Here is a 57,671-nt window from a genome sequence, read left to right as displayed (position 1 = left end):
ATTCCTCATCTGGTTTTAGAAGTGACACAACTACACCAGCTAGAAAAGCACCTAAAATATATTCAGCGCCTACGCCTTCAGCAAGTGCTACTAATAGAATGATGAGCGCAAAGATAGCTCTTATACCTATTTGAGTAGTCCCACCTATTAAACGTTGTAAAAATTTCATACGTTTAAATAATACGCCAAGGACATAGAATATCCCTGTAAAGACTAATAGAATGGCAGATAACCATACGGAATTACCACTATGACCATTAATTCCACCATAAATAGTTAATAGTACCATTGTTACCAAATCTGCTAGTACAGCAACAAGTAGGATAAACTGTCCGATTGTTGTACGCATGATATTCATTTCTTTAAGCGTTGGCACTACTACCCCTAGCGATATCGTAGAAATAATAATTACCATAAGCAAGACGTTATCCACTAATCCTAACCATTTAAACATGAAGGCAAATATTATTGAGATAACCATAATTAAAGCAAAGACAATTAACGCTAAATTAAGATGGCTTGGTAAATCTTTCTCATGTTTATTCTGACCTTGACGTCGACGTGTATCTTTTTTAAATGTACTAAAATCGATTTCAAGACCACTTAAAAACATTAAAAAGATAAATCCAAGTGTAGAAAGTATGCTTAACATGCTATCTTTTTCTACAAGATTTAAAAAGGATTGTCCTATAAGAATCCCCATTAAAATTTCGGCCACTACAACTGGTAAAAATGTAATGTTTAATCGATTAATAATGATTGGTGTTAAAAAAGCTGCGACAACTACGATTACTAGAGAAAAGAATTCCATTTTGTCCCCCTATGTTAAATACGTCATAAATGTTGTTGCTAATCCGAAATAAATTAACATACTTACGATATCATTAATTGTCGTGATAAATGGACCACTGGCAACGGCTGGGTCGATATTTAATTTATTCATAAATAGTGGAATCATTGAACCGACTAATGTACCTACAGTCATTGCAATCGTTAAACTACCACCTACAATAAGTGCGAGGAACGGTTGTCGATAAATAACTACAATAATAATAAACAGTACTGTAGCACATACTAATCCTGATAATAAACCACTGCCCGCTTCTCTTAGTGCGACTTTAAATTTACTTTGTTCATCAATTTCACCAGTAGAAATATTACGTACTGAAACGGCTAGTGATTGTGTTCCTGAATTACCAGACATCCCACTAATAATAGGAATAAATGCAGCTAATAACGCCACTTTTGATAATGTCGCTTCAAAGCTACCTAATATCGTTGCTGTTATCATTCCTAAAAATGTTAAAATAATCAACCACGGTAAACGTTTTGTAGCTGTTTTTACTACAGAATCATTAGTTGAGTCAATGTCTGAGACCCCGGCTAAACGAGAGTAGTCCTCACTTGCCTCTTCATCCATAACGTCTAAGATATCATCGATTGTTATGATACCTAATAGGTGTTGTTGATAGTCTACAACCGGCATAGCAATAAAGTCATAATCTCTCATTTTTTGTGCTACGTCTTCTTGGTCATCTGCCACATTAACGCTAATGACACGTTCGCTCATCACGTCTTCTATATAGGCATCATTTTCAGCAACAATTAAATCTCTTAGTGATAGAACACCTACAAGTTGTCCATCTGAATTTGTAGCAAAGATAACATAGATGGTTTCAGCATCTGGCGCTTGTTCTTTAACTAACATCAATGCTTCTTTAACCGGCGTCGCTACATCTAGCGAGATATATTCGGTAGTCATAATACCACCGGCAGTATCTTCTTCGTAATGTAGCAAATCTTTAATTTCGTTGGCATCTTCTCGATTCATTAATGTCAGTAAACTTGCTACTTTTGATTTTGATAATTCATTTAAAATATCTACTGCATTATCGGAAGACATGCCTTCTAAGACTTTACTTGCATAATGGGCATTCATTGTATCAAATAACGATTCGTATTCATCGTCATCAATTTCTAATTGTTCAAAGAATTCTCCTACTTCTTCGGGTGATAAAAATTCAAATATCTTTTGTCTATTCTCATCTGTAGTATCTTCGAAATACTCGCTTTGTTCATACTCGTGCATTTCTAGAAATTCTTCTCTAAATTGATTAATATCACCTTTAGCTAAGAAGTCATCTAATAAGCTTTGATTGTATACTTCATGAGTATTTGTATCATTGTTCTCTGTTTCTAATGATGGCATATCACGCACCTCCAAATCTAAGTTTTATAATTGGTTGTATATGGCTTCGAGTTGTTTATAATCCATCGCTATCTCAATTTCTCTATTATATATGGGATGTTTAAATCTCACTTTATAACATTGTAAAGATTGCGTATGTATTTTAGGATGATAGCCATGATATAAGTCATCTCCCACTAAAGCGTGGCCAATATGGCTAAAATGTACCCGTATTTGATGCGTTCTCCCAGTATATAATTTCACTTCACATAAACTAGCATTCTGATTAGCTTTTAATGTTTTATAGCCTGTTTTCGCATATTTTCCCGAGCTAGCGACTTTGCGAGTAATAATACTATGATCCTCCCTAGCAATTGATGCTTCAATCGTACCTTCTTCTTGAGTCCGACCAAAGCATACACACATATAGCGTTTGTCTATCTCTAATGTAGACATTAAATGGTGAATATGACCATGCTTGGAGAAAATAACTATCCCTCTCGTATTGCGATCTAACCGTGTCACAATATGTGGAACTACTGTCTCATTTGAAATAAGACTTTCATTCAAATAATATAGCACGCGTTCAATTAAACTATCATGAGGATGCTCTCTTGAAGGTGTGCTATTTAATTGAATTGGCTTTGAAACCACAATTAAATAGGCATCTTCATACAGAATATCAATCTTCTTCTCTGAAGGAATGAGATAAGCGCTAGGCTCCTCTTGTGGTAAAGCGATAGTTAATTGATCGCCAGGATGCATCAACTTTCGTACTGTAACAGGCTTTTCATTAATAATTAAAGCGCCATTACGTTTAATGGCGCTAACTGTTTTCTTAGAGTAATTATGACGTTGTAAAAACGACTTAAGTGTTTCCTCTTGATGAATGGGATATACAAATTTCATCGTTCGTCATCACTTTCGATAAATGAGTCGTGCACCCTTTTCCAAAATGGGAAAGGTCTAAATCTCGCAAAACGCACTTTCTCATTTGCCACTCTAAATTGTATAGCATTAACATTTTTATGTTTAAGACTGACGTGATCAATCGTTGTGCGAATCGTATCATGATTAACTGGCGTAATTAAACATGTATGATGTTTAGGTAACACAAGGGGCGACCCTACCGTTCTAAACACTCTATTATTAATAGATGCTATTTCAGCTATTTGCATCGCTTCAAGCGAAGGATGAATCAATGCGCCACCCAATGCTTTATTGTACGCCGTTGATCCTGATGGCGTAGAGATGCATAATCCATCTCCTCTAAAACGTTCAAAGTGTTTACCTCTGATACCGACATCCACAACTAATGTTGAACCGTTCTCGGTTTTCATTGTTGCTTCATTTAAAGCTAAATATCTCGTTTCATAGCCATTGTTATTATATCTGACTATGATTTCTAATAATGGATATTCAATCACCTGGAATTCAGAGTTATTGATTTCAATGATTAACTTTTCAACCTCATGAGGTAGCCAGTCTGCATAAAATCCTAAATGACCTGTATGTATCCCCACAAAAGCCACTTGCGATAACATATGACTATATTGATGGAAAGCTTGTAATAACGTTCCATCCCCACCTACAGATATTACAATTTCAGGATTTTCAGCATCCTCAACCATATGGAAGTCTTTCATGTGATTAATCATCTTATGTTTTAACGCATTCGACTTTGAATCACCTTTAGACAAGATAGTATAACGCATCGTCTACACCTCATTAGTCATGTTTTTTCGCTCGTTTTTGGGAATAATATTTTTGTGCTTCTTGAATTTCTTCTTTAATCTCAGACATTTCTTCATCTAATAAATACGCCGCTTCTGCAGCTCGTTCTAGACGATGCTGAATTTCAGCAGGATAATCCCCATCATATTTATATCTTAACGTATGTTCAATAGTTGCCCAGAAATTCATCGCTAATGTACGAATTTGAATTTCTGCTAAAATTGACTTTTGACCATTTAACGTTTCAATTGGATATTCAATAATCACATGATATGAACGATATCCACTTTGTTTCGTATTGCTAATATAGTCTCGTTCTTCCACTACTTTAAAGTCTTGACGTTGACGCAACATCGTTACAACTACATCAATATCATCTACGAACTGACACATCATTCTTAAACCAGCGATGTCATACATCTCTTCTCGCAGTCGATCAAAGGGTATCCCCCTTTTATTTGCTTTATCAATAATACTTGTAATTGGTTTTACACGGCCAGTAACAAATTCAATGGGCGATGCATGTTCACCAACTTCATATTGCTTACGCAAACCTTTTAGCTTTACCTTTAATTCATCAACGGCTTGTTTATAAGGTGTTAAAAATTGATCCCACTGATTCATAGTGTTTCACTCCGCTTCACTTTAGTTCGAAAATTTCTTCAACAGTTGAAACAAACTCCTTACCATAGTTATTATTTCCTTCAACGTTATCCAAGATATAATCTAACTCTTCTTGGAAATGTTCTAATTCTAACTCATCATTAACGATAATCTTTTTACCTCTATTCTCATGTAACATCGACCATGTTTCTTGAACAAAAATCAAATAAGAATAGGATTGTCCATCATCTAGTAAGTAGGCAAATCCATAATTATCGCTGTCAACAAGCATTTGCCCTACTTCTTCTAATCCATCTGTTGGATCCTCTGAGTAGCAATAAATGCCATCGTCTTTAATTTTAATTTCATTTACATAAATACGCATGCTTGTTCCTCCTTATTATTCCCTACTAGTTTAACATAATTTATCCTTGTAACACACGTCTGAATTGCACTTCAACTCGTATTGTTTCACCTTAAAAATATTAACTTTTGCTCTCTATATAATCAACTTTTAACTTAATTTATATCGTCTTACTCAGAATTTTAATTACTGACTAGTTTATTACTTTTATTTTTTGAAAATGTCCGTCATAATTAATACAACACTTATGAATCTTAGGCATTGAGGTGGAACGATGGCTACAAATAATGAAATTGAATTTAAACAATTATTAGATGCACTTACTTATGAAAAAATCAAAACTACTTATTTTGAACATGAAGAACCTTTTTCACAAATCAACTATTACATTGATACGCCTGATTTCAAATTACGCAATCATAAATCAGCGTTAAGAATACGAGTAAAAAACGAGACCTACGAAATGACATTAAAAGTACCCGCAAAAGTGGGTTTAACTGAATATAATCATATGGTGAATTTAATACCTGAAATGGGTGCAACTGTCTCAAAAGCTAGTCTACCATCAGATATTAAACATATCTTAGATAGCTATGGCGTTGAGGAGAATGAATTGAACATACTTGGTGCGTTAACGACAATTCGTATGGAAACTAATTATAAAAATGAATTACTCGTACTCGATAAAAGTGAATACTTTGATAAAACTGACTATGAATTAGAATTTGAAGTTCAAGATTATGATCAAGGGTTAGAAAAGTTCGAACGCTTACTTGAGAAATTTCAACTTAAGCATGAAACTCCGAAAAATAAAGTTCAACGTTTCTTCGATTACAAATCTTTAATTTCTAAATAATTCGCTTTATATCGCTAAAAGTCATTTTACTTTTAAATGTAAAAATTCATGTTATATTAGATATATATTAATGGAAATTGGTGATATTATGTCTAAAACGCCATACGAAGTAATAGGTGAAAAAGCCCTATATAACATGATTGACCACTTCTATTCACTAGTTGAAAAAGACGACCGCATCAATCATTTATTTCCTGGAGATTTTGCTGAAACGAGTAGAAAGCAGAAACAGTTTCTAACTCAATTTCTTGGGGGACCAAATCTATATACACAAGAACATGGGCATCCAATGTTAAAAAAGAGACATATGGAATTTAAAATAACACCTTACGAACGAGATGCATGGTTAGAAAATATGCATATAGCAATAACTGAAGCGCAATTCCCTGCTGGTGTTGGAGATTATTTATATGAAAGATTGCGTCTAACTGCAAACCATATGGTAAATTCCTAAATATAATTGAAGGTGAGTAAAACATGGCTGAAGAACTGAAAATCGTAGACAATAAAAGTCGTGAAGATGTTAATCTGTCACCTGTAAATAAAATTGAAATTTATTCATTTTTCGATCCCTTTAATACAGATTGTTTTAAATTATCAGCGATTATCTCGAAATTGAGAATTGAATATAATCAATATATTCGCATTAGACATATTCTAAACCCTTCTTTAAAAGTTCTAACAAAATGCCAAGCTCAAAGTACATCAGACTTTGACAATATCGCATTAGCCTATAAAGCGGCAGAACTACAAGGAAGACTTAGAGCAGAACGCTTTATACATTTAATGCAAAATGAAATTATTCCTAAAAGAGATATAGTAACGGAAAATATGATTTGCGATTGTATTAAAAATGCTGGTTTAGACTATGATGTATTCAAAGATGATCTACAAAAAAATAAATTAACTGAGAGTTTAAAAATAGATTTGCATATTGCACGCGAAATGGAAATTGAACAATCCCCTTCTCTCGTCTTCTTCAGTGAAGATGTTCACGAAGAAGGATTAAAAGTTGAAGGGTTATACCCTTACCACATTTATACTTATATTATTAATGAGCTAATGGGCACACCAATCGAAAAGAATCTTCCACCTAAGTTAGAAAAGTATATTCAAAAGAAACAATTGGTAACTATGGAAGAACTTTTAACCATCTATGAATGGCCTGAAAAGTTACTTAATAAAGAACTTAAAAAATTAGCATTACAACAAAAAATCGAAAAACTTCAATATCCAGAAGGAAATTTTTGGCAATCTAAAATGCCTAAAATATGAATTTTAAAAAGCCAACCAATGCGATTGCACTGGTTGGCTTTTTTATGTCTAGATAGCTATGAGGATTACGAGAATCGATTTTTTCATAGCCATTTTTATTAATGTCTTAGTCTCGTATTTACTAATTATGATGATTGAACGACGCCGTTCTTGATTTTTACTTTATCACCTTTTTGAATTTTGTCGTATTCTTTTTTTGGTAAAACAATTACTCGCTTACCTTGCTTCGTCTTAACTGTCACAGTATATAATTCTTCGTTATGTTTCATTTGTTGTTTCAACATATTAAGTTGGTAATTAACACTACTACGTTTATTATTCTGCCCTTGATTCAAAATAGCATAATAAAACAACCAATTATTATAAAAGCCAGTAGATAAAAATTGTGCTGACGATGATGTACTAGAACTGTACTTTCTTCTTGGACTCAGTAATGATTGAGTGCTACTGTTCATTTTACTAGCCGATTGTGTACGTTGATTTGAAGAAAGTTTAGCCTTCGACATCATTCCATTGGTCTTAGCAGCTTGTTCAGCTGCACGTTGACTAGATTGTCTAGCTGAACGTGAAGCATTGGCCGCACTTGAACGACTCATAGAAGAGCTTGATGATGTAGAACTTCTAGCCGCTGACGATGAGCTACTTGATGAGGAACTAGAACTTGAAGAAGACGAGCTACTCGATGATCCTCCACTAGAAGTCGCTGCATCTAATTGATGAACCATCACTCCAAACGATAATAACAAGCTAATTACTAACGCTCCACTAAACTTTATTATGAATGATTTCATTAGATACTCACCACCCTATTTAGTAACCTTTTCTTTCGATACCGCTTCTCCCTCAACTTCATCCTCACCGTATGTCATATATGGTGGTCTATATATATGTACTTTTTTTCCATCTTTAACTATGTATGGTTTTTCATTTCCGTCATTTAAAATGTGTTCGTATACTTTATCTAAACTTGTACGTTCGACATGCATTTTATCCTTTTTATCTTTATATTTAATTTCGACATTAGGCGTATCAGAATCACCATCATTTAAAACTTCATAATAAACATATTCATATTTATTTGCAGACTTACTTTCTTCTGAAGGTTCTTTTTGTTTTCCAGAATTACTACATGCAACCAAAATTAATGACAGACAAATAATAGTTCCTAATAAAACTAATTTTTTCATCACTATACTCCTTTACATTAAAATAATTTATTATCGTACTATTTTTATAATAACAAACTTTTATATTAAAAAAATTATTTTCAAGAAAGAATATAGATTTATGGTGAAAGTGACTAAATTAGTTATTAAGGTAGTAACATTCAAAAAAGGTAATCAAATATTTCTAAGTTGGGAAAATTATTAAAAGGAAAATTGAACATAAAAAAACGCCGTGTCTGATTACACGACGCTAAACAAAGGGGATGGGAGAAATTTTTCACTTCAAACAAAGGGGTATGTTTGTTATGTGATTAATTTCATGCTCATAATATAACACGCTCAAATGGGTGTTTCAATATTAAAGCCCCCTAAAATTTAAATTGTCACAAACTTGACATATTGTAAACGGATACAGTCATATTAAGCTTTCATAAGCTTTTCAAATGCATCTAATTTTTGTTCAAAGACTTCGCAAGCTTGTTCAATTGGTTCAGGTGTAGTCATGTCTACACCAGCATTTTTAAGTATTTCAATTGGATAATTTGAACTACCTTTTTTCAAGAATTCATTAATATATCTTTCGACAGCTGGTTTACCTTCAGTTAAGATTTGATGACTTAAACTTTGTGCCGCACTATAACCTGTCGCATATTGGTAAACATAATAATTCATATAGAAATGAGGAATACGTGACCACTCTTTACTAATATTTTCATCAGTTTCCACTACATCGCCAAAGTATTGTTTATTTAATTTCGCATACTCTTCATTCATACGTGTAGCAGTAAGTGGCTCGCCAGATTCTTCAATATGATGGATTGTATGTTCAAATTCAGCGAACATTGTTTGACGGAATAATGTTGCTCTAAAGCGTTCTAATTCTTGGTTTAATAATAATAAGCGGCGTTCGTCATCTAAATGTTTATCCATATAATCACTTAATAAAGCTTCATTACATGTTGATGCAACTTCTGCTACAAAGATTGAATAATCACTTGAATTTGACGGTTGGTGTTTACGGCTAAAGTAACTATGTGCTGAATGACCAAACTCATGTACTAACGTATATAAATCAGATACTGTATCTGACCAGTTTAATAAAATGAATGGGTTAGTTAAATGTGCACCTGATGAATAAGCACCTGAACGTTTGCCTTTATTTTCATACACATCGACCCAACGATTATTCAAACCTTCTTTAATAACATCTAGATATTCTTCACCCATTGGCTCTAACGCTTTTAACATCCAATCTTTAGCCTCTTCATATGGCATTTCAAATTTCACGTCTTTAACTAGTGGCGTATAAAGATCATACATTTTTAAATCTTGGATACCTAAAAGTTCTTTACGTAGTTCTGTATATCTGTGTAATAATGGTAAATATTTATGAACTGTTTTAACAAGATTATCGTAAACTTCTTCTGGAATATGATTATTACTTAATGCACGTTCACGCGCTGTTTTATAATTATGTGTTCTCGCATTAAAGACATTCTTTTTAACTTCACCTGCTAAAGTTGCACCTAAAGTATTATTGTATGCCCCATAGCCTTTATATACGTTGTTATAAGCAGATTGACGTAATTCGCGATCATCAGATTCAAGATATTTAATAAATGTACCTTGTGTTAATGGATGTTTTTCACCATCTTTATCAATGGCATCATCAAATTCTAAGTCTGCATTACTAAACATACCGTATACATTTTCTGGTGTAGTTAAGGCTCCTTGAGCTTCAGTTAATAATTTTTCTTGTTCGGCATTTAGAATATGAGGACGTTTTTCATTGATTAGTTTTAAATCAAATTCGTAACGTTTTAAGTCATCATTTTCTTTAATGAATGATTGTAATTTGTCTTCATCAATTTGTAAGATTTCTGGTACTAAGAAACTCCATGCTGAACTAATTTTAATGATGAGTTGATGAGCACGAGATTCAAAGCCTGTATATTTATCATTTGATGTATCTTGGTCTTGTTTTAAATGAGCGTATACATACACTTGTTCTAATTTAGTGCCAATTTCATCTTCTAACGCTAACGCTTTATATAGCGTTTCAGAACTATCCCCTAGATGACCTTTGAATTTTTCTTCTTCGCCGATATAATTTTCAACTTCTTTTAAAGCTGTTTCAAAAGCCTCATCGCTTTCGAAGATAGTTGTTAAATCCCATGTGTTATTTGGATATTTACGTTCCTGTTCTTCTCTTGTTAATTGTTGTGTCATTTGTAAACCTCCTATGTTACCTAATGCTATAATTTTCTCATTAATCACTCTATATTGCACGTTTTAACTATTATATATTTTATTTATAAATTTATTGATTAGTCGGGTTGTAATTTCTTCTTGAGAGAGACAATCTATGTAAAATTTGCGAAATCTTATTAGCTTTTTAAATTGATATTGGAGATCGGTCCTTTGTTGGATTAGTAAAGCGAGTTGCAATTGCCATTGCACTGGATGTGTCTCAATATATAGCTGTTCCGGGAAGATATAACCGAATTTAGTGCACGTCTTTTCGTCAGTTAACCTTAATTGATACATTGCGCTTAAAGTAGGTTCTAATACAGAATCTTTACGTCTGCATTGATGAATATAGTGCGATACTTGTCGATTAGTTAGTTTGTAAATATGAGGGTAAACGGAGGCTTTATTATCGAATAAATGATTAATATCGCATATAGTTCTTTTTGCATAAAACCGCTTCCCTCCTATATGTTGAATTTCATAATATTTGATTATGGATTGCTTTTGGTTACTCCATGTATAGAGAATCCGTGTCATAGGATGTATAAAGTATGCTTGGAAGGTATTTAGAAATAATGTGCCTTTAATATAGCGACAATCTTCAATAATCCATATGACTGACATATGCAATTGCTTAAAACCTTTAGACCGTGCTTTAATTTCTCTATAATTTATTCTTGAAAATTGAACTTCAATCACATGTTTAGAATTTACTAATACGTCTGGATATTGCTTTATTTCCGGACAAAAAGGTTCAATTTCTACTTTATAGCCAGATAGTTTGAGTTGGTTAGCAATACAGTATTTAACATAATAATGTTGATCTGTTTCACCTTTTGCACATAGACGATGGATATTATATTTATGCGCAAAATGAGGTACTACCTTCACACCTTTTCTCAAAATAACTTCAGTCTTACAATAAGGACAAACATAATTCTCATTTTTTAATGCACGATGAGCTTCAACGCGCTCTCCAGATTGATTAATTGCTACAAGCATCTCCTCACCTCATATATATAAACGTGAGCAATGAGGATTTTACTTTTTAAAATATAAAAAAACCAAAGTAGCATACAACTACTTTGGTAGAGAGTCTATTATTATTCAATTGAATCTGAGAAATAACGACGTACTTGAGAAGTAACATTATGACTCATGATAATCTTCGCATAATCATTAAGATATACTTCAGTTTTATCAGTAGGATAAGCAAATTCAAGCATTTGACTATAGCTATCATTTATCGCTTCTTGACTAACTGAATCATCAAAATGTACTGCATAGTAATAATTAGAATCATTCATATATAATAAGTCTTCAAATTCATCTGTAACTTGATTATTGTGATAAGCATAATTAATAACTTGTTCTAAATCATCAAATTTAACAATAACATTTCTTAAACTTGCACGTTGTTTAGGTTGTTGTTGTTCAGATTTCTGTTGTTGCTTTTGTTGAGCGCGTTGCTCGAATAAGTCTTCAATGCTTTCGTCATTTTCAAGTGTGTTAGCTAATAATTCATTTACTTGTTCTTCAAATTGTTCATTAGCATCTTCATCTGACATATTCATTGCTTCTTCATTTTTAGATTTAGAAATTGTGACTTCCACGCCTTTTTCGAAGGCATGTACTTGTATCCATAGAGGCCCTTCAACAACGAAATCTTCTTCTTCGTTAATTTCGTCCATCATGGACCAGAAGAATTCTTCTCCTCGTTTACGGTTAGTCCATAAATCTTCACGGCTAAATCCTCTAGCTTCAATATCACTATAAGTTATAAATAATTTGACAGTAGTATCATCAACGCGTTCTATTCTCATATCATCTCACTCCTTACAGTCGATGAATAGTAATCATATTGTATTAGAACGTAGAGTAAATTACAATTTATTTGTTTGATTAAATTTAACTATTTCATATTCGTCTCTAATACTAACATATTCCCTTTTTTAGTTACAAAAAACAGCACTATCACTAGTGCTGTTTCATATTATTATCGTTAATTAAATTTTAAAATTAGTCAACTAAACGTTGAGCTTCTTGTAATTGGAATGTACGAACTTTTCTTGGTAAGAAACGTCTAATTTCATCTTCGTTATAACCAACTTGTAAACGTTTTTCATCTAAGATAATTGGGCGACGTAATAAGCCTGGGTTATCTTGAATGATAGAATATAAATCTTGTAATGGTAAAGAATCGATATCTACGTTTAATTTTTGGTATGTTTTAGAACGAGTTGAAATAATTTCGTCTGTTCCGTCTTCAGTCATTTTTAAAATTTGTTTAATTTCATCAATTGTTAAATGTTCAGAAAAAATGTTACGCTCCGTATATGGAATGTCATGTTCTTGTAACCATGCTTTCGCTTTACGGCAAGATGTGCAACTTGGTGAAGTAAATAATGTTACCATACATCTCACTCTCCTATTGAAAGAATATTGTTCATTATTTATAAATTTATTGATTAAGAAATGATAATTTATTCAGTCCTCTTAACCTTACAATGAAAGTATACTTGTTGAACATTAAAATTAAATGAGAAAATCCTAATTTTTCTGAGAAATTTAAAAATTTCTAATTTCTTCTATATTACTCTCTCAAATCTTAACGTATACATATATACTAACATAACTTACAATTTAAAGAAATACTGTTATAATCAAGTTAATACGAATTAAATTATAGAAAGTAGGCATCTAATATGGAGACATTATTTTCAGGAATTCAACCAAGTGGCATACCTACAATTGGTAACTATATTGGTGCATTGAAACAATTTGCAGAAGTACAAAACGATTATGATTGTTTTTTCTGTATAGTTGATCAACATGCAATTACAGTGCCACAAGATAAAATCAAATTACGTAAGCAGATACGTCAACTTGCAGCTATTTATTTAGCTTCTGGTATTGACCCAGAAAAATCAACATTATTTATTCAATCTGAAGTCCCTGCTCACGTTCAAGCTGGTTGGATGCTCACAACGATTTCAAGTGTTGGTGAACTTGAACGTATGACTCAATATAAAGATAAAGCACAAAAACGTACGGACGGTATTCCAGCAGGATTATTAACATATCCCCCACTAATGGCTGCAGATATTGTCATTTATAATACAAATATCGTGCCAGTTGGTGAGGATCAAAAACAACATATAGAACTTACTCGCAACTTAGTTGAACGATTTAATAGTCGTTACAATGATATTTTAGTTAAACCAGAAATTCGCATGCCAAAAGTAGGTGGTCGTGTAATGAGCTTACAAGATCCTACTAAAAAAATGAGTAAAAGTGATGATAACCAAAAAAACTTTATTTCATTATTAGATGAACCTAATGTAGCAGCTAAAAAAATCAAAAGTGCCGTTACAGATTCTGATGGTATCATCAAATTTGACCGCGATAATAAACCAGGAATTTCAAATTTATTAACTATTTACTCAAGTTTAACTAATGAATCTATCAAAGACTTAGAATCAAAATATGCCAATGAAGGCTACGGTAAATTTAAAACTGATTTATCCGAAATCGTTAAAGAATTCTTAATAAACTTCCAAGAGAAATATAACGAATTCTATAATTCAGATAAATTAGATGATATTTTAGACCATGGTCGTGACAAAGCTCAAAAAGCTTCGTTCAAAGTGTTGAAAAAAATGGAACGTGCAATGGGCTTAGGTCGCAAACGATAATCTAAAAACAGAGCGATGACAGAAATCTGACTTAACACACAGATTTCTGTTGTCGCTCTTTTCATGTTTGTTGATGCTTGACGGCACCTACTGAAAAATCTACTTTAAGACACCGTTTACCGGTTCCCCCATAGCGTTATATTTTATTGTCCAAGTTTCTCTATTATTTTCTTCCTTTAGGATTAAAAGCATCTTTTAGCCCTTCACCCACAAAATTGATACTTAAAATAGTGAACGTAATCATTAATGCAGGTGGCATCCAAATCCAAGGTTTTGAACTAATGATATCTCCTTCTTGCGCATCACTTAACATATTCCCCCATGAAGGAATCGATTTACTTATCCCAAAACCTAAAAAGCTCAATCCTGATTCAACAACAATCATACCCGCAAAAGTTAACGTAGCTTGAACGATAACGACGCTAAGAATATTAGGTAATAAATGCTTAAGGATGATTTTATATGTGGGAGTACTAATCGACTTTGCTGCCAAAAAGTATTCATTTTCTTTTTCTTGTAAAACTTTACCTCTTACCAATCTTGCTACGCCGCCCCAACTTAAAATAATAATCACGAAGATTAAGATAATAGCTGAGCCATATGGGTTTTTAATTTTATCACCTAGTGCTGCATTAAGCACGATAGCAAAGATAAGGAATGGGAAGAGCATTACAAATTCAGTAACCCTCATTAATACCGTATCAACCATTCCTCCAAAATAACCTGAAATTACCCCTATAGTTACACCGATAATAATCATGCCGACTGTAGACGTAAAGCCGATAGCTAATGAGACCCTACCAGCGAATAATAATCTACTAAAATTATCTCTACCACCAGAATCTGTACCAAGTAGATTATGAGCGCTCATATCTCCTTTTATATTCAATAAATCTTGTTGATTTATAGGAAGAGGCGCAATTAAAGGCGCAATAACTGAAATAATAATAACTATAATTAAAAATAGTAATGATGCCATTGCAATTTTGTTTTTAAAGAACTTTTTAAAAGCTGTTCTTGTTGGAGAATATAGCTTTTGTTTATTTACTTTATGTTCATTCATGATGTTCAACCTCATTTACCTTATTAATTACTACGGATTCTAGGGTCAACAAAATTATAAGTTATATCTGATATTAGATTGCCAAATAGCCCTAAGAATGAAAAGAATAATGTAAGTGCCATCATTAATGGATAATCTTGTCCTGTCACCGATTCTAAAAATAGTTTACCTATTCCATTGTAAGAAAAAATGGTTTCTGTAATAACAGCGCCCCCTAAAATACTAACGATATCTGCCCCTAAAAAAGTTACTATAGGTATTAATGAGTTACGAAGGATATGTTTGTTATATATTGTATTAAGTGATAACCCTTTAGCTTTAGCTGTTAAGACATAATCTTTACTAGAATTATCAATAATATCATTTCTTAAATATTGTATATATCCTGCAGTAGATAATAACCCTAGGGTAAACGCCGGTAATAAGGTATGATGCAACTTACTTACATAATAAGCTAATGTCCCTTCATCCAAACTGATATCTACAGACCCTTGGAATGGGAATATTGGAAACTGAAAAGCAAATATATAAATTGCGAATACACCAGCTATAAATGACGGAACTGCTAACATAATATAGTTAAAAATTTGAATCGTATAATCTCCAAGTGTATACGGGTATCTTCCTGATAGAATTCCTAAAATAAAAGCAATAATATATGTAATAACTAACGAAACAGTCCCTAATAATATAGTATTCGGTAAGCGTTCACTAATTAATTCTCCTACTGGTCTTTTATATTTAATAGATTCTCCTAAATTTCCATGCGCAACATTATCTATCCAACGTATATATTGTTTAGGTATTGAATCATTTAACCCCAGTTTTTCTTTTTGAGCTTCAATAGCTTCCTGTTTTACACGAGGATCATACTTTCCCGTGAATGGATCTCCCGGTTGGATGATGGCTAAAGTAAACACAACTATTGATATCAAAAAAAGCAACGGTATCATTAACAAAAATCTTTTTATAATTAATTTAATCATTTTAATCTTCACTCTTCCTTGCTATAAAAACATGCTACTTTATGATTGGGTTTCACTTCTCTTAATTGTGGTTGTTCTTGACTGCATCTATCCTGTGCAATAGGACATCTCGTATGGAATGGACAACCTTTTGGTGGATTGCTAGGTGAAGGTAATTCTCCCTCTAAAATAATTCTTTCTGATTTAGTTTTATTAAGCTGTGGCACAGATGAAATAAGTGCTTTTGTGTACGGATGAAGTGGTTGTTGATATAACTCATTGCTATCTGCTATTTCAACCATGTGTCCTAAATACATAACACCAATAACATCACTAATGTGCTTTACTACGCTTAAATCATGCGCTATAAACAAATAACTTAAATCAAATTCTTTTTGAAGATTTTTTAATAAATTTAAAACTTGCGATTGCACCGACACATCTAGTGCACTAACTGGCTCATCTGCAACAATTAATTTAGGTCTAACTGCTAACGCACGAGCGATGCCAATACGTTGTCTCTGACCACCTGAGAACTGGTGTGCATATTTGTAGTAAGCATCCTCACTCAAGCCCACACACTTTAGCAAATATAAAACTTCTTCTTTTAATGTCTGTTTATCGATTTTTTTGAAATTGCGTATAGGCTCTCCAATTATGTCTCCAACCATTTGCATAGGATTCAACGAACCATAAGGATCTTGAAATATCATTTGAAAGTCTTTGCGTGCTTCTCTCAACTTTTTACCTTTTAAATTAGTAGTATTGACTCCATCAATTTTAATTTCTCCAGAAGTGACTTTCTCTAAATGCACAATAGATCGTCCGAGCGTTGATTTACCGCATCCTGATTCCCCTACTAAACCAAATGTTTGTCCTTTTTTAATTGAAAATGAAACATCATCGACGGCTTTTACATATTGTGTTTCTTTAAATAATTTCTTCTTAATAAAATAGTATGTTTTTAAATGTTGTAGTTCTAAGATGTTATCCATATCGTCTACCTCTCTGTTAATTAAACAAATGACAACGTATTTGACTCTTTCCTTTGTTTAAAAGTGTCGGCTCACATTGTTCACATATTGCTATCTTTTCAGTACATCTATTAGCAAATCTGCAACTATTTTCATTAAATTCAGTTATATTAGGCACCATTCCTTCTATAACTTCTAAATATTCAACATCTTCATCTAATTTCGGAATAGTACTTAACAATTTTTTCGTATAAGGATGTTGAGGGTGATTTAAAATTTGATCGATATCACCATATTCTACGATTTGTCCTGCATACATCACCATAACCTTGTCACAAAACTCTGACACTACGCTTAAATCATGAGTAACTAATATAATTGCCATCTCATTTTCTTGTTGTAGTTTTTTTAATAAATCTAAAATCTGCGCTTGTATCGTTACATCTATCGCAGTAGTAGGTTCATCAGCAATTAATAATTTAGGATTACATGAAATAGCCATAGCAATCATGACTCTTTGTCGCATACCCCCAGATAATTGATGAGGATAGCTATTTAATATTTCATTCACCCTAGATATTCCTACATATTCAAGAAGTTTTGTTGCTAATTGTTTAGCCTCTGTCTTACTTTTATTCAAATGCAACATTATTGGTTCGATTAATTGATTTTGTATTTTAAATACAGGGTTTAATGCCGTCATTGGTTCTTGGAAAATCATACCTATATCTTTACCACGTATTTTTTGATATTCTTTTTCCTTCATATCTATAATATGCTTTCCATCAAACAGAATATCGCCGTTTGTAACTTTAGCGATTTTATCTGGTAATAGCCTGATCACCGATTTATTTAATATCGACTTACCGCACCCTGATTCTCCAACAATCCCTAATATTTCATTTGATTTAAGCTTTAAAGATATTTGATTTATTGTAGGAAACCATGAATCACCAATTTTAATAGATGTTTCTAAATCTTTAATTTCTAATAAATACTTATCCATAATCTACTCCAATCAATAAACCTCGACCTTAGTCGAGGTTGTTTTTTATTCTTTGGTTAATTTGTATAAGTCTAAATCTGCTCCCATTTGAATGTCGTAATTTCTAACTTTGTCATTTACAATTGAGATTGAATCTAATTGAACAATTGGAAGTGCTGGTAGTGTTTCATTGACGTGTTTTTGCCATTTTACGTAAATATCTTTACGTTTTTTATCATTAGTTCCAACTTTGTTGAAATCTAAGGCGTCATCTAAATATTTATCAGATGTTTTATCAACAGTTCTCATTTCATTTTGTGGTCTATCAGAGTGATATAAATCTGAAGGGTCAGGGTCAGTTCCGCCACCCCAAGTTCTGAAGTATACTTCCATATTTTTAGATGCTTTGGCTAAATCATCGTTATATTTACCAAATTCAACTATTTTCATATTTGTTTTTAAGCCAACTTTTTCCCAGAAATCTTTAATCGCTGCTGTTCTAGGTTCAAATGTTGGGTTTGATCCTGAATATTGTTTTAAATTAATTTCAAAAGGTTTACCATTTGGATCTTCTCTAAAACCATCGCCATTTCTGTCTTTATAACCAAGTTCATCTAACAATTTTTTCGCCTTTTCTGGGCTATATTCATAACTGTTTAAATCTTTTTGATCTGCTGCAATCCAATGTATTGATGGAACTAAAGAATTTAATTCTTTACCATAACCTTGATAGAAAGCTTTAATCCATTTCTTTCTATCGATTGCATATAACATTGCTTGTCTTAATTTTTTCTCTTTATATTTAGGACGTTCTGCACCAGTTTTATTTTTATCTTTATCATAGTCATGAGATACGAAACCTAAAATAGAGTAGTCAAGACCAGGAGCTGATAAAACTTTAAGCTTACCGTCACCTGATTTTTTAGCTTCTTGAGCAATCGTTCCTGTAGCTTGATCGGCCATGTCGATTTCGCCATTTTTCATTGCTTTTACAATTTGAGTTTGATCAATTACTTTTAAGTTAATTTTGTCTAAAGCTGGTTCACCTTGCCAGTAGTCTTTAAATTTCTCTAATTGAATTGCTTCACCTTGTGCGACTTTTGTTACTTTATAAGGTCCTATACCAATTGGGTGTTTTCTAATTTTGTCTGATTTCGCTAAGTCTTTAATTGGAACATCACTTAAGTATTTTTTACTAAGTAATGGACCTGCGAAAAATCCTTCTAAGTAGTTTACTTTTTTCTCTTTAAAAGTTACATCCATAGTATAATTATCGATTTTTTTAAGACCACTAATTGTGTCAGCTTGTCCCGCATGTTTTTCCGGAGCCCCTTCAATATTTTCTACGGATGGATAATAACTACCCTCATAATCTTTATCGGCTAATACATTTAAAGAATAAATCCAGTCATCAACTGTTAACTCATTACCGTCTTGCCACTTAATCCCTTTTTTAATTGTGAAACGGACCTTTTTAGCAGGGTCAATATCTTTCCAAGAAGCAATGTAAGGCTTAAGTTTCATATTTTTATCAATTTTTATTAATGCTTCATTGAAATAACCTTCTACATTTGAGTCAGGGCCTTCTGTACTTAAAAGCGTTGAAAATGTCCCAGAAGGTGGAGCACTTAAGGCGATATTCATTTCTCCGCCTTTATGATTCGATGTTTCAGTTTTCGATGTAGCTTTGTCTTGTGAATCTCCATCTTTCTTACCACATGCACTTAATACTAATGTTGCTACTAACACCAGTATTAAATACTTCATTAAAATCTTCATTCCTATCAATCCTCCAGTTGATTCTATGGTGTTTTTTTTATTTTACTTCTAAAAGAAAAAATAACAAGTTATATTTTAGAATTTTCTGATAATTATACTTTTAAAATTTTCAAATTAGTTAACCTCTAAATTCTTGTAAAAAATACTTAAAAAAACAGCCTCGATATAAATCAAGACTGTTTCATAGAAAATTAATTATTTATCTTTCTTTTTCTCACCAGTTTCACGATCGATTGATTTATCGATATACACATGTTTCAACGTAGTATCAGGTCCTACTTTATGGTATTGTAGACCTTTTACTTGAGGGTTAGTTAAATGTGCTTCCCCTTTTTGATAAACTGGAGCTACTGGTGCATCATGAAGTAATATACTCTCAGCTTGTTTTAAAGCTTCATTTCTTTTTTCTGGTTCGCGTAATAAAGAACCATTTGTTTCTTTAATGATTTCATTATATTCTTTATTATCCCAATCTGTATTATTTTGAGCATTATCTTTAGTCATCGTTTCTAAAAATGCAGTCGGATCAGGATAATCAGGGCTCCATCCTGAATATGAAGCTTCAAAATCGCCTGCTAATTCTAATGTTGTTTTTTGTTTAAATGGCATTTGTTTTATTTTTAACGTTACCCCTGGTAAATTAGTTTCAATTTGTGATTTGATATATTCAGCAGCAACTTTAGAAATAGGTGTGTCTTGAGTATTCATTGTAAATGTTACTTCTTTTTTACCTAGTTCTTTTTGAGCTAACTCCCAGTTTTCTTTAGCTTCTTTAGGGTTATAAACTAATGGAGATTTAACTGTACTTGCAAAATCTTTACCATCCGGAGTCTTAGATGTACCAACACCAGTGAAGTTATTTGAAGCTAATGAACCATCATTAAGTACTGATTTAACGTAGCCCTTTTTATTGATAGCTTGAGCAACGGCTAATCTAAGATGTTTATTTTTAAATTCTGGGACTGTTTTTTCATTCATTTTAATAAAGAAAGTTGCAGCAGTTAATCTATAATTTAATTCTTTATTTCCTTTATATTTATCTACCTGTTCTGATGTAATAATTGTATCATCTACTGAACCCGTATCGTATAGTGATGCCCCTGCTTGGTTATCTTTTAATACTTTATAGTTCACTTTATCTAATTTTACATTTTCTTTATCCCAGTACTGATTGTTTTTAGCTAATTGAATTTTATCTTCAACTTGCCAATTCGTTACTTTAAACGGCCCATTGTATACTGCTCTATCAGCATTAGTTCCATATCTTTCGCCATACTTTTTAGCAATTTTAGCATCTTGAGGATCGAATGTATTTAAAGTAAGTAACTCATTAATATATGGGACAGGTCTTTCTAAATCAATTTGTAATTTATACTTATTTAAAGCTTTAATACCCAATTGGTTTACCGGTTTTTTACCTGTATTAACTAAATCCGCATTTTTAATATCACTCATTATGTATGCAAATTCAGATGCTGTTTTCGGATCTACTACTTTTCTCCATGCGAATACAAAGTCTTCTGCAGTTACCGGGTCTCCATTTGACCATTTAGCGTCTTTTCTTAAATCTACTGTTAAAGTTTTACCGCCATTACTTTTTTTAGGCATATCTTTAGCTACACCTAAGACAACTTTATCGTCTTTATCGATAGAATATAAACCTTCAAACGCTTGACCTGCTATATCACCAGAAACTGCATCAGTGATTAATGCTGTGTCTAAAGTAGTCATATCTTGTGTAATTACTTTTCTAAATACTTGACCTTCATCTGAATACAAACTTTTTTTATTACTACACGCAGAAAGTACTAAAATCATAGTTAATAATAACGCGATATACTTGTAATATCTCATAATCTCCTCATCCTCCTTTCCCAGTTTTAAACACTTGGCGTTTGAAGTTCTTCTTTTAATCGCGCCGCTTCTTCATCAGTTACAAACACATAATGTTGTGGTCTGATTTCTTGAAGTCTACGCTCTGAATTTTTAGACTCATCTTCTTTATAAACGACACGTTTACGCGTTCTTTCACTATCCGGGTCAGGTTGTGGAATAGCTGATAATAGTGATTTCGTATAATCATGTAATGGATGATAGTAAATCTCGTCTGCTGAACCAAGTTCAACAATTTTACCAAAATGCATGACTGCAATACGGTCTGAAATATATTTCACCATTGATAAATCATGCGCAATAAATAAGAAAGTAATGCCTCTTTCTTTTTGAAGTTTCAACATTAAGTTTACAACTTGTGCTTGGATAGAAACGTCCAACGCTGAGATTGGTTCATCTGCAATAATAAACTCCGGTTCTACTGCTAACGCTCGTGCAATACCTATACGTTGTCGTTGACCTCCAGAGAATTCATGCGGATATCGATTGGCGTGTTCTTTACTTAATCCTACTGTTTCAAGTAAGTCATAGACACGTCGTTTACGATCTTTCTTATCGCTAGCTAATTTATGAATGTCAATGCCCTCTGCGACAATATCCATTACTTTCAATCTAGGATTAAGAGATGCATACGGGTCTTGGAAAATCATTTGGATTTTTTTATTAAATTTTAATAAATCTTTACGTTTAGATATTTTTTGAATATCTTGACCTTCGTATAAAATTTCTCCACTCGTAATATCGTTTAGTTTGATAATAGCTTTACCAGTAGTTGATTTACCACAACCAGATTCTCCTACTAATCCTAACGTTTCCCCTTTATATATATTAAAAGAGATATCTTCAATGGCTCTTACTTCGTTACGTTTACCTTCATTAAAATATTGTTTTAAGTTTTTTATCTCTAATAATACTGAATTATCCTTCATTGAACGACACCCTTTCTACTTGATGTGGCTTGTCGTAATTATTAGGCATTGGTCGTTGTCTCTTTTTAACCATTTCTGGTGGATTTACTTGAGGTGCACGTTCATCTAATAGCCAAGATTTCACGAAATGTGTTGGTGACACTTTGAACCATGGAGGCGCTTGTTTAAAATCAATATCTAAAGCGTACTGACTTCTTCTTGCAAATGCATCGCCTTTAGGTGGATGTAATAAATCTGGTGGTGTACCTGGAATTGCAAGTAATTCTGTATCGTTACTAGTTGTTAAATCTGGCATAGATGATAGTAAACCCCATGTATAAGGGTGTCTCGGATCGTAGAAGATTTCATCTACATCGCCTGTTTCTACCATTTGTCCTCCATACATTACCGCTACTCTATCAGCGATATTAGCGACTACGCCTAAATCATGCGTGATAAAAATAATTGATGTATCAATTTTTTGTTGTAATTCTTTCATTAAGTCTAATATTTGAGCTTGCATCGTTACATCCAACGCTGTAGTTGGTTCGTCTGCGATTAATACTTTAGGTTCACACGCTAATGCTGTTGCAATAACAATTCTTTGTCTTTGTCCACCTGAGAATTGATGTGGATAAGCTTTAAATCGTTTTTCAGCATTTGGTAAACCTACTAAATTTAAGATTTCTAAAGCTCGTTTTTTAGCTTCAGATTTACTATAATTACGATGTTTCATCAATGGTTCCATAACTTGCTTCCCTATTTGCATCGTTGGGTTAAGTGAAGTCATAGGGTCTTGGAAAATCATTGAAATATCTTTACCACGTAATTTGATTAGTTCATTTTCAGATTTAACAGCCAAGTCTTCACCAAGAAAGTTAATCGTTCCTTGTTTAATTCTTCCTGCATCCCCTTGGAATAGCTTTGTAATCGCCTTTGTAGTTACAGATTTACCTGAACCTGATTCACCTACAATTGCTAACGTTTCTCCCTTATTCAAATAAAAATCAACGCCTCTAACTGCTTGCACTTCCCCAGCCGTAATATCAAAGGAAACATGCAAGTCATTAACTTCTAAAATTCTTTCTGACATAACGTTTGCCTCCTTTATTATTTACGCATTTTAGGGTCAAATGCATCACGTAATCCATCACTAAACAGATAGAAGAATAAAATCAATAAACTTAATATCGTAGCTGGAATAAATAATTCGTGTGGATGAATCAGTAACATCGCGCGTCCGTCGTTGACTAATGAACCTAATGAAGTTTGAGGTGCTGGCACGCCGATACCGATGAAGCTTAAGAATGCTTCGAAAAAGATTGCACTTGGTACAGTAAACATTGATGTTACTACGATTGCACCTAATGTATTAGGTAGAATATGTTTGAATATTAAATTGAATTTAGAGGCACCTAGTGTTCGTGATGCCATTACAAATTCTTGATTTTTTAATTTTAAAAATTCCCCACGTATAACCCTACTCATTCCTAACCAGCCTGTGATAGACATCGCTAAAATAATTGTCCAAATTGATGGTTCAAAAATAAGTACAAATAAAATTACAACGATAAGGTTTGGAATTGATTCAATAATTTCAAGAATTCTTTGCATGATATTATCTATACGTCCGCCAAAGAAACCAGACACTGCACCATAAACCACACCGATAAAAATATCTAAGATAGCTGCTACGACACCGATAAAGAGTGAGATTTGAGCGCCTTTCCAAGTACGTGTCCATAGGTCGCGTCCTAATTGGTCTGTACCAAACCAGAAGTTTTCTTTAACGCCTGCGTCTTTATAAGCATTCGTACCGTCCGCACCAGTACCATCAAATGGTAGGAATGAAACTTTATCTAGTACAGGTATTTTAGCTGGTAAATTTCGTCGAACAACATCTTGTTCTGCATAATCGTGATCGCTCAATAGTGGCCCTACAAAAGCTAAGATAACAATTAGAATTAACCCTACTAAACCTACCACTGCAAGTTTATTTCCTTTTAATTGTGTCCAAGCATCTTGCCAGAAGTTTTTACTCTCACGTTGCATTTCTGGTTCTCTATTTAAATCTAAATCTCTTATTACGAAATCAGATGCTGCAATGCCTTCAGAGGTATGTGTCATAGCTGCATTTGAATGATCATCAAATGGTTTACTAAATTTGTCATTTGCCATTATTTCTTACCTCCTTGAACACGAATTCTAGGGTCAATCACGCCATATAGAATATCTACGATAAAAATTGAAACGATAAATAGTGTACTAAATAAAATAGTAGTTGCCATTATCACTGAGAAATCATTTGTTGTAATAGAGCGTACGAATTGGTCCCCTAAACCTGGCACGCCAAAGATATTCTCAATGGTTAATGTACCTGTTAAAATTCCTGCTAACATAGGTACAATAATTGTGATAATTGGAATTAATGCGTTTCTTAAAGCATGCCCAAATAAGACACGCATTGAAGAGTTCCCCTTTGCTCTTGCTAATAATATGTAATCCGAACTTAAAACTTCTATCATTTCAGCTCTGATATACCGTGCAACCGTCGCCATGACACTGGCTGATAATGCTAGCGAAGGTAATACTGCTGTTGAAAATCCTTCCCATCCTGCAACCGGAAACCATCTTAGACGCACCGCAAATACATATTGTAAAAGTACGGCTAATACGAAAGAAGGAACAGACACAGCAATTACTGAAATAACAGTAGTTGTATAATCTACCCATGTGTTTTGTTTAGTAGCTGCTGCAACACCAAGGATCAAACCTAAAATTACACCGATAATCATCGCTGTTATACCCATTTCCATTGATGGAATCAATCTCGGTCTTATAAGCTCCCATACCGGTTGATTGTGATATTGAAATGAATAACCAAAGTCTCCAGTAATTACATTTTTCAAATAATGTAGATACTGCACTGCTACAGGATCATTGAGTCCATATTTCTCATTAAGAATGGCCTTTTGTTCAACACTTAACTTAGCATCGTTAAAAGGTGAACCCGGCATCATCTTCATTAGGAAAAATGTAATCGTAATAATAATGAATAGCGATAAGAACATATATCCCAAACGTTTTAAAACATATCGCGTCATTCCATAACCCCCTTATCAAATTTTCAAAATTAACATTCCCTTCAAAATTTTCAGAAATATTTAGTAATATTATATATATAATTTTCATATAATTGCAATATAATTGCAATATAATTTTCACAAAATTAAAAAAACAGTTGCTTATATAAATTTTTAAGGAAGTAATTTTCTAATATATAATTTTAATTATTTAAAGTTTAAGGTGTTTAATTGGTAAATTTAAGTTAAAATAAGTTTAATCTTCAGTCGGGGGTTACATTTATGAAGAATTTAAAAAACTGGATAGTATGGCTTAGTATTACGCCACTTCTAACGCTTATTATATGGTTGTTTTTCACAACTCATACACTCGTTTCTTTTTTAGATATTTTATTCTACATATCACTTATCATTTTTATAATTATTTATCTTATTCTTTTAGTTCAGGAAGGAATTTTTGATGCGACGAGTTATGGTTTTAGAAGAATTCGCTATCAAATGTCTTCTCGTGCAAAGAAAAAAACAATGGAACATGATTCTTTCTTTAATCCACAACAAGCTAAGAGAGAGTATTATATTGTTGAATCATGGATAGCGCCATCTTTATTATGTAATGCATTATTTTTTCTTTTGACCATCGTGTTTTCACTTATTTTATAGTATCATCCTGTTATTATAATTATTTAAATACAAAAAAATGCCTCAAAACAATCTTCACTCTACATAAGATTATTTTGAGGCATGTTCTATTTGTTCTTCATTTTCAAAAAATAAATTTAAGCTTCGAATTTCTTAAATACTAATACTGCATTATGTCCACCAAAGCCAAGACTATTACTCATAGCGTACGTAATATCTAAATCTTGTGCTTCATTAGGGATAATATCTAAGTCACATTCAGGGTCTGGCGTATGCGCATGAATCGTTGGTGCAACTTTAGAATCACGAATTGATAATGCTGAGAAGATGGCTTCTAGTCCACCTGTTGCACCTAATAAGTGACCAGTCATTGATTTAGTTGAACTAATCTTCAAGTTCTTCGCAGCGTCGCCGAATGTGTTTTTAATGGCTTTAATTTCGTACATGTCGCCTACCGGTGTGCTTGTACCATGTGCATTTAAATATTGAACATCTTTAGCTTCAATACCAGCATCATCTAAAGCTGCTTGCATAGCACGTGAACCGCCTTCACCTTCTGGAGCTGGAGCAGTGATATGATATGCATCACCTGTTGTACCATAGCCCACAATTTCAGCATAAATTTGTGCACCACGAGCTTGGGCAGATTCTAATGATTCAATCACTAAAATACCGGCACCTTCGCCCATAACAAATCCATCACGACCTTCTTGGAAAGGACGGCAAGCTGTTTCTTTATCATCATTCGTTGATAATGCACGACTTGCGCTAAATCCAGCAAGTGCCATATGTGTAATAGGTGCTTCAGTACCGCCTGTAATCATCGCGTCTGCGTCTCCACGTTGGATGATTTTAAATGCTTCACCGATAGAATTTGTACCAGTAGCACATGCAGTTACCGTTGATCCGTTTGGCCCTTTTGCGCCTAGATCAATAGAAACTTGGCCAGTAGCCATATCTGGAATTAACATTGGTACGAAGAATGGACTTACTCTTCTTGGACCTTTCTTCTGTAACGTGCTATGGGCAATTTCAAATGTTTCCATACCACCGATACCTGAACCAATCCATACACCAATACGGTTTGCAGTATCTTCGTTAATAGCTAATTTCGCATCTTCTACCGCTTGTCTTGCAGCTACAACAGCGTATTGAGTAAAACGGTCCATTCGACGTGCTTCTTTCTTCTCAATATGGTCTTCAATATTGAAGTCTTTTAATTCACCAGCTAGATGAACGTTATAGCCTTCAGTATCTACACGTGTAATTGTATCAATACCATTAACGCCTTTTAATGCGTTGTCCCAACTTGTCTGGACATCATTTCCGATAGGTGATAATGCACCCATACCTGTAATTACAACTCTTTTATTTTCAGTCATACATTATATCCTCCTATTTACCCCATTTGATAACCATAGCGCCCCAAGTTAGGCCGCCACCGAAACCTACTAATACTAAAGTATCATCGTCTTTAATTTTTCCGTTTTCTAATTCTTGTTGAATACTTAAAGGTATTGAAGCTGCAGAAGTGTTACCAAAGCGATTCACAGAAACACTCATTTTTTCTTTTTCTATACCTAATCTTTCACGTGCGGATTCCATAATTCTGATGTTTGCTTGGTGAGGAATAAACATATCAATATCCTCAGATTGTAAACCTGCTTTTTCTACGACGCGTGTAGAAGCATTGCCCATAATTCTTACAGCAAATTTAAACACTTCACGTCCATTCATTACTAGTTTACCAGTATCTCTGTTCAAGTATAAGTATTTTCCACCTGAACCGTCAGATCCCATTTCATAACTAATAATGCCTCGGCCTTCAGAAACTTCACCAATCACTACGGCCCCAGCGCCATCACCGAATAAAACGGCTGTTGAACGGTCAGTTAAATCAGTAATCTTAGATAATTTATCTGCACCTACAACTAATATATTTTTATAATCACCTGATTGTATGTATTGTTTTGCAGTAATCATTGAATACATAAATCCTGAACATGCTGCTAATTGGTCCATTGTTGGTACTTTGTCAGTACCTAATTTATCTTGTAAAATATTCGCAACTGATGGGAATGGTGTGTCCCCAGTAGCTGTTGCAACAATAATCATATCTATATCTTTAGGCTCAATACCTGCATCTGCAATGGCTTTTTTACTTGCTTCATATGCTAAATCGGATGTATCTTGGTCTTCTCTAGCCCAACGTCTTTCTTTAATACCAGTCATTTTAGAAATCCATTCGTCAGAAGTTTCTAAAAAGCTTTCAAAATAGGCGTTATCTACAACTTTTTCTGGCGCATAAGCACCAAATCCTTTTATACCTACGTTCATGAACGCACACCTTCTTACTTCATTTTTTAATACCAGGTATTAATTTAACACACTTTTTTATATCAACTCAAGTAGTTACCCTTTCAATATTGCGCTTTCTTGTTGAAAATTAAAGAAATATACATCAGCGTGAAAATTTAAGACGTTTTTGAAACACTTAACTAGTATCCCTATACAAAGAAGATAGTTTACATTAAAATGGAACTATATAAACTATGGAGGTCATTGGTATGAAATACCTCGTAACATTTATTTGGGCATTAATTTTATTACAAATGGTGAACTTCGTGCTAAATAGTTTAAACGGTGGCGGCTCATTAAACTTTATTACACCTATTATTCTAGCAGTAATTTTCACAATATTTATTGCGATTTTTGGCGCGTTAATCAAACCTAATGATTTTGCCCGCAAAGGTAACAGATAATTATATTTTAATTACGTCTCATAATATACACGTTTCAACTTTGAATTAATACTCAAAGTTGGGCGTGTATTTTTTAGTACAAAAAATAACTCTCTTCAAAGTATTTTATATCGACTTTGAAGAGAGCTTTTATTCATTTAGTCACTTTATTATTTAACTTTTAGATTATTCAGTTGTTGGTTGTTGTACATCAAATGTTAAATCTTGTTCCTCGTTTAAATCTACATTAATTAATGTACCTTCAGGCATATTTTCTTTAATCATCATACGTGCTAATGGTGTTTCAATTTGACGTTGAACGAAACGTTTTAATGGTCTTGCACCAAATTGTGGTTCGTAAGCTTCTTCACCTAACCATTTTTTAGCTTCATCTGAAACTTTAATTGAAATACGTTGATCCATTAAACGTATATTTAGTTGAGTTAAGATTTTATCGACAATCATGCTCATATCATTTACTGATAATGGTCTAAATAAGACGATATCATCCATACGGTTTAAGATTTCGGGTTTGAAGAATGCGTGTAAGCTATCCATGACAGCTTTTTCAGTATCATCCGTAATTTCACCAGTATCTTTAACATTTTCAAGAAGTACTTGTGAACCGATATTACTTGTCATAATAATAATCGTATTTTTGAAGTCTACACTACGACCTTTAGAATCTGTCAAACGTCCTTCGTCTAGAATTTGTAGTAACACGTTGAAGACGTCGCTGTGCGCTTTTTCAACTTCGTCTAATAAGATTACTGAATAAGGATTACGTCTAACTGCTTCAGTTAATTGACCACCTTCATCGTGGCCTACATAACCTGGAGGCGCTCCAATCAATCTAGAAACAGAATGTTTTTCCATATATTCACTCATATCAATTCGGATCATGTGTTTTTCAGAGTCGAATAATGACGCTGCGAGTGATTTAGCTAATTCAGTTTTACCTACACCAGTCGGTCCAAGGAATAAGAAACTACCGATTGGTCTGTTAGGGTCTTTAATACCAGCACGAGCTCTTACAACGGCATCAGATACTAAATCTACTGCTTTATCTTGGCCTACTACACTTTCATGTAAGATGTCGCCTAAGTTGAGTAGTTTTTCTCTTTCTGTTTCAACTAATTTAGATACTGGAATGCCTGTCCATTGACTAACGATATCGCCAATTTCTTCATCAGATACGACTTCGCGAATCATGCGTTCACTGTCGCCTTGTTCATCTTGATATGCCTCTTCAAATTCTTTTAATTCTTTCTCTAATTGAGGAATCGTACCATATTGTAATTCGGCTGCTTTTTCAAGGTTACCTTCTGTTTGAGCATCTTCTAAAGCTTGACGACTACGGTCTAACTCGGCACGTTTTTCTTGTACTTTAGCAATTTTTTCTTTTTCTTGTTCTACACGAGATTGTAATGCACTTTGTTTTTCTTTTTCATTTGAAAGCTCTTCTTGTAGTTCTTCAAGACGTAGTTTACTAGCGTTGTCAGATTCATTTTTCAATGCACTTTCTTCAATTTCTAATTGCATAACGCGTCGATTGACTTGGTCTAATTCAGTTGGGTTTGAACCCATTTCTGTACGAATAGTTGCACAAGCTTGGTCTACTAAATCAATCGCTTTATCAGGTAAAAATCTATCTGTAATATAGCGATCTGATAACTCGGCAGCTGCTACCAATGCACGGTCTTGAATACGCACACCATGATATACTTCATAACGTTCTTTTAATCCACGTAAGATAGAGATTGTATCTTCTACATCTGGTTCACTTACGCCTACTTTTTGGAAACGACGTTCTAAGGCTGAATCTTTTTCAATATATTCACGATATTCATTGAGTGTTGTTGCACCGATACAGTGTAATTCACCACGTGCTAACATTGGTTTTAACATATTGCCTGCATCCATAGCGCCATCTGTTTTACCAGCGCCTACTAGCATGTGAATTTCATCGATGAATAAGATAATACGTCCTTCAGCTTCTTTAACTTCTTTAAGCACTGCTTTTAAACGTTCTTCAAACTCACCTCTGAATTTAGCACCAGCAACTAAAGCACTTAAATCTAATTCAAAAATAGTTTTGTCTAATAAAGATTCAGGTACGTCTTTACGTACAATACGTTGAGCTATGCCTTCGACAATAGCTGTTTTACCTACACCAGGTTCCCCGATTAATACTGGGTTATTTTTTGTTTTACGACTTAAAATTCTAATCGTATTTCGAATTTCTTCATCTCTACCGATGACAGGGTCCATTTTACCTTGGCGAACTTCTTCTACTAAGTCACGACCATATTTTTCTAATGCTTCATAGTTTACTTCTGGATTTTGTGAAGTCACATGATTTCCCCCTCTAACTTTAGTAATAATTTCTTTAACAACTTCTGCTTTATTTCCGACATATTGTTGAGTTGTTTCATCAATGTCCATTGCAGCACGCAAGATATGTTCCATTGAAATATATTGATCTTCGTAATCATTCATGTACGATTCTGCTTTATTTAATAACTCATTTGCTTTTTGACTAATATATTGTCCATATTGAACATTGTCACCTTGGACTGAAGGATAATTTTTTAATTTATTATTGTAAGCTTGATTTAATTCTTCAGTATCGATATTTGCACGTTCTAGTATGCTTTTAAATAAACTGTCACTTTCATCTAACGTTCCTTTTAATATAGCTTCAACTTCAATGTTTTGTAATTCATATTCTTTACTAAGTTCAACTGCTTTTTGTAATGCACTTTGAACGGTATATGTCATTTGATTAATATCCAAATTTGTCACCCCTACTTATTTGATAAGAGCCAGGTCAAATACTTCTTTTTTGACTTTGACTTTCTTTGACCTTAAATACATTATAATCCCTATTTGACTATTAAGCAACAATTATACTTAACTTTTTAAGTTAATTTATGCAAAGCTTAAAGCCTAATATGACAACATTTTAATTACTATTACTTAAAATATTTATCACGATGGCGCTTATTTTAAACATCAAACCTAACGGCATTTTCAGATAGTATGGTCAAACTTTTTTAATATGAAAAAGGAGCAAGACTGAAATCAAATGAAAGTTCACAGATTTCGTTGTCTCGCTCCTACAAAGTGTACTAGAAATGAAAGTACTTAAAAGTAGTACAATTTTCAACTAGTCAATCTTATTTATTTTTCTTATTACTTTTGATTGTCTTAATAATTTCATCTGACAATGCTTTAACGCCGCTATTCTCTAAATGAATACCGTCTGAGGCGAAATATTCAGAATGCCCTTCTGAACGTTTATACCAGTCAACTAATGTCACGTTTTTATGCTTTTTAGCAGCATTAGCAAGGTGTTTATTAACATCATCTTGCCAATCACGTGGTACACGCGTATTCACTAAATAAATTTGGGCATCTCCAAATTTACTGATAAGTTGGTTCAATTCATTTTCAGAGAAGCCTCCATTCGTTCCAAGTTCTAATACCACTTGATTTGATGGTTTATTATAATTTGAATAATTACCAGCAATAGTTAACGCTTCTTGTAAATGACGTCCAACTTTACCATCGATAGTTGCTTTAGGTGCTCGTGATTTAAATGTTTCCCCAATATCTACCATTACCGAATCACCAATTAATAATGGACTAATATTCGTATCGACTTGGTCTTTTTCCTTACTTTCACTTGTTGAGCCATCAAGATGAATATTTTCACCAGGCATCATTCTTACCAAGTATTTATCTACTTCATTCGTATTAAATGAGTTTGCCTTGTTATCAATTTCATCTTTTCCAAAACGATCAAATGCGCCAACAAAGATCAATAGTAATGGAAGAGCTGCGACAATAGCTACAATGGTTCTAATGAATTTAGGGCGTTGTAGTCGATTAAATGAAAATGCTTTAAGCCCTTCTTTTCTAAATGGTGTTTCAACATAGCGATAAGATAACTCGGCAAATAAGCCAGTTAATATAATATCTACTATATATACATAGGCTGGTATTTGACCATCTATAAAATGGATATGTATGAAACTAATAACTGCAAAGTGCCATAAGTATAAACTGTATGAACGTTGTCCAATATAGACAAAGACCGGGTTTCCAATTAGTTTAGCTAATATACTTGTCGGATGGACGACACTTGCGATGACGAAGAGCGTCATACCTGAGATTAAGTAAAAGCCTCCATTATAAATCCAAGCACTGCTGTCACTGACTGTAAAGAATAGGAGAATTAATGTAATTAAGCCTATAATCCCTATGCCATCGATAGCACGCTGTAAGACAACTGGAGGGTTTGCTTTTAGCTTAAATGGTGGCCATACAAACGCCAAAATCACACCGAGTAATAATGTTTGTAAGCGTGTGTCTGTTCCGAAATACACGCGTGAGTAACCGACGTCAGGTTGTGAAATGATGACCATCGCTAACAATGATATAAGCGAAACAATCCAAAAAATAAGGGTAACATTACGATATTTTTTAATTGTTAATAACAAAATGACTAACACAAATGGGAAAAATAAATAAAACTGTTCTTCAATTGCAAGTGACCATAAGTGTTTTAAAGGCATAAATGAAAATTGTTCAAAGTAATTTACATCTTTAGCAATATACCACCAGTTTGATACGTAAAATAGTGCTGCTAGAATATCATGCTTTACTCGTACAATTTGTTGTGGCTCAAAGATTAATGTAGCAATGCCGACTACCATTAAGAGCGTGACAACCGCTGGAAGTAATCGTTTAATTCGTCGTATCCAGAATTGTCTAAGGTTAATAATTCCTTTTTCTTCGTATTCTTTTAATAGTAAACTTGTGATTAAGTATCCCGAAATGACAAAAAATGTATCTACGCCTATAAAGCCGCCCGTTAGCCATCTTCTATTGAGATGATAGATGATGATACCTAACACAGCAATAGCCCTCAAGCCATCTAAGCCAGGCATATAACGCATTTTCGTTTTGCGATGTTTCCCTCTTTTTAATTCCTGTGTCATTGTTCACATTCTTTCCCTATAATAAATTTCAAATAAATTCATTAAATATAAAAGTGTTGAAAATCATGATAAAACGAGAGTCGATGATTAACAATATGAATGAAAATAATTCACCCTATAATCTATGTTAAATTTAATCTGTATAAGTCTTATGTATTTTAGTATAACGCATAATCAAATTCAAATTGTATTACAATTGTGTCATGTTGATAAGTCACTTTGTCACGTGCTATGTTTATTTTGGATGAAGTGATTTTAGTTTTTTCTAAAAATAAAAACAATAGCACAACGAAAGTGTGTACTATTGTTTATATAGTGATAGCTCAACCTACGCCTAAAGCAATCTTAGCGTATCTTGACATCATATCTTTATTCCAAGGTGGGTTCCAAACAATATTAACTTCTGTGTCCTGGATTTCAGGAATTTCTGCTAATACAGTTTTGATTTGGTCGATGATTTGGGGTCCAAGTGGGCAACCCATTGATGTTAATGTCATTTCAACTGTACATATACCATCATCATCTACATTCACTTTATATACTAAACCTAAATTAACAATATCAATTCCTAATTCAGGGTCAATTACCATTTCAAGCGCACCTAGGATACTGTCTTTTAAAGCCTCTTCCATTAGTATCACCTCTCAATATTTATCTTACACTAATATATCAAATATCCGACAAAACGCCAATAAAATGCTATGATACAACTAAATGAGAAATAAAGAGAAATACGATGAAAAGTAACAAGGAGAAACTTATGGAACCTTATTTAATTTGTCTAGATTTAGACGGAACATTATTAAATGATGATAAAGAAATTAGTGTTTATACAAAACAAGTTTTAACAACATTGAAAAAACAAGGCCACCAAATTATGATTGCGACTGGTCGTCCATACCGTGCTAGTCAAATTTACTATCACAAATTAGACATGAATACACCAATTGTCAATTTTAATGGTGCCTATGTTCATCATCCAAAATCAGATGATTTTGAAACAACACATGAAGTATTAGATGTCGATTTAGCTAGAAATATGATAGAAATGCTTCAAAAAGCCAATGTGACCAATATTATTGCTGAAGTTCGTGATCATGTCTTTATTAATAGTCATGACCCACGCCTCTTTGAAGGCTTTTCAATGGGAAATCCTAAAATAGAAACAGGTAATTTATTGGAAGGTTTAAATGAAGCGCCAACTTCTATCTTAGTAGAAGCCGAAGAGGTAAATATTCCTCGTCTTAAACAAATGTTGACGCGTTTCTATGCGGAAAATATCGAACATCGTCGTTGGGGCGCACCGTTTCCAGTTATAGAAATCGTTAAACGTGGTATAAGTAAAGCACGTGGAATCGACCATGTAAAAGATTATTTGAATATTGATTCATCTCGTATTATTGCATTTGGCGATGAAGATAATGACACTGAAATGATTAAATATGCCAAATATGGTATCGCAATGGACAACGGTCTTGATGAATTAAAACATGTCGCTAACCATATTACATTTTCTAACAATGAAGATGGCATTGGCCGTTATCTCAACGATTTCTTTAAACTTAATATACCTTATAAAGGATAAATCGAGTTCTAGAGGTGAGAATAGCACTTTAACTAGTATGCACGCTCACCTCTTTTTTCAATGATAAATAATGATGGAGGATTGTATATGAATAAGATTATAGTCGTCGGAGCAGTCGCAGGTGGCGCTACGTGCGCTAGCCAAATACGTCGTCTTGATAAAGAAAGCGAAATTATTATTTTTGAAAAGGACCGTGACATGAGTTTTGCCAATTGTGGCTTACCTTACTATATCGGTCAAGTTATTACTGAACGTGGTAAACTCTTGCCAATTACCCCAGAGACGTTCAAAAACAAAAAAGATATTACAGTAAAAACATATCATGAAGTAGTCGAAATTAATGATAGTAAACAGACTGTAACAGTATTAAATCGCCAAACTAACGAGAAATTTGAAGAATCTTACGATAAATTAATATTAAGTCCTGGTGCTGGCGCTAATACATTAGGTTTCGAAAGCGACATGATATTCACTTTACGAAATATGGAAGATACTGATGCTATTGACCAATATATTAATAAACATCATGCCAAAAAAGCATTAGTCGTAGGTGCAGGCTATATTTCATTAGAAGTGTTAGAGAATCTACATCATCGTGGTTTAGATGTGACGTTGATTCACCGTTCTGAGAGTGTGAATAAACTAATGGATCAAGATATGAATCAAGCTATCTTTGATGAATTAAATAATCGGAATATTACTTATCGTTTAAATGAAGAAATAACAGAAGTCGAAGGACACACAGTGACATTTAAATCTGGCGTTCAAGAAGACTATGATTTAATTGTCGAAGGTGTGGGAACACATCCTAATTCAAACTTTATTCAATCATCAAATATTAAGTTAGATGAAAAAGGATTCATACCTGTTAACGACAAATTCGAAACAAATATACCTAACATTTATGCATTAGGCGATGTGATTAGTTCATTTTATCGTCATGTAGATTTAAAAGCACAAGTACCTTTAGCCTGGGGCGCTCATCGTGGCGCTAGCGTGATAGCAGAACAATTTGCAGGCAATCAAAACATTACGTTTAAAGGATATCTTGGAGCAAATATTGTAAAATTCTTTGATTATACATTTTCAAGTGTTGGGGTGAAACCTTCTGAATTAAATCAGTTTGATTATCAAATGGTCGAAGTAACTTCAGGGGCTCATGCCGGTTATTACCCTGGAAATAGTGACATACATTTACGTGTTTACTTTAATAAAGACAATCGTCAACTTTTACGTGCTGCAGCTGTAGGTAAAGAAGGCGTAGATAAACGTATTGATGTATTAACAATGGCTATGATGAATGGCATGACAGTCGATGAACTTACAGAATTTGAAGTCGCTTATGCCCCACCATATAGCCATCCGAAAGATTTAATCAATATGATTGGTTATAAGTCACGCGATTTGTAAAAAAATAAACTCGAGCGTGTGAGAAGAAAATCCTTATATGGAGGTTTCTCACACGTTCGAGTTTTTATTTGTTCATTTTAATGCGTCTAACCTAGGCCAAACATTTTTGTTAATGGACCCCAAGGTAGAATAACACCTAATAACATTGTAATAATAATTAAGACGATAGTTGTCCAAAATAAACCATGACTTGCTTCGTGTTTCTTTCTTTTCGCAATCGATACTTCCATAAGCGCGACTACGGCAAGACCGCATAACATTTTCAATGTTAATAGCATGTGGTTGCCTCCACCACCATGACTAGCGGCGATAAATTCTTGAATTAAAATCCAAAAACCTGAGAATAATGTTAATAACATAAAGACTCTTAACGCCATTTGTAAAGGTTTGAACATAGGCGTTGGGCCTTGAGATTTTGAAATGTGTAAGAACGCAATGACGTATAACACGATTGTTAATACCCAACTTAATATATGCATATGTAACAAGACCGAATTCCCCCAATACTTATAATTTCATTTCACCTATTTATCATAACATATACGACTTTTATAAAGATTAAAAAATTGCAAAATAAGAAAATACCACCAGTAATCTCATGAATTTTTAAAGATTTTGTTCTCCCAAATGAGCAAAAGCAACTAGAATTGAATCAAGTAAGATTTTAACTCAGATTCATTTCCGTTTATCGATACACAAACTAAAAGACTGAGACATTTATGGAAATGCCCCAGTCTTTCATGAAAATTAATCTTTCGAATTATTCACTATCTTCTGCAATGTACGTAGTTAAAGTACCGATATTGTCGATTGTAACTTTAACTTCATCACCAGGTTGTAAGAAGCGAGGTGGTTCTAAACCTGCACCTACACCAGCTGGCGTACCTGTAGCAATAATATCACCAGGATGTAATGCTACATATTTAGAAATTTCTTCGATTAAACCGTCAATTTTGTTAATCATTTGACTCGTATTACCGTCTTGGCGAATTTCATTATTCACTTTAGTTACGATGTTAACATTTTCCGGCATTGGTAATTCGTCTTTAGTTACAATGTATGGACCCATTGGGCAACCACCAGTTAAACTTTTAGATAAGAATGCTTGATCTTGTGAATTTTGAGCAGTACGGTCAGTGATATCATTGATAATTGTGTAACCGTAAATATAGTCTAATGCTAAAGCTTTAGGAATTTTTTCTCCAGATTTACCAATTACAATACCTAGTTCACCTTCGTAATCTAATTGGTCTGTGATATCTTTATGATTTGGAATTGTTGATTCACTACCAGTTAAAGATGAAGCGGCTTTAGTAAATACATATAAGCGTTGCACTTCATGGTTTAACTCACTCGCATGATCTTGATAGTTACGACCAAACGCAATTACGTTATTTGTAGGCGTTACTGGTGGTAAAAATTCAATATCATTGAATGCGATTTTATAATTATCAGCTTTGCCACTATCTTCTGCAGCTACAACAGCTTTACGAACTTGTTCTTGGAAATCAATCGTTTGGTTTTGTTGTAAACCTTCTAATAACGTTTTAGGATGAAAATCTCCTTCACCAAATTCAGCAAAAACTTGTTTCAAATCCCATACTGCGTCTTCACGCTTAACTTTAACGCCGTAAGATTCAGCGTCTTTATATTTGAATGATAAAAATTTCATTCAGTATCAACTCCTCATCTATATCTTATTTCATATTATAACTTTAAATATAATTAAATCACAAATATATCTGTCTGAAATTTTAGAAATTTGGTATATTCTCTGTTTGATACCTCATGATATTGCTATATTACTCATCTTCTTCAATGCTTAATTGCCCAAATTGGAAGAAATAAAGATAGCCATATACTTTAGAATTTAAAATAGTCTCTAAGGTGTTTTTATAGTACTTCATTTGAATTTTATATTTATCGCGTAGTTGGACGCCAATCTCTTCGTCAGTCAAACCTCGTCGTCTGTTAAAAGCATCCGTTTTATAATCTACAAAGTAGTATTGGTTATCTTCTAAGAAAATTAAGTCAATCATCCCTTGAATAATAGACACATCCTCATCTTCCTCTGGCATCTCATCTACCCTTGCCTGATTAACCACAAATGGTAACTCTCGAAAGACTTTATCTGCTTGAGTTATTCTCATATACAACTCACTTCGAATAAATCTCATCACTTCTTCATACTGAATATCTTTTTTAGCATCTTCTTCTATAATATGATTGTCAATCAACTTATCTATATAATCATTTAACTCCGTTTCAGTTAAACGTTTTTCTTTAAATGGTAAGTGCTGCATAACCGTATGCATTAACGTACCTCTTTCATTTGCCTTATGTTTCTTATCTCCTCGAAGGAACTTAGGTCGCTCATATGTTGAAACACCTATTCTATATTGGCGTACCCTCTCGTAACTAGTACCACTTTCTTCAGTTTCTAATTGACGTTTTAACTCAGATACTGACTGTTTCGAAGGTTTTTCTGTATCTTTTATAAAAGGATACTTAAATGATAACTGTTCATTAATTTGTTGTTTTAACCCATCATCGTTAGAACCGCCTGTTTCAATATCTTCAACCGTACGATGTTCGCTTTCTTCATTATCTATCGCAATGTCAAGGTCATCAAAGTGTTGGACCTTAACGTCAACAGTTGGATAAAGACTATCTTCTAAATCCTCAATTGAGCGTTCGAATTGATATTCTGGAACGAGCGATGTCGACTTATGCTTTGCTAGTATACTGAAAATTAATTCGAATGATGATTTGGCTTCAAGTCGTTCATGTGAAGCTAATAGATTATCTGAAATAGTTTTTTTTTCATAACTGATTAATTTATCTTCTTTATCAACCGATCCAATAAGGATCAGTTGCTCTTTAGCACGAGTTAAAGCTACATAAATCAAACGCATTTCTTCGGAAATCATTTCTCTTTTCGCATTTTCTTTAATAATTAACGAGAGAAGAGATGGGAACGAAATATTTTGTTCCAAATCATAGTACTGCAAGCCGAGTCCATATTTTTGATTAAGCAGAAGTGGCGCACCTAATTCTTTTACTTTATATTCTTTAGTTAATCCGACATAGATGACAAATGGAAATTCAAGCCCCTTACTACTGTGGACTGTCATCATACGTACAACATCATCATTAGGGCCTATTACATTTTCCTCACCAAAATCTTGGTTCCGTTCAATTAATTCATCGATATATCTAATAAATTGATATAATCCTCTAAATGTTGAATTTTCAAATTCAATAGCTTTATTAAATAACCCATAAAGATTAGCGCGTCTGCCTTTTCCGCCTATTAACCCACTAAAATATTGAATAACAAAATGATCATTGTAAAATTTATCTATTAATTGATACACGGCATGGTCTTGGCTATAGTCTTGATACATTTCTAAATCATTAATAAAGTATTGTAATTTCGCAACCAATTCTTTTGGTGATGCCTCATCTTGTATGTAATGCATAATAGATTGATAAAAATAATCATCATTAGAACTTGTGACACGGATTTGTGCCAATTCATCTTCAGTAAATTGATAGATAACTGAACGCATGAGACCAACAAGATAGATATCTTGAAGCGGGTTATCCACTGTTCTTAAAAACGACAAGACTAAACGAACTTCAGTTTGGTCAAAATATCCTTCTTTACTGTTTACATGAAACGGAATACGACTATTTTTAAAGGCTTTCTGTATGTTACGTGAATTCTTCACATCTCTACTTAAAATTACAATATCTTTATAAGATGGCTTGCGATGTCTACCCGTCTTCATATCATAGACTTCTTGTTCTTCTAAAATATGTTTGACTTGTTCAACAATGTAATATGCTTCTTGTTCTTTTTTATCTTTATCAAGCGAAGCATCTTCCGATTTCATTAAGGCATGTAATTCAAGTGGCATTCTCTTTTGCGAGTATTTTGTAGCGCCATAATATAATCGAGCGTCAGCGTCATAGTCAATTTCCCCTACCTCTTTATCCATCATATGATTAAAAAGATAATTAGTAGTATAGAGAACTTCTTGTCTTGAACGGAAGTTCTTAGACAAATCAATACGTAAACCAGTACCATCATTGTCTTTTTCAAATCGATTATATTTACCCATAAATAATGTAGGATCGGCTTGTCTAAATTTATAGATTGATTGCTTAACGTCTCCTACCATAAATAAGTTACCGTTGGACTCATCTCCACGCTTAATCTTCGAGATAATAGCTTCTTGAACTTGGTTAGTATCTTGATATTCATCAATTAGTATTTCTTCGAATTGACGACGGTAATCTTTTGCGATTGATGATGGGTTGCCTTGTTCATCTGTTAAAATCTGCAATGCAAATTGTTCATAATCAGAGAAATCCAATACGTTTCTATTACGTTTTTTTTGGCCAAATGTTTCAATAATATCTTTAACTACACGTATGAGATACTGCACTCTTGGGACTAACTTGCGCATATCTTGTTTTAAATCTTCAGTCGAACGCATGAAATATTCATTTTTTACATCAATGACTTTATTTCTATAACTTTTATAGAATTCTTTAATATTTTCCAATAACTCTTCATTATCATTTTCTTTTTTAATCTTGGCAGACATCATTGGAAATTTACTTGGCTCATGTTCAATTAATACCTCTTTATTAAGTACGCCACCTTCTATTGCTTTTTCACAAAAGGCTCTTTCAGCCTTAACCACATCAAGATGTTTTTCAACGGCATTACAGTTTAATAAAAGACTTTCCGCTTCTCTTAGTGCATCATAGGCTGCCGTAATTTGGACATTGGCTATATTAGATAATTCGTTAAGCAATACTTGATACATTTCTTCATCTTCATAAGGCTTAACCAAACGATCTAACCATTCATATGGCGAAGGATTAGCGATACTAAATTTATAAAAGTTTTTTAATATCCTACGAAAGTTTTCATCATTACGGTCATTAGAAAGTTGTTCTACTAACGTTACGAATTCCACGGCCGGATCTTCATAATGCGTTTCTAACACTTCATCAATTGATTGGTCTAACAATAGCTCATTTTCCATATCAGTTATAGTACGAAAATTAGGATCAAGATCAATCACATCATAATGTTGTTGAATAATTTTCAGACAAAAACTGTGTAAGGTTGAAATTTGAGCTTGATGAATTTTAATACGTTGATTTTTGAGATGCTCATTACTTGGATCATCAATTGATGCTTGTTGGATACGTTGGTCAACACGGTGTTTCATTTCTCGAGCACTTAAATTAGTAAAGGTTACTACTAATAATTTATCTACATCGATTTCATCTCTAATAATTTTTTGAATAATGCGTTCTACTAAAACAGCGGTTTTACCTGAACCAGCTGCGGCAGCCACAAGTGTATCTTGCCCACTCGCATAAATACTTTGCCATTGGGCATCCGTCCATTGCGCTTCCGGTGGTTTAACTGGTATATTATTCATCATTTTCACCACTTTCTAACTCTACGTCTTGAACTGCTTGTATTGGGTCTATCGATTCATCTACATAGCGATAGTTTTTATTATCAATAAGGTTATCTACATGGCAGACTGACTTAAAACTACAAAATTCACATGGTAATCTATTATCAAATTTAAGCGGTGCCACTTCTGTATGGCCATCTAAAATATTTGATGCAGTTTCTATAAAGTTATCTTTATTGTGTTTTATAAATTTATGAATCGTAGTTTCATCTGCCACACTACTATCTCTTGCCGAAAAATTACCATCTTTTTTCAATGTTACAGGCACAATATCTGATCGAGGCGTGTCGTCTAATCGAATATCCAACGCATCCACGACATCCATATCGCTATTAACTAATCCACGTAATTTATATTTTTTAAGAAAAGCTTTATTCAAGTTGTCTTCTTCTAAAGCATCATCTTTCATTTTTCCCCATGAATCAAACTTGAGTCGTTCATCATGGACATGGAAATAAAGTAATCCACCTGGTTTTATTTCTTCTGTAAGGCCTAGACGGTGTGCATTTTGTAAGGCTACATCCATATACGTCATCATCTGCATTTGCTTACCATAATATACTTTTTTCAAATCTAATTTAGCACTAGTATCTGAGGATTTATAATCGACTATATTAACATAGCTTATATTGTCTTTAGTATAAGCATCAATGCGGTCAATTTGACCACGTATATTAATCGGAATGCCCTGTTTAGTAATGAGCGGTTGCGCTATTAATTCTTCCTCATTACGTGGTGTCTTTCTAAACCCTGTTTCAAATCGTTGTGGTCTAAATTTAGTATTTTCATTTTGGTATCGAAGCGCCTTAAGCGTACTTTCAACAATTACTCCAATACGTTTAGAGACGTAACGATAGTATGCGTTCGAGTCCATTAAATTAAATTGAACTTGTGGCAAGACATTCTCTAACGCTTCGACAGTTAAAGCATGAATTTTTTTATTATCTAGATGTCTAAAATCACCTTCTATTTTGTCAGATATATATTTTAATGCTGTATGGAAGATATTTCCTAAATCGAAATTCTCAAGCTTATACTTCGTACGTTCATTTAAGCGTAAACCGTAATTTGCGTAATGCTTAAACGGGCAATCATTATACCCTTCAAAACGCGATACACTAGCATTAATAGTTGTACCGTAAAGTGAAGTAGCTAATTGTTCACCTAGTTGGATAGTTTCGTTATCGTAGGTAAGAGATGTTAATAAGTAATTTAATCCGTCATTTAATTCATCATTATCGCGCATAACCTGATATGCATCTAGCCATGTTTCTGCTACTGCTTCATCTTCAAGCCAGGCTTTTAAAGCTTCAAATAATGCAACCTTTGTTTGATGTGGGTGTTCCATTAACGTCAATGGTTGTGAGTTATGAATATAGTGTATATTTGTCACTTCAAGTCCATTAAATAATTCTTCAATTTGATTAAGGAAAGGACTTTTCTCTTTATCGTCACCTTGTACGCCCATCAAACTATAAGAAAATGTTACGCGGTCACACCCGCGTGTCATAGCGATATAACATACAAATGCTTCATCCATTTGTAAAATATCGGAAGTCGGGCTTAATTCTACTTGTGCTTGTTGCTCAAATACTTTCTTTTCTTCATCAGTAATCAAGCTAGATGAGGATACGGGTTGTGGCATAGCACCATCATTCATCCCTACCATATAAATATGCTTTTTATTATCAACTTTCGCTAAATCCATTGTACCGATACTTACTTGATCAAGCGTTTGTGGAATCATCACAAATTCAAGTTGCTCTAGCCCAATATCAAATACTTCTAAAAAGCGTTTAAGCGTCATTTCTTCTTCATCAAATACAGTAACTAAGTCATCTAATATTTGAATTAATCCGTTCCAAATTTGGTCGATTTCTTCCGCTTCTTCATGATAGCCATCCACATCAAGCTGATCTCGCTTAGCCATCAAATATTTCGGTAAATCAAAAGATTCCATAGTCTCATAGAAAGCCGTCGCAAAGCCTTTTACATTCGAAGCATCGTTCATAGCTTTTTCGAAACTTAATATTTTATCTATAACATCAACTTTCAAATTAACCACTTGTTCAAACGTTTCACGCTCTTCTTCTGAAAGCTTATGTTCTTTTCGTCCCATTTTAGTGAAATTATCTACACTAAATAATTGTTCGTCTAACCAACGTTTACCATATATACCTCGTTCAACAACAAAGTTCTCTAGTAAATCAATTAAATAGTCGCTATCTTTAAATTGATGTGACAAAATATTCGTTTTAAATAAACGCATCATTGGACTAATATTCCAATTTGTTTGGATAACCTCTAAAAGTGAACGAACCATCTCCATAATTGGATGATGCGTCATAGATTTTTTAGTATCAATATTAAATGGGATATTATATTGCGGTAACACTGAATCAAATAGATATGCGTATGTTTCATCACGATACAAAATTGCAATATCCTGATATCTGTAATAATCATCACGTGTATCTTTAATAATTTGTCGCGCTATTTCATTTACTTCTTCTCGCATATTTGAAGATTCTAGAATCTTGATATTGCCCTCATGTGCTTTAGGTGTTACTTGTAACGCATCGAATTGTTGTTCTAATTGGAGTAGGTCTTTATTATTAAAACGATGTTGTTCTCTAAAGTATTGACGGTTTAAAGTGATACCTAAGTCATTAGCTATTTCTTGTAAATGTGTAAGTACTTCTGAAGGCTTTCTAAACAGGCTAAATGGGTCTTCATTACCATCTGTTGTTAAAAGTACGGTAACTTGTTTAGCATTTTGAACGAGTGCTTTAATAATTTGATATTCTAGAGTCGAAAAGTTATGGAAACCATCTATGTAAATTTCAGCACGTTTAATCCACTCTGATTGATGCATGATTTCAATAAAATGATTTAAACTATCTTCCGCAGTAATAAATTTATCGTTGATACGTTCTTCAAAGTAATCATAGATAAGCGAGATGTCTTCTAATTTATGACGCGTTCTTGTTTGAATTTCATTCTCTTGTAAAAATGTCTGTAAATGGTCTGGTGTTACTGAATATTTTTTAAAATCTTGTATCTGCTCGGTTAACTTCTCACTAAATCCATAATAATTCACTTGGGATTTATATAGTTTTAATTCAGACTTATGTTGTTGAACAAGATTGTATATCATCATCTCTGTAGCTGCTTGAGTCAATCGTTCTTCAGTTAATCCCCCAATTTCCTGAAAAATTCTATGACTTAAACGTTCGAAGTGGAGTACTTCCGTTCTCAAGCTACCATTTAACTCTTTATCATTTACAAATGATTGCTCTAATTGAAACGTACTTTGTGTAGGTGCAATTAAAATGATTGGATCTCCTAAAGGATCCACTTTCATTTGTTGTTTAATATTTTCAATCATATAGTGGGATTTGCCTGTCCCTGCTCTGCCAAGATATGTATTTAATTCCATTGTTTCCCCACACTCCTTTGAGACTATTTTACCATAGAACATATGTTCTTAAAAAGTTTTATCCTTATAATTTGATGAAGTTATAAAAAGGGATTGGAATAGAATTCAAACTTGAATTTCTATATCCAATCCCCACTATTTACAATTACTTTAAAACCACATGACTAGATTATTCTATTTATCATTATCTGGGTTGAAATTAAATTTAAAATCACTTAATGGCCAGAATCTAAATGAAACTTTACCTACTATTTGATTCTTATCAATCAAACCAAATGCACGACTATCTTTACTCACTTCACGATTATCTCCAAGCACTAAACATTTACCTTTAGGAATAACATTTGAGTTTGGATTAGCATTTGGCAAATCTTTAGTTTCAAATGAACCAGTAATATATTCACCTTGTTTACGTTTCTCATTATAGTCTAAGTATGGTTCTTTAATTTTCTTGCCATTAATATAAAGTTTATCGTCTTTATATGTTACATTGTCTCCAGGTACGCCAATCACACGTTTTACATAGTCATCACTTTTATTTGCATGGAAGACAATGACATTGCCCTTTTTAACATCGCCAACTTTATAACCTAAAATATTAACCATCACATGTTGGCCATCTTTTAAAGTCGGGTCCATTGAATCGCCTTTAATTGTATATGATTTAGCGACAAAGTTTATCATTACCCATACAAGTAATAAACCTACTGCTATAGCGACAATCCATTCGATTATTTCTTTCTTCAAACTTAACACCTCATCTACTTATTAAACTGATAGGTAAATTCCTTAAATGGATAATATTTTAAACTCACGTCTCCTACGATGTCTTTTTCGTCAATTAGTCCATATATACGAGAATCGCTTTTTTTATTACCATTATCATTTAACACAAAATATGAATTTGGCGGAATAATATCTCCGTCAGCCTCGTCTATATCACGTAATGCAAAATTATTAATATCTCTATTTTTAGCATAATTTTTATCAACTTGTCTATCGTCTCTATATAATTTGCCGTCTCTTACTTCAATCGACTCGCCAGGCTTCCCTATAATTCTACTAAAATGAAGGTCATTATTTTGACGATACATAATAATATCTCCATCATTTAATAAATTAAAAGTCACCTTAATCTTATTGACTATGACGCGATCACCTTTATTCAAAGTAGAAGCCATCTCATTATTAGGCACAACGCCACCTCTAATAATGAAAGTTTGGATAAACAACACAAATAATATAGCTAAGATAATAGTTACAAGTAGTTTGATTATTCGACGCACTATGTCACTCCTTGTTAACACCCATAAAATGGTGTTCAACTTTTTTCCCAATAAACCATAATGCAATAGTAATTAAAACTAACATAATGGCTCTTATAGGATGTGTAAAAATTGTAGTTACACTTCTTCCCATCACAGCTATAAAAGTAATAGAAATTAATTTTGAAACAAGTAAAATCACAAAGTAATACTTCGCTTTAATGTGTGATAAACTAGCGACAAAATTAACTAGAGTATTTGGGGTAAAAGGAAAGCACATCAATATAAATATTGGCACTAATCCTTGTCTATCTATAAAATGTATTAATCTTTCAACAGATTTCCGTGTTCTAATTCGTTGCAAAAAGTTGGCGTTTACAAATTTTCGGCAAAAGAAAAATACTGTAAACGTACCGGCTACAATTCCTAACCAACTGATGATAGTCCCTACCAAGAAACCATATGCATGAACATTCATAATAACGTATAACGTTAAGGGAAGTACGGGCACAATGGCTCTAAAATAAAGCAATATAAAGCCAGCGAAGTATCCTAAATCTTGTAGCAAGTTAAACCATTGTTCAATTTGATGAAACACTGTAACATCAAATCCTTCCTAAATTAATAGCAGTTATCGTTTCATAGAAATATTTTACACTGTTTACCATATAAATCTACCTTAAACTCAATAAATCAGTCACAGGTAGTAGTTCAAATTCATGCCTTAGATTTAATATAAACCTATAGAACCTAAAAAGTCGATATGGAAGTTCATCCATACCGACTTTAAATTCTAAAGTATATTCATTTATTCAGACTTATAAACGGTCTTCTAATTCTTTTTTCTTATCTTCATATCCAGGTTTACCTAATAAAGCAAACATGTTTTGTTTATATGCTTCAACACCTGGTTGGTTAAATGGATTAACACCTAATTGATAGCCGCTCATCGCACAAGCTAATTCAAAGAAGTAAACCACATAACCGAATGTTTCTTCGTCTAAACGAGGGATATTGACTACTACATTAGGAACGCCACCATCAGTGTGGGCTAATAATGTACCTTCGAAGGCTTTTGTATTAACTTCATCAATTGTTTTACCTGCTAGATAATTTAATCCATCTAAATCATCACTATCTTCTTCAATAGTAATGTCGTGTTTAGGATTATTTACTTTCACAACTGTTTCAAATAAGAAGCGACGTCCTTCTTGAACATATTGACCTAATGAATGTAAATCAGTTGTATAGTTAGCACTTGATGGATAAATACCTTTGAAATCTTTACCTTCAGATTCGCCGTATAATTGTTTCCACCATTCATTGAAATATTGCATTGAAGGCTCGTAGTTAATTAACATTTCAGTAGTATAGCCTTTGCTATATAAAATGTTACGGATAGTAGCATATTGATATGCAATATTTTCATCTAAATTATCAGATGCAAGTTCTTTACGTGCTTTGTTAGCACCAATCATAATTGATTCAATATTAATACCTGCTGTTGCAATTGGTAATAAACCTACTGCTGTTAAGACAGAGTAACGTCCACCAACATCATCAGGTACTACAAACGTTTCATAGCCTTCATTATCAGCTAATTGTTTTAAAGCACCTTTCGCTTTATCAGTAGTCGCAAAAATACGTTCTTTTGCTTCTTTCTTACCATATTTATCTTCTACTAATTGTTTAAACAATCTAAATGCAACTGCTGGTTCAGTAGTAGTACCTGATTTAGAAATTACGTTCACTGAAAAGTCTTTATCTGCTAAATATTCAACTAATTCTTGTGTGTAACTTGAAGATAAATGATTACCCACAAAGACAATTTCAGGGTATTCAGTGCTATTACGGAATGAAGAAGTCAACATTTCAATCGCTGCACGTGCACCTAAGTAAGAACCGCCAATTCCAATAACCACTAATACATCTGAATTAGCTTTAATACGTTTAGATGCTTCTACAATTCTTGAAAATTCTTCTTTATCGTAATCTTCAGGTAAATCAACCCATCCTAAGAAGTCACTACCTGCGCCAGTTCCTTCGTGGATTGTTTTATGGATAGTTTTAACAATATCTTTTTGTTGATCAAGTTCATGTTGCCCAAAAAATTCTAAAGTCTTGCCATAATCTAATTGAATGTGAGTCATTTAAAAGCCTCCTGTATATCCTTATTGACTTAATTCTACTAACTTTGTGTTCTCTATTCAATTGACATGATTATAATTTCACATATTTCTATCTTATATAGACAATTTTTAGCCACTTTTACTTTTTTGAAAATGAATATTTTATTAATACTTAAAAAAGCTACAATAACCTAATTTTCGCCTAATTGAGCTATTTATAACATTTAAAAATAATTGGTATTTGAATAAATTTTTGTATATTTATGTAAAATAATGGTTTTATTTTCATTATATATCTGTTAGTATGAATTTATAATAATTTTCAGAAAAAACAATGAGGTGACAATATGAAGGAGAAAATCGTATTAGCATATTCAGGTGGATTAGACACAAGTGTAGCCGTTAAATGGCTTATTGATAAAGGTTACGATGTCGTAGCTGTTTGTTTAGATGTAGGTGAAGGTAAAGACTTAGATGTCGTTCATTCAAAAGCATTAGATATGGGCGCAGTTGAATGTCATATTATCGATGCTACAAAAGAATTTAGTGATGATTATGTAAGTTACGCTATTAAAGGTAATTTAATGTATGAAAATAGCTACCCACTCGTTTCAGCATTATCACGTCCTCTTATCGCTAAAAAATTAGTCGAAATTGCTGAAAAAACGAATTCTATTGGTATTGCACACGGTTGTACTGGTAAAGGTAACGACCAAGTACGTTTCGAAGTTGCAATCAAAGCATTAAATCCTACACTTAAAGCATTTGCACCAGTAAGAGAATGGGGCTGGAGTCGTGAAGAAGAAATTGATTACGCACTTAAACACAATATCCCTGTAGGTATTAATCACGACTCTCCATATTCAATCGACCAAAACTTATGGGGCCGTGCCAACGAATGTGGTATCTTAGAAGATCCATACGCAGCGCCTCCTAAAGATGCATATGATTTAACTGCTGAATTAGAAGATACACCAGATACGCCAGATGAAATTATTCTTTCATTTAAAGAAGGTATACCAGTACAACTTAACAACAAAGATTATGACTTAGACCAATTGATCTTAACGTTAAATGAATTAGCTGGTAAACATGGCATTGGACGTATTGACCATGTTGAAAATCGTCTCGTAGGTATTAAATCTCGTGAAATCTATGAAACACCTGGTGCCGAAGTTATTCTAAAAGCGCATAAAGCTTTAGAAACATTAACGCTAACTAAAGATATTGCGCACTTTAAACCAGTTATTGAAAAACAATTTGCCGAACAAACATATAATGGTTTATGGTTCTCACCTTTAACAGATAGCTTAAAACTATTTATTGATAGTACACAAAAACACGTCGAAGGTGACGTAAGAGTTAAATTATTCAAAGGTAACGCTATTGTAAATGGTAGAAAATCTCCATATACGTTATATGATGAAAAATTAGCAACGTATACAAAAGAAGATGCATTTAATCAATCAGCTGCAGTAGGATTTATTGATATTTACGGATTACCTACTCAAGTAAATGCACAATTACACGGAGGTTATAGTAATGAGTGATAAAGCATGGGGAGGTCGTTTTCAACAGCAACCTGAAGACTGGGTGGACGAATTTAACGCATCCATCGAATTCGACCAAACGTTGTTAGATGAAGATATTCAAGGCAGTATTGCCCATGCCACAATGTTAGCGCACCAACATATCATTAATAACGACGATAAAGATGCTATCATTGATGGCTTAAAAGCAATACAACAAGATTTTCATAATAATAAGTTAGAATTCAAAAAATCCCTTGAAGATATTCATTTAAATATTGAACATGAACTGATTCAACGTATCGGTGATGCAGGTGGTAAATTGCATACAGGCCGTAGTAGAAATGACCAAGTAGCGACTGATTTGCATTTATACGTAAAAAAAGAAGTTCAAGAAATTCAAACTTTAATACGTTCATTCCAAGCCTCAATTTTGGAACTTGCGCAATCTCACGTTGATACAATTATGCCAGGTTATACACACCTTCAACGTGCGCAACCTATTTCCTTTGCGCATCACATTATGACGTATTTCTGGATGCTTGAACGTGACTATTCTCGTTTTGAAAATAGTATGAAACGAATCAATATTTCACCTTTAGGTGCAGCAGCTCTTAGCGGTACAACGCACCCTATCGATCGTCATGAGACACAACAACTTCTAGAATTTGATTATATTTATGAAAATAGTTTAGATGCTGTGAGTGACCGTGATTATATTATCGAAACATTGCATAATATTTCACTTACAATGATACATTTATCACGTTTTGCAGAAGAAATTATCTTTTGGTCTACTGATGAAGCTAAATTCATCACTTTATCTGATGCGTTCTCTACAGGCTCATCGATTATGCCACAGAAAAAGAATCCAGATATGGCTGAATTGATTCGTGGTAAAGTCGGACGCACGACTGGTCATTTGATGAGCATGCTTATGACATTGAAGGGCTTACCACTCGCATATAATAAAGATTTACAAGAAGACAAAGAAGGTTTATTCGATTCTGTACGTACGGTTAAAGGTTCATTACGCATATTTGAAGGTATGTTAGATACATTGACTGTTAATACAAATCGTTTAAATGAAACGGTACATCAAGACTTTTCAAATGCGACTGAGTTGGCAGATTATTTAGTTGCTAAAAATGTTCCATTCAGAAAAGCACATGAAATCGTTGGTAAAATTGTCTTCGAATGTATTCAACAAGGTATTTATTTATTAGATGTACCACTTGAGCGTTATCAAGAATTAAACGAGCAAATTGATACAGATGTCTATGATTATTTAAAACCTGAAAATTGTCTGAATCGTAGAAAGAGCTACGGTTCCACTGGTCAGGATGCAGTACGACACCAACTAGAAGTAGCAGAACAAATCTTACAAGATAAGTAACCAAAACCCCTATCATACTCTAGTAGTGTGCATAGGGGTTTGGTGTATTTAAAAAATGAAATTTTATAAATAGTTATTACTTCACTATTCCATATCATACGCCCAATTAGTTTACTTTCTTCAAAGAGTGATAAATATAAGTATAATATGTTGAAAAAGTAAGGGGTGAGCATCTTGAAGGATAAACATTTTAATATTATTCAAATTTCAGTAGTCTCTCTAATTATTTTATGTTTCATCATATTAATTTTAAGGTTTTCTGGAATAGTGGGTAACGATTTATATCACGGAGCCTCAATAGTGATGTCAATTTTACTATGTCTAAGTGGAATTGCTTATTTAATGGGAAGAAAGTTTTTAGTAGGTGCTATTTTAGTTATAGTTGCTATTCTACTGTTTTTCAGTAATTTTTAGGTCTAATAGTAACTATATTATCTCTAGGACCAATTTGAAATGACTTTATATACTTTATGCGTGATTGAGACATTAATATAAAAAATGGCTTAATTTTGGCAGTAATTGACTGAGATGAAAATGCGTTCAAGCCTCGCTTTCTTCATTTCTACTCAACCTCGCCGGAGCGGGACAATGAAATCTTCGAAATTACATTAGATTTCTGTTCCGCTCTTTTTTCAAAATCAAAAAAGGATTGAGACACTATATAAAATGTCTCAATCCTTTTTACTATGCGAGGTCGACAAAATCTTTTTAATTACATTAGTTTTTGTCGCTCTCCTACTACTAACTATATCTTATGCCCAACCACGGTAACGTGCTGCTTCAGCAGTACGTTTAATACCAACAATGTAGGCTGCTAATCTCATATCAATTTTTCTATTTTGTGCTAATTCGTAAATCGTATCAAACGCATCTACTAATTTTTCACGTAATTTTTCGTTTACTTCTTCTTCTGACCAATAATAACCTTGGTTATTTTGTACCCATTCGAAGTAAGAAACAGTTACGCCACCCGCACTTGCTAATACGTCTGGTACTAATAAAATGCCACGTTCAGTTAAAATACGTGTTGCAGCAGGTGTTGTTGGTCCATTAGCGGCTTCAACTACGATATCTGCTTTAATTTCATGTGCATTATCTTCAGTGATTTGGTTAGAAATCGCTGCTGGTACTAAGATATCACAATCTAATTCGAACAATTCTTTATTAGAAATTGTTTCATCAAATAAGTTTGTTACCGTACCGAAGCTATCACGACGATCTAATAAGTAATCGATATCTAAACCTTCTGGATCATGTAATGCGCCGTATGCATCAGAAATACCAACTACTTTTGCACCCATATCGTATAAGAATTTAGCAAGGAAACTACCTGCGTTACCAAAGCCTTGGATAACTACACGAGAACCTTTAATTTCTTTACCTCTACGTTTAGCGGCTTGTTCAATTGCGATAACTACACCTAGCGCAGTTGAACGGTCACGTCCTTGTGAACCACCTAATACGATTGGCTTACCTGTAATAAAGCCTGGTGAGTTAAATTTATCTAATGCACTATATTCGTCCATCATCCAAGCCATAATTTGAGAGTTTGTAAATACATCTGGTGCTGGAATATCTTTAGTTGGCCCTACGAATTGAGAAATTGCACGCACGTAGCCACGTGATAAACGTTCTACTTCATGAATACTCATTTGACGTGGGTCACATACGATACCACCTTTACCACCACCGTATGGTAAGTTAACGATACCGCATTTTAAAGTCATCCACATAGATAATGCTTTAACTTCTTCTTCATCTACTTCTGGATGGAAACGAACCCCACCCTTAGTAGGACCTACTGCATCGTTATGTTGTGCACGATAGCCAGTAAATGTTTTAACTGTTCCGTCATCCATACGCACTGGGATGCGAACTTGTAAGAATCTTAATGGTTCTTTGATTAAATCATACATACCATCGTCAAATCCCAATTTGTGTAATGCTTCTTTAATAATACTTTGTGTAGAAGTCACTAAATTATTATTCTCAGTCATGATCACTTTCGCCTCTTTTTTAACAAATGATTTCGCTTTCATACATATTGTAACACATGTCTTTGCTTTTTAAAGGGTTTTCAAAATGAATGTTACAACTTTTTGAACTTATTCAAATACGCTTCTAATTCTGTCTAATGCATCGTCTAATTCTTCTTTAGAAATAACTAAAGGAGGTGCAAAACGAATCACTGTATCGTGTGTTTCTTTACATAATAAGCCTTTTTCTTTTAAAGCTTCACAGAATGGTCTTGCACTTTCATGTAATTCCACACCAATAAAGAGACCGCGACCACGAACTTCTTTAATTGCTGGGTGATTAATTTTTTGTAATTCAGATTTAAAGTATTCACCTAGTTCTTGTGAACGTCCTGGTAAATCTTCATCGATAATAACATCTAATGCAGCGATTGATACTGCGCATGCTAATGGGTTACCACCAAATGTTGAACCATGTGAGCCTGGTGTGAAGACATCTAACACTTCATTATCGGCTAAGACTACTGAAATTGGTAAAACGCCTCCGCCGAGTGCTTTTCCTAAAATATAAATATCTGGTTTAACGTTATCCCAATCAGTTGCGAATAATTTACCTGAACGGCCTAAACCAGCTTGAATTTCATCGGCAATAAATAGCACATTATGTTCATCACATAGTTCTCTAATAGTTTTTAAATAGCCTTCTGGTGGAATGTTGATGCCTGCTTCACCTTGAATAGGCTCAACTAAGATAGCTGCTGTATTTTCATTAATAGCTTCTTTTAATTGCTCTACGTCTCCAAAGTCAACTTTGCGGAAGCCATCAAGTAATGGGCCATAGCCACGTTGATATTCCGCTTCAGATGATAATGACACGGGCGCCATTGTACGTCCATGGAAGTTGCCATTTAAAGCAATAATTTCAGCTTTATTTGGTTCAAGACCTTTGACATCATATGCCCAACGACGTGCAGCTTTTAATGCAGTTTCTACCGCTTCAGCTCCCGTATTCATTGGTAATGCTTTGTCTTTACCTGCTAATTTGCAGATTTTTTCATACCATTCACCTAAGTTATCACTGTGGAATGCGCGTGATACCAATGTCACTTTATCCGCTTGATCTTTTAATGCTTGGATAATTTTAGGATGACGGTGACCTTGGTTTACTGCTGAATATGCTGATAACATATCCATATATTTATTACCTTCTGGATCAGTTACCCAAATACCTTCTGCTTCTGCTACCACGATTGGTAGAGGTACATAGTTACGTGCTCCATAATGGTTTGTTAATTCAATGATTTGTTCTGACTTAGTCATAATATCTCCCCTTTGCTTAAAATTATATTAAAACTAGTGGCCATACGTTATCGGCTTTCGTTGACTTGTATATCTAAATGAAAGCCCTTACAGATATAATGACACATTACGCTAATATTTTACAAGTGAAAATAATAAAAATTTTCCGATAATTAAAAGAGGTGAAAGTTCTCCGTTTGAAAGCTATTTAATTATTTAATTAAAATGCCCACCAATCCAACTTATTCCTTAATGAACACCGTGTTAATTATTTTATCGATAATTGTAGCTATTTCTTGTGAAGATTCTATTCTTCCCCGTTGCACCCAATCTTGAATTACGCTAAATATCGCATTACTGAGGAATATAAGCATAAAATATTTTTCTTTATTCGTAAGTAAATTCGTATCAAGAATTGGGATTAATTGTACTTCAATATTAGCTTGTAAGTTCTTTTTAATTGCATTATGCGTTATAAATGCACCTACATCTCCAAGCAATAATAGTAAAAGTTCTGCTTCTTCTTGCCAAAAATTTAATATTTTCTCAAAAAATTGTAGTCGTTTCTCTATATTTCCTTTAAGCATCACTTTTTTGCCGAGTCGCATTTTTTCTTTTTGATATTGATATAAGAAATCATCTTTATCTTTATAATGTTTATAGAACGTCCCCCTACTAACCCCACTTGCAGCACAAATTTCTTTTACATTTATATCTGCATATGATTTTTCTTTTAATAGAGCAATCATTCCTGTTTCAATTTTTTTATATGTATTATATATACGTTTATCTATCACAAATTCATACTCGTTCACCTTTACTCCTCCTTATAATTTTATTAAACATTCATATGCTTTGTGTCAATTTTTATTAAGTTCTTTTAAATTCTTTTCGAAAAATGATTTATATTGAATATACAGTAATTGAACACACTGTCAAATAAGGAGGTTAAAATATGGTTAATGTTGTAGCTAATTTAACAGACGCTATAAAAACTTATGATAAACATACAGTACTAAATAAAATTAATCTTGAAATTTATGAAGGAGAGCTTTTAGGACTAATTGGTCCAAGTGGCTCTGGTAAAACAACTACGATTAAATGTTTATTAGGAATGGAAAAATTAAATTCTGGTAACACTCAAGTATTTGATCAAAACATGCCTAATCGCAAGGTTCTAAACCGCATTGGTTATATGGGACAAACAGATGCATTATATGAATCACTGACTGCTAAAGAGAACCTTTTATTTTTTGGAAAATTAGCTGGACTAAAAAAAGACCACTTAACACGTAGTATTGAATCATGTATTAAGGTGGTTAATTTAGAAAATGCATTAGATAAAAAAGTTGCTTCATTTTCAGGAGGGATGAAACGTCGATTATCTCTAGCAATCACCTTGATTTCAAATCCTGATTTAATCATCTTAGATGAACCTACAGTTGGTATTGATCCAAAACTGCGTAAACAAGTCTGGGGACAATTGAAATCACTTACAAATGAAGGCAAAAGCGTGATAGTAACGACACATGTTATGGACGAAGCGGAACGTTGCGACAGAGTCGGTCTTATTGTAAATGGTCAATTATTCACAATCGGTACTCCTAAGGAACTTAAACAAAAATTTAATGTAGACACAATAGAAGAAGTATTTATAAAAGTTGAGGAGGTTAAACATTAATGAAAGTCCTTGCTATTGTAAAACGTGTAATTACTGAATTATTACGTGATAAAAGAACGCTAGCGCTTATGTTTCTCGCACCGCTCTTAGTCTTAACACTCATGCATTTTATATTTAACGGAAATGAAGATAATGATTTAAAAATTGGCATCTCAGATTCAATTTCTTCAGATATTATCGAAAATATTAATAAAGATCATATTGTATTGTCACATTACAAGTCACATAATCATATTAAATCAAAAATAGAACATAACGATTTGGATGCTTTTGTATATCAACAAG

50 protein-coding genes (2 of these 50 running past the window's edge) are annotated in these 57,671 nt (G+C 33.3%); 12 read left to right on the top strand and 38 right to left on the bottom strand.

Annotation, left to right across the window (positions count from 1 at the left end; genetic code table 11):
- The 6 genes in view from HS848_RS01945 to HS848_RS01920 are tightly spaced (at most 24 nt apart) and all read right to left on the bottom strand, a layout consistent with a single transcriptional unit that may run on beyond the window.
- On the bottom strand, positions 1–811 hold the 5' end (the start) of the coding sequence (locus HS848_RS01945; protein WP_198611062.1) for a cation:proton antiporter domain-containing protein. The gene continues 1,034 nt to the left of window position 1, outside the view; only the first 811 of its 1,845 coding nucleotides appear in the window; its start codon is at positions 809–811; its stop codon lies off the left edge, out of view.
- 9 nt (positions 812–820) lie between these two features.
- Positions 821–2,209 carry a magnesium transporter gene (gene mgtE, locus HS848_RS01940; RefSeq protein WP_198611061.1) on the bottom strand — a complete coding sequence of 463 codons (1,389 nt, stop codon included), beginning with the start codon at positions 2,207–2,209 and terminating at the stop codon, positions 821–823.
- Positions 2,210–2,233: 24 nt separating this feature from the next.
- Positions 2,234–3,097 carry an RluA family pseudouridine synthase gene (locus tag HS848_RS01935; RefSeq protein WP_198611060.1) on the bottom strand — a complete coding sequence of 288 codons (864 nt, stop codon included), beginning with the start codon at positions 3,095–3,097 and terminating at the stop codon, positions 2,234–2,236.
- Positions 3,094–3,903, bottom strand: coding sequence for an NAD kinase (locus HS848_RS01930; RefSeq protein ID WP_103166815.1), 810 nt, complete (start codon positions 3,901–3,903; stop codon positions 3,094–3,096). Before HS848_RS01930 ends, HS848_RS01935 begins: the two co-directional genes overlap by 4 nt.
- Positions 3,904–3,916: 13 nt before the next feature.
- On the bottom strand, positions 3,917–4,546 hold the full coding sequence (locus HS848_RS01925) for a GTP pyrophosphokinase (protein WP_103166814.1): 630 nt from the start codon (positions 4,544–4,546) through the stop codon (positions 3,917–3,919).
- A gap of 16 nt (positions 4,547–4,562) precedes the next feature.
- Positions 4,563–4,910 (bottom strand): UPF0738 family protein, encoded by a 348-nt coding sequence (locus tag HS848_RS01920; RefSeq protein WP_107506956.1) that lies wholly within the window; start codon positions 4,908–4,910, stop codon positions 4,563–4,565.
- A 253-nt stretch (positions 4,911–5,163) separates the two neighbouring features.
- Here HS848_RS01920 and HS848_RS01915 point away from each other — a divergent pair, with 253 nt between their 5' ends.
- The 3 genes from HS848_RS01915 to yjbH all read left to right on the top strand — a co-directional run bounded on the left by HS848_RS01915 (position 5,164) and on the right by yjbH (position 7,020).
- Positions 5,164–5,745 (top strand): CYTH domain-containing protein, encoded by a 582-nt coding sequence (locus tag HS848_RS01915; RefSeq protein WP_198611059.1) that lies wholly within the window; start codon positions 5,164–5,166, stop codon positions 5,743–5,745.
- Positions 5,746–5,833: 88 nt separating this feature from the next.
- Positions 5,834–6,199: a globin domain-containing protein gene (locus HS848_RS01910; RefSeq protein WP_232806087.1), complete on the top strand. Its 366-nt coding sequence runs from the start codon at positions 5,834–5,836 to the stop codon at positions 6,197–6,199.
- A 23-nt stretch (positions 6,200–6,222) separates the two neighbouring features.
- Complete coding sequence (gene yjbH, locus HS848_RS01905) at positions 6,223–7,020, top strand: protease adaptor protein YjbH (protein WP_107506959.1); 798 nt, start codon at positions 6,223–6,225, stop codon at positions 7,018–7,020.
- A 125-nt stretch (positions 7,021–7,145) separates the two neighbouring features.
- Here yjbH and HS848_RS01900 read toward each other — a convergent pair whose 3' ends face one another.
- From HS848_RS01900 to spxA, 6 genes are all read right to left on the bottom strand, one after another.
- A complete protein-coding gene (locus HS848_RS01900) occupies positions 7,146–7,811 on the bottom strand; it encodes a hypothetical protein (protein WP_198611057.1) in 666 nt (221 codons plus the stop codon).
- A gap of 15 nt (positions 7,812–7,826) precedes the next feature.
- Positions 7,827–8,207 (bottom strand): hypothetical protein, encoded by a 381-nt coding sequence (locus tag HS848_RS01895; RefSeq protein WP_198611056.1) that lies wholly within the window; start codon positions 8,205–8,207, stop codon positions 7,827–7,829.
- A 399-nt stretch (positions 8,208–8,606) separates the two neighbouring features.
- The gene (pepF, locus tag HS848_RS01890; protein WP_198611055.1) at positions 8,607–10,415 is read right to left on the bottom strand and encodes an oligoendopeptidase F; all 1,809 of its coding nucleotides are present in this window, start codon (positions 10,413–10,415) and stop codon (positions 8,607–8,609) included.
- 63 nt (positions 10,416–10,478) lie between these two features.
- Positions 10,479–11,438, bottom strand: coding sequence for a competence protein CoiA (locus HS848_RS01885; RefSeq protein WP_198611054.1), 960 nt, complete (start codon positions 11,436–11,438; stop codon positions 10,479–10,481).
- A 101-nt stretch (positions 11,439–11,539) separates the two neighbouring features.
- Complete coding sequence (gene mecA / locus HS848_RS01880; protein WP_107508622.1) at positions 11,540–12,259, bottom strand: adaptor protein MecA; 720 nt, start codon at positions 12,257–12,259, stop codon at positions 11,540–11,542.
- 196 nt (positions 12,260–12,455) lie between these two features.
- The gene (gene spxA / locus HS848_RS01875) at positions 12,456–12,851 is read right to left on the bottom strand and encodes a transcriptional regulator SpxA (RefSeq protein ID WP_103166349.1); all 396 of its coding nucleotides are present in this window, start codon (positions 12,849–12,851) and stop codon (positions 12,456–12,458) included.
- A gap of 290 nt (positions 12,852–13,141) precedes the next feature.
- On the opposite strand from spxA, the gene trpS reads away from it, so the two are divergent.
- On the top strand, positions 13,142–14,131 hold the full coding sequence (trpS, locus tag HS848_RS01870) for a tryptophan--tRNA ligase (protein WP_107508623.1): 990 nt from the start codon (positions 13,142–13,144) through the stop codon (positions 14,129–14,131).
- Between the two features lie 163 nt (positions 14,132–14,294).
- On the opposite strand, the gene opp4C is transcribed toward trpS, so the two are convergent.
- The 10 genes from opp4C to opp3b all read right to left on the bottom strand — a co-directional run bounded on the left by opp4C (position 14,295) and on the right by opp3b (position 25,802).
- Positions 14,295–15,194 (bottom strand): oligopeptide ABC transporter permease, encoded by a 900-nt coding sequence (gene opp4C / locus HS848_RS01865; RefSeq protein WP_198611053.1) that lies wholly within the window; start codon positions 15,192–15,194, stop codon positions 14,295–14,297.
- Positions 15,195–15,217: 23 nt separating this feature from the next.
- Positions 15,218–16,180 (bottom strand): oligopeptide ABC transporter permease, encoded by a 963-nt coding sequence (gene opp4B, locus HS848_RS01860; RefSeq protein ID WP_198611052.1) that lies wholly within the window; start codon positions 16,178–16,180, stop codon positions 15,218–15,220.
- A gap of 8 nt (positions 16,181–16,188) precedes the next feature.
- Complete coding sequence (locus HS848_RS01855; protein WP_198611051.1) at positions 16,189–17,154, bottom strand: ABC transporter ATP-binding protein; 966 nt, start codon at positions 17,152–17,154, stop codon at positions 16,189–16,191.
- Positions 17,155–17,170: 16 nt separating this feature from the next.
- Positions 17,171–18,139: an ABC transporter ATP-binding protein gene (locus tag HS848_RS01850; protein ID WP_107508627.1), complete on the bottom strand. Its 969-nt coding sequence runs from the start codon at positions 18,137–18,139 to the stop codon at positions 17,171–17,173.
- Positions 18,140–18,184: 45 nt separating this feature from the next.
- Complete coding sequence (opp4A, locus tag HS848_RS01845) at positions 18,185–19,897, bottom strand: oligopeptide ABC transporter substrate-binding protein (protein WP_198611050.1); 1,713 nt, start codon at positions 19,895–19,897, stop codon at positions 18,185–18,187.
- A gap of 195 nt (positions 19,898–20,092) precedes the next feature.
- Entirely contained in the window at positions 20,093–21,751 is a 1,659-nt protein-coding gene (locus HS848_RS01840) for a peptide ABC transporter substrate-binding protein (protein WP_198611049.1), read from the bottom strand.
- Between the two features lie 26 nt (positions 21,752–21,777).
- Positions 21,778–22,719, bottom strand: coding sequence for an ABC transporter ATP-binding protein (locus tag HS848_RS01835; protein WP_198611048.1), 942 nt, complete (start codon positions 22,717–22,719; stop codon positions 21,778–21,780).
- Positions 22,709–23,791 carry an ABC transporter ATP-binding protein gene (locus tag HS848_RS01830; protein ID WP_107508631.1) on the bottom strand — a complete coding sequence of 361 codons (1,083 nt, stop codon included), beginning with the start codon at positions 23,789–23,791 and terminating at the stop codon, positions 22,709–22,711. The genes HS848_RS01835 and HS848_RS01830 overlap by 11 nt, the downstream gene beginning before the upstream one ends.
- Before the next feature lie 17 nt (positions 23,792–23,808).
- Positions 23,809–24,876, bottom strand: a complete 1,068-nt coding sequence (gene opp3C, locus HS848_RS01825) for an oligopeptide ABC transporter permease (RefSeq protein ID WP_198611047.1) — start codon at positions 24,874–24,876, stop codon at positions 23,809–23,811.
- The gene (gene opp3b / locus HS848_RS01820; protein ID WP_103166359.1) at positions 24,876–25,802 is read right to left on the bottom strand and encodes an oligopeptide ABC transporter permease; all 927 of its coding nucleotides are present in this window, start codon (positions 25,800–25,802) and stop codon (positions 24,876–24,878) included. The genes opp3C and opp3b overlap by 1 nt, the downstream gene beginning before the upstream one ends.
- Positions 25,803–26,063: 261 nt before the next feature.
- On the opposite strand from opp3b, the gene HS848_RS01815 reads away from it, so the two are divergent.
- Entirely contained in the window at positions 26,064–26,441 is a 378-nt protein-coding gene (locus tag HS848_RS01815; RefSeq protein ID WP_198611046.1) for a DUF3899 domain-containing protein, read from the top strand.
- Between the two features lie 116 nt (positions 26,442–26,557).
- Here the strand turns inward: HS848_RS01815 and fabF are convergent, their stop codons facing one another.
- Entirely contained in the window at positions 26,558–27,802 is a 1,245-nt protein-coding gene (gene fabF, locus HS848_RS01810) for a beta-ketoacyl-ACP synthase II (protein ID WP_103166361.1), read from the bottom strand.
- A gap of 13 nt (positions 27,803–27,815) precedes the next feature.
- Positions 27,816–28,757, bottom strand: coding sequence for a beta-ketoacyl-ACP synthase III (locus tag HS848_RS01805; protein ID WP_107507459.1), 942 nt, complete (start codon positions 28,755–28,757; stop codon positions 27,816–27,818).
- Between the two features lie 230 nt (positions 28,758–28,987).
- Here HS848_RS01805 and HS848_RS01800 point away from each other — a divergent pair, with 230 nt between their 5' ends.
- Positions 28,988–29,182 carry a YjzD family protein gene (locus HS848_RS01800; RefSeq protein ID WP_107507458.1) on the top strand — a complete coding sequence of 65 codons (195 nt, stop codon included), beginning with the start codon at positions 28,988–28,990 and terminating at the stop codon, positions 29,180–29,182.
- 165 nt (positions 29,183–29,347) lie between these two features.
- On the opposite strand, the gene clpB is transcribed toward HS848_RS01800, so the two are convergent.
- The 3 genes from clpB to HS848_RS01785 form a co-directional block, all read right to left on the bottom strand.
- Positions 29,348–31,957, bottom strand: coding sequence for an ATP-dependent chaperone ClpB (gene clpB / locus HS848_RS01795; RefSeq protein WP_198611045.1), 2,610 nt, complete (start codon positions 31,955–31,957; stop codon positions 29,348–29,350).
- Positions 31,958–32,340: 383 nt separating this feature from the next.
- A complete protein-coding gene (locus HS848_RS01790; protein WP_198611044.1) occupies positions 32,341–34,167 on the bottom strand; it encodes an acyltransferase family protein in 1,827 nt (608 codons plus the stop codon).
- 323 nt (positions 34,168–34,490) lie between these two features.
- On the bottom strand, positions 34,491–34,799 hold the full coding sequence (locus tag HS848_RS01785) for a metal-sulfur cluster assembly factor (RefSeq protein ID WP_103166366.1): 309 nt from the start codon (positions 34,797–34,799) through the stop codon (positions 34,491–34,493).
- Between the two features lie 128 nt (positions 34,800–34,927).
- Here HS848_RS01785 and HS848_RS01780 point away from each other — a divergent pair, with 128 nt between their 5' ends.
- Together HS848_RS01780 and HS848_RS01775 are read left to right on the top strand one after the other, a co-directional pair.
- The gene (locus HS848_RS01780) at positions 34,928–35,752 is read left to right on the top strand and encodes a Cof-type HAD-IIB family hydrolase (protein WP_198611043.1); all 825 of its coding nucleotides are present in this window, start codon (positions 34,928–34,930) and stop codon (positions 35,750–35,752) included.
- 87 nt (positions 35,753–35,839) lie between these two features.
- Entirely contained in the window at positions 35,840–37,162 is a 1,323-nt protein-coding gene (locus HS848_RS01775) for a CoA-disulfide reductase (RefSeq protein ID WP_198611042.1), read from the top strand.
- Between the two features lie 86 nt (positions 37,163–37,248).
- Here the strand turns inward: HS848_RS01775 and HS848_RS01770 are convergent, their stop codons facing one another.
- The 8 genes from HS848_RS01770 to HS848_RS01735 form a co-directional block, all read right to left on the bottom strand.
- Entirely contained in the window at positions 37,249–37,650 is a 402-nt protein-coding gene (locus HS848_RS01770) for a YisL family protein (protein WP_103166369.1), read from the bottom strand.
- A gap of 272 nt (positions 37,651–37,922) precedes the next feature.
- Entirely contained in the window at positions 37,923–38,834 is a 912-nt protein-coding gene (locus tag HS848_RS01765) for a fumarylacetoacetate hydrolase family protein (protein WP_107507454.1), read from the bottom strand.
- Between the two features lie 130 nt (positions 38,835–38,964).
- The gene (gene addA, locus HS848_RS01760; RefSeq protein WP_198611041.1) at positions 38,965–42,630 is read right to left on the bottom strand and encodes a helicase-exonuclease AddAB subunit AddA; all 3,666 of its coding nucleotides are present in this window, start codon (positions 42,628–42,630) and stop codon (positions 38,965–38,967) included.
- Complete coding sequence (gene addB / locus HS848_RS01755; protein WP_198611040.1) at positions 42,623–46,111, bottom strand: helicase-exonuclease AddAB subunit AddB; 3,489 nt, start codon at positions 46,109–46,111, stop codon at positions 42,623–42,625. Before addB ends, addA begins: the two co-directional genes overlap by 8 nt.
- Before the next feature lie 174 nt (positions 46,112–46,285).
- Positions 46,286–46,858 (bottom strand): signal peptidase I, encoded by a 573-nt coding sequence (gene lepB, locus HS848_RS01750; RefSeq protein ID WP_198611039.1) that lies wholly within the window; start codon positions 46,856–46,858, stop codon positions 46,286–46,288.
- 14 nt (positions 46,859–46,872) lie between these two features.
- The gene (lepB, locus tag HS848_RS01745; RefSeq protein ID WP_198611038.1) at positions 46,873–47,397 is read right to left on the bottom strand and encodes a signal peptidase I; all 525 of its coding nucleotides are present in this window, start codon (positions 47,395–47,397) and stop codon (positions 46,873–46,875) included.
- Positions 47,398–47,401: 4 nt separating this feature from the next.
- Positions 47,402–47,974 carry a TVP38/TMEM64 family protein gene (locus HS848_RS01740; protein ID WP_107507449.1) on the bottom strand — a complete coding sequence of 191 codons (573 nt, stop codon included), beginning with the start codon at positions 47,972–47,974 and terminating at the stop codon, positions 47,402–47,404.
- Between the two features lie 220 nt (positions 47,975–48,194).
- On the bottom strand, positions 48,195–49,526 hold the full coding sequence (locus HS848_RS01735) for a glucose-6-phosphate isomerase (protein WP_198611037.1): 1,332 nt from the start codon (positions 49,524–49,526) through the stop codon (positions 48,195–48,197).
- Between the two features lie 326 nt (positions 49,527–49,852).
- Here HS848_RS01735 and HS848_RS01730 point away from each other — a divergent pair, with 326 nt between their 5' ends.
- Both HS848_RS01730 and argH read left to right on the top strand, forming a co-directional pair.
- Complete coding sequence (locus HS848_RS01730) at positions 49,853–51,055, top strand: argininosuccinate synthase (protein ID WP_107507447.1); 1,203 nt, start codon at positions 49,853–49,855, stop codon at positions 51,053–51,055.
- Positions 51,048–52,430, top strand: coding sequence for an argininosuccinate lyase (gene argH, locus HS848_RS01725; protein ID WP_198611036.1), 1,383 nt, complete (start codon positions 51,048–51,050; stop codon positions 52,428–52,430). Before HS848_RS01730 ends, argH begins: the two co-directional genes overlap by 8 nt.
- A 752-nt stretch (positions 52,431–53,182) precedes the next feature.
- Here argH and HS848_RS01720 read toward each other — a convergent pair.
- From HS848_RS01720 to HS848_RS01710, 3 genes are all read right to left on the bottom strand, one after another.
- Positions 53,183–54,427 (bottom strand): Glu/Leu/Phe/Val family dehydrogenase, encoded by a 1,245-nt coding sequence (locus HS848_RS01720; protein WP_107507462.1) that lies wholly within the window; start codon positions 54,425–54,427, stop codon positions 53,183–53,185.
- Positions 54,428–54,535: 108 nt separating this feature from the next.
- Positions 54,536–55,726 (bottom strand): ornithine--oxo-acid transaminase, encoded by a 1,191-nt coding sequence (locus tag HS848_RS01715; RefSeq protein ID WP_198611035.1) that lies wholly within the window; start codon positions 55,724–55,726, stop codon positions 54,536–54,538.
- Between the two features lie 221 nt (positions 55,727–55,947).
- The gene (locus HS848_RS01710) at positions 55,948–56,454 is read right to left on the bottom strand and encodes a TetR/AcrR family transcriptional regulator (protein ID WP_198611673.1); all 507 of its coding nucleotides are present in this window, start codon (positions 56,452–56,454) and stop codon (positions 55,948–55,950) included.
- A gap of 206 nt (positions 56,455–56,660) precedes the next feature.
- Here HS848_RS01710 and HS848_RS01705 point away from each other — a divergent pair, with 206 nt between their 5' ends.
- Both HS848_RS01705 and HS848_RS01700 read left to right on the top strand, forming a co-directional pair.
- Entirely contained in the window at positions 56,661–57,386 is a 726-nt protein-coding gene (locus HS848_RS01705) for an ABC transporter ATP-binding protein (protein ID WP_198611034.1), read from the top strand.
- On the top strand, positions 57,386–57,671 hold the start of the coding sequence (locus tag HS848_RS01700; protein WP_198611033.1) for an ABC transporter permease. Its footprint extends 800 nt past the window's final position; 286 of the gene's 1,086 nt are visible here — the first part of the coding sequence; its start codon is at positions 57,386–57,388; the stop codon falls past the right edge of the window. Before HS848_RS01705 ends, HS848_RS01700 begins: the two co-directional genes overlap by 1 nt.

Origin of the sequence: Staphylococcus caledonicus (genome assembly GCF_016238465.1) — a bacterium.
GTDB classification, from domain to species: Bacteria; Bacillota; Bacilli; order Staphylococcales; family Staphylococcaceae; genus Staphylococcus; species Staphylococcus caledonicus.
This window is presented reverse-complemented; position numbering and strand designations above follow the sequence as displayed.

Excerpts from the sequence above, each read along its gene's own strand:
- spxA (WP_103166349.1), bottom strand. The coding sequence starts at position 12,851 with ATGGTAACATTATTTACTTCACCAAGTTGCACATCTTGCCGTAAAGCG.
- HS848_RS01915 (WP_198611059.1), top strand. The coding sequence starts at position 5,164 with ATGGCTACAAATAATGAAATTGAATTTAAACAATTATTAGATGCACTT.
- mecA (WP_107508622.1), bottom strand. The coding sequence starts at position 12,259 with ATGAGAATAGAACGCGTTGATGATACTACTGTCAAATTATTTATAACT.
- trpS (WP_107508623.1), top strand. The coding sequence starts at position 13,142 with ATGGAGACATTATTTTCAGGAATTCAACCAAGTGGCATACCTACAATT.
- HS848_RS01935 (WP_198611060.1), bottom strand. The coding sequence starts at position 3,097 with ATGAAATTTGTATATCCCATTCATCAAGAGGAAACACTTAAGTCGTTT.
- HS848_RS01920 (WP_107506956.1), bottom strand. The coding sequence starts at position 4,910 with ATGCGTATTTATGTAAATGAAATTAAAATTAAAGACGATGGCATTTAT.
- HS848_RS01850 (WP_107508627.1), bottom strand. The coding sequence starts at position 18,139 with ATGGATAAGTATTTATTAGAAATTAAAGATTTAGAAACATCTATTAAA.
- fabF (WP_103166361.1), bottom strand. The coding sequence starts at position 27,802 with ATGACTGAAAATAAAAGAGTTGTAATTACAGGTATGGGTGCATTATCA.
- opp4A (WP_198611050.1), bottom strand. The coding sequence starts at position 19,897 with ATGAAGATTTTAATGAAGTATTTAATACTGGTGTTAGTAGCAACATTA.
- HS848_RS01710 (WP_198611673.1), bottom strand. The coding sequence starts at position 56,454 with ATGATTGCTCTATTAAAAGAAAAATCATATGCAGATATAAATGTAAAA.
- opp3C (WP_198611047.1), bottom strand. The coding sequence starts at position 24,876 with ATGGCAAATGACAAATTTAGTAAACCATTTGATGATCATTCAAATGCA.
- opp4C (WP_198611053.1), bottom strand. The coding sequence starts at position 15,194 with ATGAATGAACATAAAGTAAATAAACAAAAGCTATATTCTCCAACAAGA.
- HS848_RS01785 (WP_103166366.1), bottom strand. The coding sequence starts at position 34,799 with ATGGAAGAGGCTTTAAAAGACAGTATCCTAGGTGCGCTTGAAATGGTA.
- opp3b (WP_103166359.1), bottom strand. The coding sequence starts at position 25,802 with ATGACGCGATATGTTTTAAAACGTTTGGGATATATGTTCTTATCGCTA.
- HS848_RS01895 (WP_198611056.1), bottom strand. The coding sequence starts at position 8,207 with ATGAAAAAATTAGTTTTATTAGGAACTATTATTTGTCTGTCATTAATT.
- HS848_RS01790 (WP_198611044.1), bottom strand. The coding sequence starts at position 34,167 with ATGACACAGGAATTAAAAAGAGGGAAACATCGCAAAACGAAAATGCGT.
- opp4B (WP_198611052.1), bottom strand. The coding sequence starts at position 16,180 with ATGATTAAATTAATTATAAAAAGATTTTTGTTAATGATACCGTTGCTT.
- HS848_RS01730 (WP_107507447.1), top strand. The coding sequence starts at position 49,853 with ATGAAGGAGAAAATCGTATTAGCATATTCAGGTGGATTAGACACAAGT.
- addA (WP_198611041.1), bottom strand. The coding sequence starts at position 42,630 with ATGAATAATATACCAGTTAAACCACCGGAAGCGCAATGGACGGATGCC.
- HS848_RS01855 (WP_198611051.1), bottom strand. The coding sequence starts at position 17,154 with ATGGATAACATCTTAGAACTACAACATTTAAAAACATACTATTTTATT.
- argH (WP_198611036.1), top strand. The coding sequence starts at position 51,048 with ATGAGTGATAAAGCATGGGGAGGTCGTTTTCAACAGCAACCTGAAGAC.
- HS848_RS01930 (WP_103166815.1), bottom strand. The coding sequence starts at position 3,903 with ATGCGTTATACTATCTTGTCTAAAGGTGATTCAAAGTCGAATGCGTTA.
- mgtE (WP_198611061.1), bottom strand. The coding sequence starts at position 2,209 with ATGCCATCATTAGAAACAGAGAACAATGATACAAATACTCATGAAGTA.
- yjbH (WP_107506959.1), top strand. The coding sequence starts at position 6,223 with ATGGCTGAAGAACTGAAAATCGTAGACAATAAAAGTCGTGAAGATGTT.
- HS848_RS01705 (WP_198611034.1), top strand. The coding sequence starts at position 56,661 with ATGGTTAATGTTGTAGCTAATTTAACAGACGCTATAAAAACTTATGAT.
- pepF (WP_198611055.1), bottom strand. The coding sequence starts at position 10,415 with ATGACACAACAATTAACAAGAGAAGAACAGGAACGTAAATATCCAAAT.
- HS848_RS01830 (WP_107508631.1), bottom strand. The coding sequence starts at position 23,791 with ATGTCAGAAAGAATTTTAGAAGTTAATGACTTGCATGTTTCCTTTGAT.
- HS848_RS01835 (WP_198611048.1), bottom strand. The coding sequence starts at position 22,719 with ATGAAGGATAATTCAGTATTATTAGAGATAAAAAACTTAAAACAATAT.
- HS848_RS01735 (WP_198611037.1), bottom strand. The coding sequence starts at position 49,526 with ATGACTCACATTCAATTAGATTATGGCAAGACTTTAGAATTTTTTGGG.
- HS848_RS01900 (WP_198611057.1), bottom strand. The coding sequence starts at position 7,811 with ATGAAATCATTCATAATAAAGTTTAGTGGAGCGTTAGTAATTAGCTTG.
- HS848_RS01840 (WP_198611049.1), bottom strand. The coding sequence starts at position 21,751 with ATGAGATATTACAAGTATATCGCGTTATTATTAACTATGATTTTAGTA.
- HS848_RS01815 (WP_198611046.1), top strand. The coding sequence starts at position 26,064 with ATGAAGAATTTAAAAAACTGGATAGTATGGCTTAGTATTACGCCACTT.
- HS848_RS01765 (WP_107507454.1), bottom strand. The coding sequence starts at position 38,834 with ATGAAATTTTTATCATTCAAATATAAAGACGCTGAATCTTACGGCGTT.
- HS848_RS01720 (WP_107507462.1), bottom strand. The coding sequence starts at position 54,427 with ATGACTGAGAATAATAATTTAGTGACTTCTACACAAAGTATTATTAAA.
- HS848_RS01805 (WP_107507459.1), bottom strand. The coding sequence starts at position 28,757 with ATGAACGTAGGTATAAAAGGATTTGGTGCTTATGCGCCAGAAAAAGTT.
- HS848_RS01925 (WP_103166814.1), bottom strand. The coding sequence starts at position 4,546 with ATGAATCAGTGGGATCAATTTTTAACACCTTATAAACAAGCCGTTGAT.
- HS848_RS01775 (WP_198611042.1), top strand. The coding sequence starts at position 35,840 with ATGAATAAGATTATAGTCGTCGGAGCAGTCGCAGGTGGCGCTACGTGC.
- HS848_RS01780 (WP_198611043.1), top strand. The coding sequence starts at position 34,928 with ATGGAACCTTATTTAATTTGTCTAGATTTAGACGGAACATTATTAAAT.
- HS848_RS01885 (WP_198611054.1), bottom strand. The coding sequence starts at position 11,438 with ATGCTTGTAGCAATTAATCAATCTGGAGAGCGCGTTGAAGCTCATCGT.
- HS848_RS01910 (WP_232806087.1), top strand. The coding sequence starts at position 5,834 with ATGTCTAAAACGCCATACGAAGTAATAGGTGAAAAAGCCCTATATAAC.
- addB (WP_198611040.1), bottom strand. The coding sequence starts at position 46,111 with ATGGAATTAAATACATATCTTGGCAGAGCAGGGACAGGCAAATCCCAC.
- HS848_RS01715 (WP_198611035.1), bottom strand. The coding sequence starts at position 55,726 with ATGACTAAGTCAGAACAAATCATTGAATTAACAAACCATTATGGAGCA.
- HS848_RS01800 (WP_107507458.1), top strand. The coding sequence starts at position 28,988 with ATGAAATACCTCGTAACATTTATTTGGGCATTAATTTTATTACAAATG.